45 protein-coding genes and 4 tRNA genes (1 of these 49 running past the window's edge) are annotated in these 57,671 nt (G+C 49.1%); 6 read left to right on the top strand and 43 right to left on the bottom strand.

The window, feature by feature from the left end; genetic code table 11:
* Window positions 1–691 carry the start of a polysaccharide biosynthesis protein gene (locus BO18_RS00325; protein WP_034442211.1) on the bottom strand. Its footprint begins 1,241 nt before the window's first position, so only the first 691 of its 1,932 coding nucleotides appear in the window; the start codon lies at window positions 689–691; its stop codon lies off the left edge, out of view.
* Window positions 692–734: 43 nt separating this feature from the next.
* Window positions 735–2,213: a hypothetical protein gene (locus BO18_RS00320; protein WP_034442210.1), complete on the bottom strand. Its 1,479-nt coding sequence runs from the start codon at window positions 2,211–2,213 to the stop codon at window positions 735–737.
* 292 nt (window positions 2,214–2,505) lie between these two features.
* On the opposite strand from BO18_RS00320, the gene BO18_RS00315 reads away from it, so the two are divergent.
* Window positions 2,506–3,825 carry a Sapep family Mn(2+)-dependent dipeptidase gene (locus BO18_RS00315; protein WP_034442207.1) on the top strand — a complete coding sequence of 440 codons (1,320 nt, stop codon included), beginning with the start codon at window positions 2,506–2,508 and terminating at the stop codon, window positions 3,823–3,825.
* 942 nt (window positions 3,826–4,767) lie between these two features.
* Here the strand turns inward: BO18_RS00315 and BO18_RS32145 are convergent.
* From BO18_RS32145 to BO18_RS00295, 4 genes are all read right to left on the bottom strand, one after another.
* Complete coding sequence (locus BO18_RS32145; protein WP_051688367.1) at window positions 4,768–6,216, bottom strand: C40 family peptidase; 1,449 nt, start codon at window positions 6,214–6,216, stop codon at window positions 4,768–4,770.
* A 407-nt stretch (window positions 6,217–6,623) separates the two neighbouring features.
* Window positions 6,624–6,699, bottom strand: a tRNA-Lys gene (locus tag BO18_RS00305).
* 3 nt (window positions 6,700–6,702) lie between these two features.
* A tRNA-Gln gene (locus tag BO18_RS00300) sits at window positions 6,703–6,777 on the bottom strand.
* Between the two features lie 18 nt (window positions 6,778–6,795).
* A tRNA-His gene (locus BO18_RS00295) sits at window positions 6,796–6,872 on the bottom strand.
* Window positions 6,873–6,991: 119 nt separating this feature from the next.
* Here BO18_RS00295 and argJ point away from each other — a divergent pair.
* Window positions 6,992–8,245, top strand: coding sequence for a bifunctional glutamate N-acetyltransferase/amino-acid acetyltransferase ArgJ (gene argJ / locus BO18_RS00290; RefSeq protein ID WP_034442204.1), 1,254 nt, complete (start codon window positions 6,992–6,994; stop codon window positions 8,243–8,245).
* Between the two features lie 486 nt (window positions 8,246–8,731).
* Here argJ and tig read toward each other — a convergent pair whose 3' ends face one another.
* The 3 genes from tig to BO18_RS00270 all read right to left on the bottom strand — a co-directional run bounded on the left by tig (window position 8,732) and on the right by BO18_RS00270 (window position 10,829).
* Entirely contained in the window at window positions 8,732–10,090 is a 1,359-nt protein-coding gene (gene tig, locus BO18_RS00280; RefSeq protein WP_034442198.1) for a trigger factor, read from the bottom strand.
* A 79-nt stretch (window positions 10,091–10,169) separates the two neighbouring features.
* Window positions 10,170–10,694: a cysteine hydrolase family protein gene (locus BO18_RS00275; RefSeq protein WP_034442195.1), complete on the bottom strand. Its 525-nt coding sequence runs from the start codon at window positions 10,692–10,694 to the stop codon at window positions 10,170–10,172.
* Between the two features lie 58 nt (window positions 10,695–10,752).
* Window positions 10,753–10,829, bottom strand: a tRNA-Arg gene (locus BO18_RS00270).
* Between the two features lie 271 nt (window positions 10,830–11,100).
* Between BO18_RS00270 and BO18_RS00265 the strand changes: the two genes are divergently transcribed.
* Window positions 11,101–11,841: a tyrosine-protein phosphatase gene (locus BO18_RS00265; RefSeq protein ID WP_034442192.1), complete on the top strand. Its 741-nt coding sequence runs from the start codon at window positions 11,101–11,103 to the stop codon at window positions 11,839–11,841.
* On the opposite strand, the gene BO18_RS00260 is transcribed toward BO18_RS00265, so the two are convergent.
* The 6 genes from BO18_RS00260 to BO18_RS00235 all read right to left on the bottom strand — a co-directional run bounded on the left by BO18_RS00260 (window position 11,834) and on the right by BO18_RS00235 (window position 19,183).
* Window positions 11,834–13,144 (bottom strand): hypothetical protein, encoded by a 1,311-nt coding sequence (locus BO18_RS00260; protein WP_034442189.1) that lies wholly within the window; start codon window positions 13,142–13,144, stop codon window positions 11,834–11,836. The genes BO18_RS00265 and BO18_RS00260 overlap by 8 nt on opposite strands.
* Window positions 13,145–13,224: 80 nt before the next feature.
* Window positions 13,225–14,118 carry a 23S rRNA (guanosine(2251)-2'-O)-methyltransferase RlmB gene (rlmB, locus tag BO18_RS00255; protein WP_034442186.1) on the bottom strand — a complete coding sequence of 298 codons (894 nt, stop codon included), beginning with the start codon at window positions 14,116–14,118 and terminating at the stop codon, window positions 13,225–13,227.
* Window positions 14,119–14,132: 14 nt separating this feature from the next.
* On the bottom strand, window positions 14,133–14,573 hold the full coding sequence (locus BO18_RS00250; protein WP_034442183.1) for a Mini-ribonuclease 3: 441 nt from the start codon (window positions 14,571–14,573) through the stop codon (window positions 14,133–14,135).
* On the bottom strand, window positions 14,573–15,982 hold the full coding sequence (gene cysS / locus BO18_RS00245; RefSeq protein ID WP_034442180.1) for a cysteine--tRNA ligase: 1,410 nt from the start codon (window positions 15,980–15,982) through the stop codon (window positions 14,573–14,575). The genes BO18_RS00250 and cysS overlap by 1 nt, the downstream gene beginning before the upstream one ends.
* Before the next feature lie 469 nt (window positions 15,983–16,451).
* Entirely contained in the window at window positions 16,452–17,891 is a 1,440-nt protein-coding gene (gene purB, locus BO18_RS00240; protein WP_034442177.1) for an adenylosuccinate lyase, read from the bottom strand.
* Window positions 17,891–19,183: an aminotransferase class I/II-fold pyridoxal phosphate-dependent enzyme gene (locus BO18_RS00235; protein ID WP_034442174.1), complete on the bottom strand. Its 1,293-nt coding sequence runs from the start codon at window positions 19,181–19,183 to the stop codon at window positions 17,891–17,893. The genes purB and BO18_RS00235 overlap by 1 nt, the downstream gene beginning before the upstream one ends.
* A gap of 359 nt (window positions 19,184–19,542) precedes the next feature.
* On the opposite strand from BO18_RS00235, the gene BO18_RS00230 reads away from it, so the two are divergent.
* A complete protein-coding gene (locus BO18_RS00230; RefSeq protein ID WP_034442172.1) occupies window positions 19,543–20,418 on the top strand; it encodes a hypothetical protein in 876 nt (291 codons plus the stop codon).
* Between the two features lie 167 nt (window positions 20,419–20,585).
* Here BO18_RS00230 and BO18_RS00225 read toward each other — a convergent pair whose 3' ends face one another.
* Window positions 20,586–20,975: a YraN family protein gene (locus BO18_RS00225; protein WP_051688366.1), complete on the bottom strand. Its 390-nt coding sequence runs from the start codon at window positions 20,973–20,975 to the stop codon at window positions 20,586–20,588.
* Between the two features lie 100 nt (window positions 20,976–21,075).
* Here BO18_RS00225 and BO18_RS00220 point away from each other — a divergent pair, with 100 nt between their 5' ends.
* The gene (locus tag BO18_RS00220) at window positions 21,076–22,749 is read left to right on the top strand and encodes an EAL domain-containing protein (RefSeq protein ID WP_034442169.1); all 1,674 of its coding nucleotides are present in this window, start codon (window positions 21,076–21,078) and stop codon (window positions 22,747–22,749) included.
* A 356-nt stretch (window positions 22,750–23,105) separates the two neighbouring features.
* Here BO18_RS00220 and BO18_RS00215 read toward each other — a convergent pair whose 3' ends face one another.
* Entirely contained in the window at window positions 23,106–23,906 is an 801-nt protein-coding gene (locus tag BO18_RS00215; RefSeq protein WP_034442166.1) for a hypothetical protein, read from the bottom strand.
* A gap of 402 nt (window positions 23,907–24,308) precedes the next feature.
* Here BO18_RS00215 and BO18_RS00210 point away from each other — a divergent pair, with 402 nt between their 5' ends.
* The gene (locus BO18_RS00210; RefSeq protein ID WP_034442163.1) at window positions 24,309–25,499 is read left to right on the top strand and encodes a pyridoxal phosphate-dependent aminotransferase; all 1,191 of its coding nucleotides are present in this window, start codon (window positions 24,309–24,311) and stop codon (window positions 25,497–25,499) included.
* Window positions 25,500–25,593: 94 nt separating this feature from the next.
* Here the strand turns inward: BO18_RS00210 and BO18_RS00205 are convergent, their stop codons facing one another.
* The 26 genes from BO18_RS00205 to BO18_RS00080 all read right to left on the bottom strand — a co-directional run.
* Window positions 25,594–26,280 carry a sortase gene (locus tag BO18_RS00205; RefSeq protein WP_034442159.1) on the bottom strand — a complete coding sequence of 229 codons (687 nt, stop codon included), beginning with the start codon at window positions 26,278–26,280 and terminating at the stop codon, window positions 25,594–25,596.
* 84 nt (window positions 26,281–26,364) lie between these two features.
* Window positions 26,365–30,111 carry a VaFE repeat-containing surface-anchored protein gene (locus BO18_RS00200; RefSeq protein ID WP_034442156.1) on the bottom strand — a complete coding sequence of 1,249 codons (3,747 nt, stop codon included), beginning with the start codon at window positions 30,109–30,111 and terminating at the stop codon, window positions 26,365–26,367.
* A complete protein-coding gene (locus BO18_RS00195; protein WP_034442153.1) occupies window positions 30,108–31,073 on the bottom strand; it encodes a DUF5688 family protein in 966 nt (321 codons plus the stop codon). The genes BO18_RS00200 and BO18_RS00195 overlap by 4 nt, the downstream gene beginning before the upstream one ends.
* 182 nt (window positions 31,074–31,255) lie before the next feature.
* The gene (locus tag BO18_RS00190) at window positions 31,256–31,921 is read right to left on the bottom strand and encodes a thiamine diphosphokinase (RefSeq protein WP_034442149.1); all 666 of its coding nucleotides are present in this window, start codon (window positions 31,919–31,921) and stop codon (window positions 31,256–31,258) included.
* Window positions 31,903–32,565 carry a ribulose-phosphate 3-epimerase gene (gene rpe / locus BO18_RS00185; RefSeq protein WP_034442147.1) on the bottom strand — a complete coding sequence of 221 codons (663 nt, stop codon included), beginning with the start codon at window positions 32,563–32,565 and terminating at the stop codon, window positions 31,903–31,905. Before rpe ends, BO18_RS00190 begins: the two co-directional genes overlap by 19 nt.
* Window positions 32,562–33,488: a ribosome small subunit-dependent GTPase A gene (rsgA, locus tag BO18_RS00180; protein ID WP_034442144.1), complete on the bottom strand. Its 927-nt coding sequence runs from the start codon at window positions 33,486–33,488 to the stop codon at window positions 32,562–32,564. Before rsgA ends, rpe begins: the two co-directional genes overlap by 4 nt.
* Before the next feature lie 13 nt (window positions 33,489–33,501).
* Entirely contained in the window at window positions 33,502–35,646 is a 2,145-nt protein-coding gene (gene pknB, locus BO18_RS00175) for a Stk1 family PASTA domain-containing Ser/Thr kinase (RefSeq protein ID WP_034442141.1), read from the bottom strand.
* A gap of 8 nt (window positions 35,647–35,654) precedes the next feature.
* Window positions 35,655–36,401 carry a PP2C family protein-serine/threonine phosphatase gene (locus BO18_RS00170; RefSeq protein ID WP_051688365.1) on the bottom strand — a complete coding sequence of 249 codons (747 nt, stop codon included), beginning with the start codon at window positions 36,399–36,401 and terminating at the stop codon, window positions 35,655–35,657.
* Window positions 36,398–37,435: a 23S rRNA (adenine(2503)-C(2))-methyltransferase RlmN gene (gene rlmN, locus BO18_RS00165; RefSeq protein ID WP_034442138.1), complete on the bottom strand. Its 1,038-nt coding sequence runs from the start codon at window positions 37,433–37,435 to the stop codon at window positions 36,398–36,400. The genes BO18_RS00170 and rlmN overlap by 4 nt, the downstream gene beginning before the upstream one ends.
* Window positions 37,432–38,853: a 16S rRNA (cytosine(967)-C(5))-methyltransferase RsmB gene (gene rsmB / locus BO18_RS00160; RefSeq protein WP_034442135.1), complete on the bottom strand. Its 1,422-nt coding sequence runs from the start codon at window positions 38,851–38,853 to the stop codon at window positions 37,432–37,434. The genes rlmN and rsmB overlap by 4 nt, the downstream gene beginning before the upstream one ends.
* A gap of 23 nt (window positions 38,854–38,876) precedes the next feature.
* Window positions 38,877–39,836, bottom strand: a complete 960-nt coding sequence (gene fmt, locus BO18_RS00155; protein WP_051688364.1) for a methionyl-tRNA formyltransferase — start codon at window positions 39,834–39,836, stop codon at window positions 38,877–38,879.
* A gap of 3 nt (window positions 39,837–39,839) precedes the next feature.
* A complete protein-coding gene (def, locus tag BO18_RS00150; protein WP_034442131.1) occupies window positions 39,840–40,322 on the bottom strand; it encodes a peptide deformylase in 483 nt (160 codons plus the stop codon).
* Between the two features lie 167 nt (window positions 40,323–40,489).
* Window positions 40,490–41,749, bottom strand: a complete 1,260-nt coding sequence (locus tag BO18_RS00145) for an adenosylhomocysteinase (protein ID WP_034442128.1) — start codon at window positions 41,747–41,749, stop codon at window positions 40,490–40,492.
* A gap of 12 nt (window positions 41,750–41,761) precedes the next feature.
* On the bottom strand, window positions 41,762–42,607 hold the full coding sequence (locus BO18_RS00140; RefSeq protein WP_034442125.1) for a purine-nucleoside phosphorylase: 846 nt from the start codon (window positions 42,605–42,607) through the stop codon (window positions 41,762–41,764).
* A gap of 140 nt (window positions 42,608–42,747) precedes the next feature.
* Entirely contained in the window at window positions 42,748–44,382 is a 1,635-nt protein-coding gene (locus BO18_RS00135; protein ID WP_034442122.1) for a hypothetical protein, read from the bottom strand.
* A gap of 171 nt (window positions 44,383–44,553) precedes the next feature.
* The gene (locus BO18_RS00130; RefSeq protein WP_034442119.1) at window positions 44,554–46,191 is read right to left on the bottom strand and encodes a hypothetical protein; all 1,638 of its coding nucleotides are present in this window, start codon (window positions 46,189–46,191) and stop codon (window positions 44,554–44,556) included.
* Window positions 46,192–46,335: 144 nt separating this feature from the next.
* Window positions 46,336–49,134 carry a preprotein translocase subunit SecA gene (gene secA / locus BO18_RS00125; protein WP_034442117.1) on the bottom strand — a complete coding sequence of 933 codons (2,799 nt, stop codon included), beginning with the start codon at window positions 49,132–49,134 and terminating at the stop codon, window positions 46,336–46,338.
* Between the two features lie 10 nt (window positions 49,135–49,144).
* Window positions 49,145–49,567: a YerC/YecD family TrpR-related protein gene (locus BO18_RS00120; RefSeq protein WP_034442114.1), complete on the bottom strand. Its 423-nt coding sequence runs from the start codon at window positions 49,565–49,567 to the stop codon at window positions 49,145–49,147.
* Between the two features lie 21 nt (window positions 49,568–49,588).
* The gene (locus BO18_RS00115) at window positions 49,589–49,822 is read right to left on the bottom strand and encodes a hypothetical protein (RefSeq protein ID WP_034442112.1); all 234 of its coding nucleotides are present in this window, start codon (window positions 49,820–49,822) and stop codon (window positions 49,589–49,591) included.
* A 77-nt stretch (window positions 49,823–49,899) separates the two neighbouring features.
* Window positions 49,900–50,916, bottom strand: a complete 1,017-nt coding sequence (locus BO18_RS00110) for a hypothetical protein (RefSeq protein WP_034442109.1) — start codon at window positions 50,914–50,916, stop codon at window positions 49,900–49,902.
* A gap of 17 nt (window positions 50,917–50,933) precedes the next feature.
* On the bottom strand, window positions 50,934–52,295 hold the full coding sequence (locus BO18_RS00105; RefSeq protein WP_034442107.1) for a hypothetical protein: 1,362 nt from the start codon (window positions 52,293–52,295) through the stop codon (window positions 50,934–50,936).
* On the bottom strand, window positions 52,282–52,584 hold the full coding sequence (locus tag BO18_RS00100; protein ID WP_034442104.1) for a hypothetical protein: 303 nt from the start codon (window positions 52,582–52,584) through the stop codon (window positions 52,282–52,284). The genes BO18_RS00105 and BO18_RS00100 overlap by 14 nt, the downstream gene beginning before the upstream one ends.
* Window positions 52,585–52,789: 205 nt before the next feature.
* The gene (gene pheT / locus BO18_RS00095) at window positions 52,790–55,207 is read right to left on the bottom strand and encodes a phenylalanine--tRNA ligase subunit beta (protein WP_034442101.1); all 2,418 of its coding nucleotides are present in this window, start codon (window positions 55,205–55,207) and stop codon (window positions 52,790–52,792) included.
* Between the two features lie 20 nt (window positions 55,208–55,227).
* Complete coding sequence (locus BO18_RS00090) at window positions 55,228–56,271, bottom strand: phenylalanine--tRNA ligase subunit alpha (protein ID WP_034442098.1); 1,044 nt, start codon at window positions 56,269–56,271, stop codon at window positions 55,228–55,230.
* Between the two features lie 370 nt (window positions 56,272–56,641).
* Entirely contained in the window at window positions 56,642–57,301 is a 660-nt protein-coding gene (locus tag BO18_RS00085; protein ID WP_051688363.1) for an MBL fold metallo-hydrolase, read from the bottom strand.
* The coding region (locus BO18_RS00080) for a methylglyoxal synthase (RefSeq protein WP_051688362.1) at window positions 57,286–57,671 on the bottom strand (386 nt) is incomplete at its 5' end. The genes BO18_RS00085 and BO18_RS00080, both read right to left, overlap by 16 nt.

The following is a 57,671-nucleotide window of genomic DNA, read 5'->3' as shown; positions in this document are numbered from 1 at the left end:
TAGCGAAGATAATCTCGTCGATGTTATATTTTTCGGCCATCTTCGGGATGTCTTTCCTGGTGCCGACGATCGGAACTCCGTCTATCTCCCTGCCTATCTTTACAGGGTTGTCGTCAATCGCGCAGCAGACCCTGGCATCGACATGCTGGCTCATGACTATCTCGTGTATGACGTCCTTTCCGCAGGCGCCCGCGCCTATGATCATGATGTTCTTGCTGTCTTTGGTGACGGACCTGTCCTTGTTCATGAAGTTTATGAACCTGAAGCCGAACCTGAGTGCGGTCGTGGTGACAAAACCGAACACGATCGCCATTATCCACACGGATACCGGAAGCAGTCTCTTTCCCGCAAAAAAGTCACTGACGAGAAGGCAGATGCCGACCACGACGGCGAAGCATATCCACGCCTCCACTATCCTCACAAATTCGGAGAACGAGGCGAAACGCCATATGCTGCTGTACATTTTGAAAATACCGAACAGCATTATGATGAGCAAAGCGCTGACCGGTGCCAGCATTAATACGTTGTTGAAATATTCGGGATCGATCTGAGAGAATCTGAAGTCGAACCTTATGAGAATGGCCGCAGCAAAACTCAGAGCGATCATGAGGAAGTCCAAAGCGGCAAAAGCGAGTGCCCTGTACACCCAATGCCTGCTTATGGACGGCTTTTTCTTTGAATCCTCAGCCAATTGATCAACCCTTGCTTTCCGATCCGTCAACGGATCTGAATGATTAGATGATTATCGCTCCGACGATATCAGTACCCGCATTGGAGATCAACTCGATCTCGCTGGTTACGGTCTTGAACGTGGAAACTTTACGCTGTTCCATGATAACGACCGCATCGTAGTCGGGAATTACCTTGAGGATGTCGGGATCCGAGAAGATGTCAGGCCTGAAGTCGCCTCTCAAGCCGAGAGCCTTGACCGCATCACCCAGGGCTTTGCTGTCGCCTGTGCCGGTGATGAGGATCTTTCCGAATTCCTTCGTGATGTTATCGTAATTAGCGGAAATCAGCTTCTTGTTGTTTTCGGGCGTCATCTTCGAATCGTCCCCGGACTTGATGTCGATGAACGTCGCATACTTGCCTCTCTTGCCGGATGGCTTGAGAACGCCGATCTTCCTGATGTTAGAAAACTGGTTGAAGAACTGCTCCTGTGTGGCGATCTTAACCGCGAAGATGTACTTGAGAACGAAGAATGCTACGGCAAGGAAAGCACCTGCTGCAAAGCCGATCACGCCGAACTTGATGGCGGGCTTGAGCATAGCTCTCAATCCGAGCGTTACTTCCGAAGTCTCCTCCGGAACACCGTCTACTTCAACTTTTTTATTTGTAGCGAAATACTCGAGGATCTCTTCCTTATCGGAAAGGCCGAGTTCTTCCGCAACTTTATCAAGGGAATTGCCGTAGCTTACGACCTGCTTCTGCAGGGAATCCAGCTTGGCGATCTGATTGATCTGACCGTCTCTGGTGCCCGAATCGATCCTGCAGATGCTCTGGGTGCCGACGACGTTGAGCGTATGCGGAGCGATATTTGTATTAAGGTCGCTATATACGTCCTGTACCTCTTCAATGATCATAGCGAGAACATCGTCAACAAATTCCTTTGTAGGTCCGTAAATCCTGATATAGATGGAACCTGCCCTGTCGGCACTGCTGTCGATGTTAATGATCGTGCCGTCTGAAGCAGAACCCCAGAACGAGATGAGTTCCTTGATGTAGTCGGGCTTTGTGCCATATTCTTCCGCATAAGCATTAAGGAAGGTTCCGGCCTTTACGTCACGCTCGTAAGCGCTGAACAGAATCTGATCCAGACCGTTGGTATCGTTATTCTCGAGCGTGAGGACGATCTGTGCCATTGCCTCGTATTCATTCTCGGGATCGATATCCATATAAACGGATTCGTCTATATATTCTCTCTGCTTATCGATCTGATAGTTAACGTTATCGATCATGTCGGCAATATCCCTTGCCCTGTCGATATTCTGGACACGCTCCTTGTACTGGATATCAGTCTCGCGGCTGTTGAGCCTTGTGCCGGCATCGAGAACGTCATTGGTCTTTGCCCTCTTAATGAACTTGTATGAGCCGAGTGCTCCGCCGACAAGGCAGCCGGCCAGTATTATGATCAACAATCTCTTGCAAACTGAAAGCAGCAGATCCTTAACATTGAGGTAATTCTCAACTAAACCAATCTCGTTCGGACGCATCTGGTATTCCCCTTTATTAATAAATCTAAATAATTATAGACTTCTTGCCGTTTTTGTTCAATCGTACCCATTTGCCGCGATTTGCATATGGAGTTTTCGCCATATCCTTCTCATATCGGCATTATGCCAAAAGTATATCGCTGCTGTTCCGTCACATGTTCAGAGTTGTGATATTATGCTAATGGCTGTACGCTTTTTCGCGACTGAGGTAGCCATATATATGGTTGTCTGCCATTTCGCGACCGACAAGCCATACAAATATTTCGAAATGAACATGCCGGAGGCAATTTAGATGGATATTTCAACACTCACGCAGGAAGAATACGATTTTATCTCAGGTCTCATAGCGATCGAGAGCACCGGTTCAGACCCGGTAAACGACCCTGAATACGGCACGCTTCCCTACGGTGCGAAACCCTTTGAGGCGCTCAAGTACTTCCTGGACGCAGCTTCCGCCGCCGGCATGAGAACAGGCATAATCGACAACCGCGTCGGCTGGTGTGAATTCGGTCCCGAAAACGCCGACGCCATCGGAATCGTCTGCCACCTCGACGTCGTCCCTGCAGGAGACGGCTGGAACACCGATCCGTTCAAGCTCACACAAAAGGACGGAATGCTTTACGGCAGAGGCATCGTGGATGACAAGGGTCCCGCAGCGGCAGCTTTCATCGCAATGAAGCGCCTCATGGAAAACGCATATCAGCCCACAAAGCGCGTCAGGCTCATTTTGGGAACCGACGAAGAGCGCACCTGCTCATGCGTCGAGACATACGCAGCCAAAGGCGAGATCCCGTCATTCTCCATCACACCCGACGGAGAATTCCCTGTCATCTATGCAGAGAAAGGCATCATGCATCTGAAGATATACACGGATGAGCCTTCCGCCATCAGGGCTAAAGGCGGTTCAGCCGCAAACATGGTGCCCGCTTCGAGCAAGTGCACCATAGACGGAGTCGAATATTCAGGCTTCGGCAAGATGGCTCACGCATCCAAGCCCGAGCTCGGTGTCAATGCCATCTTCGACATGATCAAGACATTAGATGCGGATGACATAGACTACTCGTCTTCCCCGCTCCTGAGATTCATAAGCAAAGAGATAGTTGACTTCACGGCAGCTGAATACACCGGCTGCAACGTCACAGACGAGTCAGGCAGCATCACAGCAAATCCTTCAGTATTAAGCTGCGATGAGAACGGCGAATCCCTCGTAATAGACATCAGATGCCCCGTAAGCTACAGCATGGACAGCATCGTGACACACCTGGCAATAAAGGCCGCTCCCTACGAACTCGAATGTGAGATCCTAAACCAGATGGCACCTCTATACAAGACCAAGGACCTGCCCGAGATCGCCGTCCTTACAGACATCTGGAAGAAGAACATGCCTTCCTACAGCGGCTATGAACCTGAATATCTCGACAAATTCACAGACCCCATCGCCATCGGCGGCGGCACCTACGCGCGTCACATGCCCGACACCATCGCTTTCGGAATACAGACGCCGTGGCAGGAAGACCAGTGCCACCAGGCAAACGAATGCCGCGCGCTGGCCGATCTTGTGACCGACATCAGAGTTCTGAGCGAGGTCATTATAGGGTTGGCTGAGAAGTAAGCGTAAGGCAGGATGACTCAAACATACGCAATGGACTATAGACAGTAAAGTGAAGGGGTTGTATCAAAATGCCGGTACAGCCACTTACTTTTGCTTTTTGGCTGGCATTTGCCCAATGCCTGCTTTTCTGCCGTGTAAAAACGGCGAAAAACTGACCCCTTGAAGTGGATGTGCTAATGACCAGCCATGTCTGCCGGAAGGCCAAAGTATCGAAATGTTTAAAAAACTTCCGTTTCCGATACCTGTTGAGAGTTCAACGTATCGAAATCCGGGGAAATCCTTTGTTTTCGATACCTCGGCTGAACCGCAGATATCGTTATTGAGATTTTTCTTCCGAAAACGATACCTTTGATCTTCCACTGATATCGTTTTAGAAGTTTTTTTCCGGCGAACGATATCTTTGATCTTCCACTGATATCGTTTTAGAAGTTTTTTCCTAAAAACGATATCTTTGATCTCCCGCTGATATCGTTTTTGAAGACTTTTTCCTGAAAACGATATCGTAGCTTTCCTTGCAGGCGATTTTATCCCAAACCGTGAATTATTGCCTCCGTGGGATAATTTTCAGAGGTGAATTTATCCCAAAAGCTTAAAAATGCTTCACTTGGGATAATTTTCAGAGGTGAATCTATCCCAAAAGATTAAATATGCTTCACTTGGGATAATTTGCGGTCCGAATTTTATCCCAAATCGCAAGAAACCCTCATCTTGGGATAATTTCGATCTCACCTTTCAAAAGTCGAGGTATCGAAACGCAGATAATCACTTCGATTTCGATACCTGTCGAAAAGACAGGTCAGAATTCTGCAATCAACTGCCACACTTGCTGAAACAATAAGGGGCTATCTCGTTTTGTTTTGAGACAGCCCCTTCATTTTCAGATAATTGCTTTTTATTAAACAACAATCTGTCCGTCCCAAAATATGCAAAAAAAGAGTGCCGTTACAGCACTCTTCTTATTGTCGCGATGTTCTTGGCGGACGAGAATTTCGACGAAACGACGCCTGTCGCAGAGCCTTGGGCATGTACATAAGTATCGTTGCCGACGTAAAGCGCCGAGTGCTCCATAGTGCCGTCGCCGTCACGGTCGAAGCAGATAATGTCGCCGACCTGGATCTCATCGGCAGAGACCTCATATCCCTTTCTGGACTGGCTCGTAGCGCCGTGAGGCAGGTCGATGCCGTAATACGTCCAGTAGCAGTACATGACGAATCCGGAACAGTCGAATCCCTTGTACGGATCAGAGCCGCCGTATACATACTTGCATCCGATGAAACTCTTGATGAATGTAGCAAAATCAGTCGACGTGTCGCCCATCGAAGAAGACGAGCTGCCGCTGTCAGAATCGTCTGAAGGTACGGGAGTCGGCGTGTTCGTAGGCGGATTATCAAGGCAGAAACTTGCCTTTACATAATAGCCTGAAGAAGACTTGTACCAACCGTTGTCAGTCTCGGCTACGACATCAATCGCGGAACCTGTCGAGAGCGTCGAAAGGAGCGAATAGGAGATGCCGGGGCCTGACCTTGTATTGAGAGCGCAGCTCGAGTAAACGAGCTTATAAACAGGAGTCTCATCGTAATCACTGGTCGATGACGAACTTGAGCTCGAAGAGCTTGAAGAACTTGATGAACTCGAGCTTGACGAACCGGAATCAGAATCCGATGAACTTGAAGAACTCGATGAACTGGAACTTGAGCTTGAAGAACTGCTAGAGGATGAGCCGGAGCTGCTGCTCGAACTGCTTGAACTGCTCGAACTGCTTGAGCTGTTTGAAGAAGGCTTCGGAGTAGGCGTGTTCGGCTTGGGTGTCGGTGTATCCGTAGGCTCCGGAGTTGAAGTGGGCGCGGGAGTTACCTCGTCAGGTGAAAGCTTTGAATTTCTGACATATCCCTGCTTTCCTTCAGGAAGTCTAATGAGCGACCACTCGCTCGAATAAGCGATCCTGACGACAGAATCACCTGCATAGAGCTTTGTAATTCCGCCATATTCCTCTTCCTGCTCCTCGTCCTGGTTTTCGGGCTTGTCAGACTTATAGTCGATAAGGATCGCATCGTCGGTCAGCCAGTAAGTGCCGCCGTCGTATGTGATAGCATCTGCAGGATTGTTGCCGAACTCGGATGCGACATCGGTATATGTGGTCATGGCGGTAAATGTGTGGTCGTTGATATCAACATTCGCATTTCCGAGGCTCATGGTCACAACACCTGTTTCCTCCGCCTCGAGATCCGGTGAATAGAAAAGATCTTCAAGAGCAACGGCATTCGTGCCGAGAAGCGAAGGACTCTGAAGTGCGATCTCATCAGAAGCACCGCAATTGTTCATGCCAATTGCGCAAACGGAGATACATGCCGTCACAGCTCCTGTTATAAGATTGAACAGTCTATTATCCAAATCCGACGCCTCGTTTCCTGAAGTCTTAATTACCGCATTTCTGTGTAATTATGCTAATTTTATCATTCAAAGCCCGTGAAAATACCCAAAAATCAAGCAAAAATGGTGCAGACGCGCAAAATGTCACGTGTCTGTAATGTAGGCTAAAAGAATATTTAGATGTGTTCTTCCCTCATAAACAGGCTGAAAACCGGCTGTGAGCTGAGCAGGAATCCCGATAAACCCCCGGTTAAAAAGACGGCAGCAGCCGTGGTTTTAGCCTGCTTTTTTCGAAGTTTGAAGAAAAACCCGGTTAAAAAGCAGGCGCATACCGTGGTTTTAGCCGTGTTTTGACATTAACGCAATGGACTTGTGTGGAATAAAAAAGTCCGTTCCCGAGCTTCTCGAAAACGGACCTTATGTATTTATGGTGGCTCACTGGAGGTTCGAACTCCAGACCCCTTGATTAAAAGTCAAGTGCTCTACCGGCTGAGCTAGTGAACCATATGGCTGGGGTGGCAGGATTTGAACCTACGAATGCGGGAGTCAAAGACCCGTGCCTTACCCCTTGGCTACACCCCAGTATGAAGAGGCAAAAATTGGGGTGGGATATGGGATTCGAACCCATGATATCTAGTGCCACAAACTAGCGCTCTAACCAACTGAACTAATCCCACCATGTCAGCCAATGCCTAGAAAGTATAATGTTAATGTGCTTTCAAGTCAAGCGTTATTGCACCTTTTAAGTAAGATGTACTATAATGCGTCAGATAATTATATTAAGAGGTTACTTACTATGGAAGAAGAATTACTTAATTCCTATATCACAATGCCAAAGGGATTCAAGGCAAACGGCGTTTCCGCCGGCATGAAGTGCGCAGATCCGGCAAACATCAACGAGAACGACCCCAAGTCATCCTACCTGGACGTCGGAATGGTCTATTCTGACACACCCTGCAACGTCGCAGGCGTCTACACTTCCAACCTGGTAAAGGGCCACTCTCTCGTAAGATCCATCGGCATTATCGAAAACAAGGGCACTGCGAAAGGCATCATCGTCAACAGCAAGGTTGCCAACGCAGGTGTCGGCGCCGTTGGTGTCGAGGATGCCGCAAAGATCGCAGAGTGTGCGTCTTCCCTTCTCGGCTGCGATGCATCTGAGATCCTCACAGCTTCGACCGGCGTCATCGGTTCAAGGCTTCCCCTCGACAAGATGCTCCCTGTCATCCCTGATCTCGTATCAGGCCTTTCAGCAGATGAGGAAAACGCTCACTGCGCTGAATACGCCATGATGACCACGGATACAGTGCCCAAGGAAGTATCCGCACAGATCGAACTTACTGACGGCAAGACCGTCACAATCTCCGGCATGGCAAAGGGCTCGGGCATGATCCACCCTAACCTCGCCACCATGATCTCGATATTCACCACTGACTGCGGCATCGCTTCCGCATCTCTTAAAAAGATGCTCCAGAAGGCCGTCAAATACACCTTTAACAGGGTCAGCGTTGACGGAGACACTTCGGTATGCGACATGGTCGTTGTTTTCGCTAACGGCGCATCGGGTGTTGAGATAGAAGAAGGTTCTGAGGACTATCAGCTTTTCGAGAACGCGCTCTGCGAACTTGCTGAGGATATCGCTAGGATGCTCGCTTCTGACGGCGAAGGCGCAACCAAGTTCGTCGAGATCGAAGTCCACGGTGCGGCAAACGAGAAGGACGCAAAGCTCATCGTCACTTCCGTCGCAAGGTCCCCTCTTTGCAAAACAGCTTTCTTCGGAGAGGACGCGAACATCGGACGTATCCTAACTGCTGTCGGCTATTCCGGCGCATCTTTCGATCCAGAAAAGGTCGACATCAGGCTCAGCGGACTTCTTATGTATAAGGACGGCGCGGCAGTGAACTTCGACGAGGAAGAGGCGTCCAGACTCCTTGCAGAACATGACATCAAAGTAGACATCACTCTCTATGAAGGTGATGCTTACGACAGGATGTTCACCTGCGACTTCTCCTACGATTATGTAAAGATCAACGGAAGCTACAGAACTTGATCGATTGATTAATTGAAAGTTCAAGCCCGGTAAGCACCTCGCCTGCCGGGCTTAATTTTTGGGTGGGGCTGGCTTTTTATTTTTTTTTTTCGGCAGATATCGTTTTTGAGAATTTTTCTCTGAAAACGATACCTTGGCTGGCCGGCAGATATCGTTTTGGACGATTTTCCTCTAAAAACGATACCTTAGCTGGTCGGCTGATATCGTTTTTGAGGATTTTCCTCTGAAAACGATACCTTGGCTGGCCGGCTGATATCGTTTTGGACGATCTTTCTCTAAAAACGATATTTTCACCTTTTTCCAAAGGTATCGAAATATATACTTTTGCAGTATTTCGATACCCTTGATTTCAGCAGGTATCGAAAACAAAGGATTCCCCTTTTTTCGATACCTTATTAACGAAAAACTTCAGCCAATAAATAACTGCCTCACGGGCTTTCACTCGTGAGACAGTCAATTGATTATCAGATAAACCGGACAGAAGGATTACTCTTCAGTCTTCTCCTCTGCAGGTGCTTCCTCGGAAGCTTCTTCAGCAGCCTCTGCTGCCTCAGGCTCCTTAGGCTCTACCTTTACAGCCTTGGATGCAAGATACTCTACTGTCTTTCTAGCACGGATGGAATCCTTGATGAAAGCGGAATCTTCGCCGATGGACTTCTTAACTTCCTCAACGTCGATCTTGTATCTGTCAGCGATACCCTTGAGCTCTTCCTCGTAATCCTCAGCTGTTACCTCAGGATCGATAACCTCAGTGATCTTCTCGATAACGAGAGAAGACTTAACTCTTACGCGTGCCATAGGCTCAAGAGACTTCTTGAAGTCGTCCATGCTCTGGCCTACATACTGGAGATACATGTCGAGTGCGATGCCCTGGTTGGACATACGTGCAGCCTGGTCTTCAGCCATCTGCTCGACTTCGTTCTGGATCATTGACTCAGGGATGTCGATCTCGCAGTTGTCGCATACTGCGCGGACAGTCTCGTTCTCGAAGCCTGCCTTGTTGTCCTTGTCAGCTCTCTCCTGCTGCTTAGCTCTGATGTCAGCCTTGAGCTCGTCAAGAGTATCGAACTCGGAAACGTCCTTTGCGAACTCGTCGTCGAGCTCAGGGATTACTTCCGTCTTGATAGCGTGGATCGTTACGTTGAATGTAGCGTCAGCGCCCTTGAGCTCTGCAGCGTGATAGTCCTCAGGGAACTTAACTTCGATCGTGAAGTTCTCGCCAACGTTGTGGCCTGCAACCTGCTCCTCGAAGCCGGGGATGAAGGACTTGGAACCGAGCTTGAGGTTATAGCCCTCGCCCTTGCCGCCTTCGAAAGCGACGCCGTCCTTGAAGCCTTCGTAGTCGATAACAACTGTATCGCCCTCAGCTGCGGCACGGTCCTCAACTTCCTCGAGGGAAGCGTTTCTCTTTCTGAGACGCTCGATCTCAGCATCAACGTCTTCGTCTGTAACTACCTGATCCTTGAAAGGAACTTCAACGCCCTCATACTGACCGAGCTCGAACTCAGGCTTAACGTAAACTGTTACTGTGTACTTGATGCCTTCCTCGGAAATATCGGTAACGTCCATCTCGGGTCTGGATACGACCTTGAGGTCATGCTCCTTGACAGCCTCGGGATACTGAGCGTTTGCGATCTCGTTCATAGCGTCCTCATAAAGAACGCCCTCACCGTAATACTGGCATACCAGCTGGTAAGGAACCTTTCCCTTACGGAAGCCGGGAACCTGGAAACGGCCCTTGTTCTTGCTGTAAGACTTCTTAAGAGCTTCGTTCCACTCTTCCTTGCTAGCCTCAAAGCTGATTACTACCTGAGAGTGTTCTTTCTTCTCAATCGTGGATGCCATGTTATATCCTCCAAAAAAATTATTATTAGATTAATAGCCGAGTATGAATTGTATCACAGCGCGGCCTCGAAAAGCAATATTATAATACGGTAACCTGAATTCCTTTAAGCACATCCAGTGTCGCCTGGTGCAGATCGGGCGCAAAAGAAGCCGTTAGAGCCGAATCCACAATGACTTCCGCCTCGGGTGCGGCAGCCTTTGCGATGACCGCATTGGAGAGAACGCAGATGTTGGATACCAGTCCGCAAACTTCGATGGAGCTTATATCGGCAGCATTCTCCTTCAGGTATTCGGCGAGTTCGATGCTTCCGAAGCAGGGTTTCTCGAAAACCTTCTTTCCGGAGAGCAGAGGCTTTAACTCATCGCAGAGCCCGTGGCCCTCTGATCCCTTGATGCAGTGAGGTACCGGGAGGTTCTTTCCTTCCTGTGTCTCCATGTAATTATCGAAATGAGTGTCGAGCGTATATACGACAGCATCGCCCGCTTCCTCATATTCCCTGATCTTTCCGGCAATTCCGGGGATAATCTTTTCGGCACCTTCAAAACCGAGGGCTCCGTCGATAAAATCCTTCTGCATGTCAACAACTACAAGGATCCTGTACATAGTCCACCTCCTGATACGGTATAAAAAAAGCTGCCGCACACGTGCAACAGCTTTTGTCTGGCGCGCCTAGCAGAGCTCGAATCCACAACCTTCTGATCCGTAGTCAGACGCTCTATCCAGTTGAGCTATAGGCGCGTATAAGCATTGGTCTCCCAATAGCCTAATAATCATATTACTTGACGGCTTGAATGTCAATCGCGATTTATTACGTTGCGAAATGTTTCACCGCACATGCTTCCAGAAAGAAATAAACGGCGACAGTTTCCCCTACGGTTTCCTCGACAGTTTTCTCGACGTTTTTTCCTATGTACTGCCCGTGTTTCTTATTGATTAGCTCACTGCTTTTGGATAGAATACTCGAAGTTCCGGGCAATACGGACATTTCGAAATATGGGAGATAAAGACATTGAGCAATTACGATCCTGACTCACAGCTGGTAAAAGAACTCGCTCTCATCAACTGCAGAGAGCTCGGCGGGATGCCGCTTTCAGGCGGAAAGACATTCCGCAGCGGACTTTTCATAAGGTCAGGTTCTCCCGAATGGCTTACACCAGGTCAGGTTCAGGAAGTCAAAGACTTCGGCGTTAAGACCGTCATCGACCTAAGAGCTCCCGAAGAAGTTGAGAAAACAGGCAACCCATATAAAGCCGATCCCGATGTAGCTTGCCATAACATCGCTCTTTTCAACGGTGATCCCAACAAAAACGATGATCAGACGATCGAATTCATAAGGACTCACACTCTCGGAGATTACTATGTCATCATCGCTGAAGAGATGGGTGACCAGCTTGTAAAGATCTTCCGTCTGCTTTTGAACGCCGAGGGCATCACGCTCTTCCACTGTGCGCACGGAAAGGACAGGACCGGCGTCGTCGCCGCCATGCTCTACATCATCTGCGGTGCTTCAAGAGAGGACATCATCACCAACTACAAGGTTTCTTATGAATATCTCAGGGATTTCATGGTGCCGTTCATGGCGAAACTCCCTGACGACATGAAGCACATCTTAAGATCCGATGCCCATAACATGGTCACCTTCCTGGATTACATAGACAGCAAATGGGACGGAGATGCCGCAAAGCTGCTCATTGCAAACGGCATGACTGAAGACGAGATCGATCAGTTAAGGGCAAAGTGCATCAGTTGATCTTCTCACCCAAACGGATTCGGGTGACATTGCCGTAGTCGTCGAACCGGAACGAGAGAATGAACTCACCGTCACCGTTTCTGAACGAACTGGTGAATTCGCATTTGTCGAACATCGGATAGATCAGAAGGAGTTCTGAGACGTTCATTCCGATGTAAAGATTTTCGCCGAGAGAAAAAGTCTCATCGTTACGGATGACGACGGAAGAAAGCCTTCCGGATGTCCAGTTCTTTCCGTTTGCGGGATCCGTCTCAAGCCTCATGGTCATGCCGCTGTATGTGAGAATGACAACGCCGGACATGTAGGATTCGATGATCGGATTGCCCAGGAGCCTGTAGATTTCGCTCGAAGTATAGGTCGAACCCATTCTCATCCTGGTGCCGCCGTTCTTGAAGAAACGGATCTCGCCGAGGGATGCCGGGATATCATCTTCGAGAAGATACGAGCCGTCGTTCTTAAGCCTTAAGTCGACGGTCTTTGATATGATATTGTCTCCCGACTGCGAGATGACTTCGGGGATGACATATGAGATGTGCGTCGGCGTGAAGAGCTTCAGCTCATAGTCGTCGAGCACGGTCTTTACCTTCATGCGGTAATACTCGGATATGTAGTTTGCCTTCTCGTAGATAACAGAGTTGATGTAGATGTCGGAGTCGTAAGATGACTTTATTATCGCTTCAAGACCGTTTACGTTGCCGCTGTCGATCATTTCGAAATAGTGGTTGATGTAAGAATACGCCAGCATAGAATCAGTGATGTATTTTCCCGCGATCGAATAATTGCCGCCGTCCTTTGCGATCATGAACCTTACGGGCGGAGCGCTCTTATCCTTGTCTTCGGAATAGCACAGTTCGATGACGTCCATGTCACCGTACTCGCCTACCGTCTTGAAATCAGCGGTATTCTCGGAATCGATGGAACTGAAATACGCCCTCTTGTCAGTGGCATTGAGGATCCTGAAAGAATCGGCGGTGCCGTGCTCCTCAGATGTCTTCCTCAAGATCGAGCAATACTCATAGAACATCGAGTATGAAAGACCGTCAAGCTGGCTTGCGGGAACCTTTGCAAAACAGTCAGCGACATTCGCATCGCTGCTGATGGCGCTTGCCATGACCCTCGCGAGCTCGGTCTCCGAAAGAGGCTTTTGCGTCGCTTTAAATCCCGACCTGAGATCATCGATGACCTTACATCCCGAAATGCTCAAGCCGGCGCCTGATATCATCGAAAAGCACAAAACAACGGCAAGAGCCTTTTTCAAGACTCCCGGAGTTCTTCTCTTTAAGCTGTCATCAAGCCTCTTCAATCCTGCTCCTCTTTATCTTATGTGCGCCTCAAAAGCGCATCCTGATCATCCTTTTCCGCGCGCCCCTCAAGGCGCATCCGTTACTGATCCTTATGCCTTTTTGCCTGTGCCTCGAAAAGAACGACGCCTGCAGCTACAGCCGCATTAAGGCTGTTCACATGACCAGTCATCGGTATGGACACCGTGAAGTCACAACACTTCCTGACGCCGTCCCTCATGCCGTCTCCCTCGCTTCCGATGATGACGACAAGGTTGCCCGAATAGTCGGCATCGTGGTACTCGTAGTCGGCATTCATGTCCGTGCCGCAGACCCAGAAGTTCTCCTTTTCCTTGAGCCTTGTAAGGGTCTGCGCAAGGTTCGTGACCCTTGCGACAGGCACGTATTCGATCGCACCGGCAGATGCCTTTGCGACCATGGAGTCGAGTCCCACGGATCTCCTCTCCGGGATGATGACACCGTCAACGCCGCAGCAGTCGGATATCCTGAGGATCGAGCCCAGGTTATAGGCATCCTTTATCTCATCCAGCGCCACGAGAAGAGCGGGTCTCCCCTCTTCTCTGCACTTAGCGATTATCTCATCAAGATCAGCGTAGCTGTGAGGCGCAACTGAGGCAATAACGCCCTGATGGTTGTGCGTGGAACTCATCTTGTCCAGGACCTGCCTTGTAGCTCTCGTGACGATTATCCCGCGCTTATTGGCTTCATCAAGTATCCTGATGAGTCCGTGGTCCAAAGGCTTGTCGCCGTCGGGCTTAAGGATCCAGATCTTGTTGAAGTCCCTGCCTGCAGCAAGAGCTTCCGTGACCGCATTTCTGCCTTCGAGCTTGTCTGTCGAGCCTTCTTCTGCGAAAGCATCGTCTTCGCGCGGGCGGTCAACCTGCGGTCTGTTGTTTGACGGCCTTCCGTTTGAAGGTCTTCCTGACTTCTTGCCCTGATCAAAACGCTTTTTGCCTTTGTTGTCCAATTTCGCCATTTCGAGCTCTCCGCTTACGTGTTCTCCGTTTCCTGACCTTCCGTTTTCGGGCTTATGACGCCGTCACAGATGTCGAAGCTCTTGTAGATCAGGTATTCCATCCTGGACTCCTCGTTGTTGAGGAACAGGTAGCCTATCAGGGCTTCAAATCCGGTCGCGTACATATAGTCCGCATGATTGGCGTTTTTCGATACCGCGTGGGGATTGGAATTCTTTCCCCTTCTGAAGTAATCGGACTCCGTCTCCGTAAGCTCATCCGCCAATGCCCTCGCGCTCATCGCCTGAGCCTCCGCGGAAACATAATGCACGGTGTTGTTATGCATCTTGTTGTTGCTTCCGGCACCTAAAGTCGCCGACTTGCAGCGGGCGTAGACCTCATACACGGAGTCGCCGATATAAGCCAGGACCAGAGGTGATACTTCACGGAGATCTGTAGCGATAAACGGCTTTATCATCAGTTTGCCTTCTCGATCTTAAATCCGCCGGGCACGTCCTTTACGGTGTAGCCTTTGGCCTGGATCTCGTCCCTGATCCTGTCTGCCTCAGCGTAATCCTTTGCCTTCTTTGCTTCCGCTCTCTTATTTGCGAGTTCAGTGATCTCTTCGGGGATCTCGTCTTCAAGATCCAGAAGGATTCCCAGGACTCCTGTGAGCTCAACGATCTTGTCTCTTGCTGCCTTGAGCACATCTGCGGAAACCTTTGCTTCCTGCGCGGAGGTATTCGTCTGACGCACGAGATTGAAGATGTCAGTAATGGCATCGGCGCTGTTGAGATCGTCATCCATATGAGCCTTGAAGCAGTCAGTTGCAGCCTGTACCGCTTCAGCAAGGACCTTGTCTGCTTCCGCATCGCCTGCGAGATTGCCGCCGTTCAATACGAAGTCGGCATTCCTGACACAGTTGGAGATCCTTCCGAGACTCGTCTGCGCGGCTGCGAGAAGCTCGTCGGAGAAATTGATGGGGCTTCTGTAATGGCCGAGCAGAATGAAGAATCTGATAACGTTATACGGATACTTCTGCGCAATATCCCTGATGGTAAAGAAATTACCGAGTGACTTGCTCATCTTCTCACCGTCGATGTTTACGAAAGCGTTGTGTACCCAGTAATTGCAGAATGTGCAGCCGTTGGCAGCCTCGCTCTGGGCGATCTCGTTCTCGTGGTGCGGGAAGATGAGATCCTGTCCGCCGCCGTGGATGTCGATGGTATCGCCGAGATACTGCTTGATCATGGCAGAGCATTCGATGTGCCATCCGGGTCTTCCCTCACCCCAGGGTGATCCCCAGAAAGGCTCGCCTTCCTTCTTGAACTTCCAGAGCGCGAAATCGCCCGGATTTCTCTTGCCTTCGTAGGAAGCCTTACGTTCACCGCCGCCTGCTGCGAGCTCATCGAGATTATAGTGTGAGAGCTTGCCGTAATCTGCCTTCTTGGTAACGTCGTAGTAAACGCCGTCACCTTCGATGATGTATGTGTAGCCCTTCTCCTCCATTGCCTTGATGAGGCCGATGATGGCCTTCATGGAATGGGTCGCTCTGGGCTGCGCGCTCTGTCTCTTGATGTTGAGACCGTCCGCATCGACATAGTATTCCTTGATGAACCTGTCAGCGAGCTGTTCGACCGTAATGCCTTCCTCATTTGCGCGCTTGATCATCTTATCGTCGATGTCGGTAAAGTTCTGAACGAAGGTTACCTCATATCCCGAATACTCGAGATATCTTGCGAGCGTATCGAAAGTAACGAACGGTCTTGCGTTGCCCAAATGGAAATAGTTATAGACCGTAGGGCCGCATGCATACATCTTTACCTTGCCGGGCTCAATGGTCTTGAATTCTTCTTTTGTTCTTGTAAGTGTGTTGTAGATCTTCATCTGTTTATCTCCTTAAGTTCTCGAAATATCATTGATTGTTTGTTGCTGATTCCTTTGAAAGGTCAACATCGGTTCAAATGACAGATAACAGTCCGAGAACCCGGACACAAAAAAATGACTCCTGCTGATAAGAATCCTGCAGGGTCATGAGATGAAAGCATAATTGTATTGTCTATAAGTCCCATGATAGACTTGTTTTCTCCTAAAAACCCCCGAAACACAACGGACTCTGATTGACACCCGGAAATCCAGGGCGGTGCTCAGGTATCAGATCTCAATAGTCCAACTTACAAGGCTTTACATCAAAAAGACAGGCCCAAGCTCCTTATTACGTCATGTAGGTCCAATTTAGAGGCCGCCATGCTCGAGTTGATTATATTTTAATATAAAAAGCGGGATATGCCAAACCTGCTTTTCGCCAGTCGGAATATCCCGCTTAAGATCTCTTTTTCGCTTTGCTTACTCGCGATCAGACTTTCAGCTCCACTTCATTGACATCAAGGTCATCCTTATGCGCTTCAAGCAAAGGTCTGACACACTCATTGAGGAATGCGTCGACCTGCTCGGGACATCGGCCGATATAGAGCTTGGGGTCTCTCAGCTTGATGAGCTCATCCATTGTCATGCCGAACTTGGGCTCTGCGGCGATCCTCTCGAGAAGATCATTGGGCTTGCCCTCATTCTTAACTACGGAACCTGCCTGCATTGAAAGCTGGCGGATAACCTCGTGGAGTTCCTGGCGGTTGCCGCCCTTCTTGGTTGCTTCCATCATGATGTTTTCGGTCATCATGAACGGGAGCTCGTCAAGGATGTGCTTCTCGATCATCTTGGGATAAACGACAAGACCGGAAACTACATTCGTATAGATACCGAGGATCGCGTCAACGGCAAGGAATGCCTCAGGCACTGAGATCCTCTTGTTTGCGGAGTCATCGAGCGTTCTCTCGAACCACTGCTCTGAAGATGTCATGGCAGGATTAAGAACGTCAGCGATAACATATCTCGAAAGAGATGCGATCCTCTCGGATCTCATCGGGTTTCTCTTGTAAGCCATTGCGGAAGATCCGATCTGGTTCTTCTCAAAAGGCTCCTCGATCTCCTTCAGGTGCTGGAGGAGTCTTATGTCGTTGGAGAACTTGTGAGCGCTCTGAGCAATAGCTGCAAGTGCCGAAAGAACAGTGAAATCGATCTTTCTGGAATATGTCTGGCCGGATACATAGTAAGAGGACTCAAAGCCCATCTTTGCGCAGATCTTCTTGTCGAGCTCAACGCACTTTGCGTGATCGCCGTCGAAAAGATCAAGGAAGGAAGCCTGTGTGCCGGTAGTTCCCTTGCATCCGAGGAGCTTTAAGGAAGCGATCGCATTTTCGACAGTCTCAAGATCCAGAACAAGATCCTGGAGCCAGAGCGTTGCTCTCTTACCTACTGTAACAAGTTGTGCGGGCTGGAAATGAGTGAAGCCCAATGTCGGCATTGACTTGTATTCGTCAGCAAATTTAGCAAGCTTTGAAATGAGGACAACAAGTCTCTTCTTAACGAGCTCAAGAGCATCTCTCATTATTATGATGTCAGTATTGTCACCTACATAGCAGGATGTTGCACCGAGGTGGATGATGCGGTCAGCGCCGGATCCATGGACCTGCTTGCCGTATGAATGGACGTGGGCCATTACGTCATGACGGCGGATCTTTTCCTCTGCAGCCGCATCCTCGTAATCGATGTCATCCTTGTGTGCAATGAGATCGGCGATCTGCTCATCAGTGATGTCAAGGCCTAATTCCTTTTCTGCCTCAGCAAGAGCGATCCAAAGAAGTCTCCATGTGGTGAACTTCTTATCGGGCGAAAAGATGAACTGCATCTCCTTGCTTGCATAGCGGGAGTTTAAAGGGCTCTCGTAGGTATCTTTCATTACGCCAATTCCTCCAACAATTTATCCAATGCAGAGATTTTAGCACAGATCGAGAGGATCCTCACGGCTTTCTCGATATCTTCAACACCCGGGAATGACGGAGCGAGTCTGATGTTTGAATCGGAAGGATCCTTGCCGTAAGGGAAGCTTGCGCCTGCGGGCGTAAGTGCGACGCCTGCCGCCTTGCACATGGAAACGACCTTCGTAGCCGTACCGGGCATAGCGTAGAAACTTACGAAATAACCGCCCTTCGGATCGGTCCAGTGGAAAAGATCCTTATCAAAACCGAGTTCTTCATTGAGGACCTTCTGGCACGCCTCAAACTTCGGACGGAGAATCTCGGCATGCTTCATCATGTGAGCATAAACAGCTTCGGCATCGGGAAGGAATCTTGCATGCGCGAGCTGATTGACCTTGTTGGTGCAGATAGTCTGCGCATTAAGAAACTTCTTCGTATATGTCATATTGTCCTTGTTTGCTGCGAAGCAGGAGATACCGCCGCCTGCGAATGTGATCTTTGAAGAAGATGCAAACTCATATACTCTGTTTGCATGTCCGTAGCTTGCGCAGAGCGAAAGCATGTCGGGAAGCTTTCCCCATGTGTTTCTGTCTTCATAAAGGTGATGAACGACGTAAGCGTTGTCCCAGAAGATCCTGAAATCAGGTGCAGCAGTCTCCATCTTTGCGAGCCTGTCACATACCTCTGCGGAATAAACGATGCCGTCGGGATTGCTGTAGCAAGGAACGCACCAGATACCCTTTACCTTATCGTCCTTAACGAGTTCTTCGACAACGTCCATGTCAGGACCGTTCTCAGTCATGGGAACGGCGATGAGCTCAAAACCCATTGTCTCCGTAACTCTGAAATGTCTGTCGTAACCGGGCGCGGGGCAAAGCCACTTTCTTCCCTCTACCTGTGACCAGGGCTTGGGTGAATCGACTTCGCCGAAGACCATGGCGCGCATGATCGCATCGAACATCTGGTTGAGCGATGAGGAATTGCCCATGAAGATGTTGTCCTTGTCTGTGCCGAGGATCTCTGCGAAGATTGCCCTTATCTCTTCGATACCGTCTGCGATACCGTAGTTCCTGGTATCCTGACCCTTGGCGGTCTTGAAACCGACCTTGAGTGTGTCATATATGTCGTTTGAAAGATCGAGCTGGACCGGCGAGGGCTTTCCGCGTGTCATGTCGAGAGAAAGTCCCATCGCCTTGCACTTCTCATAACGTTCGATCAACGCACTTCTCTCTGAAACGAGCTCTTCTTTTGTCATCTCACGGTAACCCTTCATGATCGGCCAACCTTCCTTAAAATGAAATTTTGCAAATCGAATCTTGCATTTTGAATGAGGGTCTCCCCCTCAAAACCTCAACAATTATAGTCTATTGCGTTTTTAAAGCAATAAATAAAACTTGCTAAAATGGCATTTCTTCCTGACGAAAATGCATTTTCAGGCAAATTCGGCACGTTGCACAAGCCTGCGCGGTTTCGCATGGCTCAAATCGGGCAAAACAAGGGATGACGGAATTGTTACATCGCACTGTTTTCGGGCTTTCCGGTACGATTTATATGGAAAACCTCACGGATAATTGATATAATTTATCTCGGAATAAGAAAACGGAAACATTCGGAATAAGGGAGGAAAAATTTATGCCACATGCATCAGGCGGCGGTTCAGGCGGCGGCGGTTTCAGCGGCGGTGGTTTTTATGGTTATCACGGTTCTAATGCCAGGATGCGTTACTATCCCGGATCAAAGCGCCATCTTAGAGATTACAACGATGGCACCGATGCTTATCTCAACGGTCCGAGATCACAGAAGAATTCGATCCTGTCGATAATTGCGGTATCCATACTGTCCGTTATCGCAACCTTTGTAGTAAGTCTCACGGTCCAGTCAAGGACACCGTTGAAGCTTAATCCCAGATACTCGGATGCGCCGGCAGTCCATGACGATGCCGGAATCATCTTCAGCAGCGGTTCCCTCACTGAGACATTGAAGAAATACCAGGAGACCACGGGCATCTGCCCTGTCGTCTACACGGTATACGAAGAGGACTGGAAGTCAGATTACAGCAACCTCTCCAAGTACACATACGATAAGTATGTCAAAAACTTCAATGACGAACAGCATCTCGTTGTCGTATGCTCGATACCGGAAGCTGAAGCGGGAAAGTCATCTCAGGGCTTTAAGCTCGAAGCCGTCCAGGGCGACCTGACGGATCCGTTCCTCACGAACTCATGGTACAGCAATTTCAAGAGCATTATCACGAGGGACATCGGAAACGGAGCAGATGCCGGACTTGCGCTCAATAACGCATTTACATACTCGGTCGACGATGCAGTATCAAAGATGAACCCCACACCTTCAAAGAGGCTGCTTAATCTGTTCATCTCATTCCTGCCGGTCATCATCACGGCAGTGATCTTCATCGTCATCATCACCGTCATGATCGTTAAGTTCGTCAAGGCGAAGAAGAGAAACGAGTTCAATGCTCCGCGCTCGAGCGATCCGAGACTAGCTTAATGGATGTCAGACTGACTGAGTAACAGACCAGCAAACCGACAACGCTTGACAACGACACTTAAAGATCCCGGTACTTGTGAAAATGCCGGGATCTGTTTTTCGTTATCCTGAAAAAGGCATCGCCTTTTCGCTCTGCATCGTTCGGCTGCGCTCACTTTTCGCGTCAGTCAGAATGGTACAAAATCAATATTCAGAATGTTGCCGTCTCTGTCATGCGTAACCTTTATCACTTCGAAAACGATATTCCTGCCGTACAGCTGATTCTCTTCGATGTAGCGTTCGGCCGTCCTTATCACCTTCATCCTTTTCGAATAGATGACCGATTCCGCGGAGTCCGGGAATCTTCCGATATTGCGTCTCGTCCTGACTTCAAAAATGTGGATATCATCGCCCTTCTCCGCGATTATGTCTATCTCCCCGACATCGTGGACAGTGTAGTTCCGCTGCAGGATTACATATCCTCTTTCTTCCAGAAGTCTTGCCGCAGCATCTTCTCCTCTTATCCCGATATATTGTCTGAAGGTCTTATCCATCTGTCTGTTCTTTTTGCTGTTCATATCTGCCTCTTTATCTTGTTTTTTTGATAATTATTATTCTTCGTTGTTTTATGCATTTTAGTGTCCTAAAATAGATGCTAATAAATAAAAGGGTTAGGTTATGGGCGTCGGCACTCCGGACATCAAGAATTTCTTTGAAACTCTCGACGAATGCGTCGATTGCAGATTCACAGAAGAATTCGCAAAATACGCTGACTATCTTTCGATCGCAAAGATAGAGGATACGCAGATAATCAGCGGCAAACCCATCTCCAAGAATGTGGATTACCTGTCCGACAACGTCGGCAACGAATTCGTTGAAGTTTCCCTCGGAAGTGACGACTCGGTAACGACTGTCGTAAGGTTTACCTATAAGCAGTTCCCTCCTCAATTCACCGTCGAACAGGAAGAGTTTATGGTCGTCTTCAAGACGAGCGTCGCAAACAAGATCACCGTCTCAAGACTCAGCAGCCAGTATTCTTTCCTCTACAACAACGACGTCGAATTCGGAATGCGCAATGCCAACTATCTCTTCACGAGATTTGACGATATGTTCGCATCGGGAACCGCCACCAAATATTCCGTCGCTTTCATCAACATCAAGCACGTAAACCAGCTTAACAGATATTTCGGTTCCGACATTGCAGGCTCCGCCATCAAGATGTTCGGCGCAAAGCTCAACAACTTCCCTGATGAAGACAGAGGCGAATTCGCCGTTCACCTCGGCGGCGACAACTTCGTTGTAGTCCTCATCACATCACGTCTTCCCGAACTCGAGAAGTTCATCGCTTCTGTCCCCGTCTCTCTTACATACGGCGGCGACAGGTTCGAACACGTTTTCAGCTGCAGGGCCGGCATCACGACTATCCGCCCCAACCACCGCTTCGGCAATCACGTCATGGGCGAATGTTCCCAGGCTTTCAGTTATTCGAAAAAGAACAACATCGACATCGTCTACTACACCGAAGAGATCAACGAGAAAAACCACAACAACACCGAGACTCTTACCAGAGCTCTTAACGAGAATAAATTCCTCATCTACTATCAGCCTGTCATCAGTTTTGAGGACAAGCCGACCATCCATGCCGCAGAAGCTCTTGCGCGCTGGCCTTTGGACGGCAAGATCATGTCGCCCCAGGAATTCATCACTCTGGCAACCGATTCGGGCATCGTAACCAAGATCGATTTCTACGTACTAGAGAACGTTTGCAAGAACATCAAATCGTGGCAGGAGCAGGGACTTTCGCTCGTTCCCATCACAGTCAATTTCTCAGGCCGTAATCTCTTCAACTCTTCCATCGCCGACAACATCCTTGAGGTCATCGACAGATATGGCGTGGAACATAACCTCATCGGAATCGAGTTCTCCGAGCCTGACTTCACCCAGAGGATGCCCATCCTCAAAGATGTAAGCCACACGCTTTGCGAAGCCGGCGTACTCGTTACTTTAGACAAGTTCAGCACAGGCCAGTCAACTCTCACCATGCTGCACGATATCGATGCAAGTTACGTTAAGATCGACGCTGACAGATTCGACCCTGATGATCCCAAGGGCCGCATAATCGCAAACGACATGATCAACCTCGCCGGAATGCTCGGCTATAAGGTAATCTGCGAAGGCGTCGGATCCCAGAAGGAAGCAGACGATCTCATCATGTGCGGCTGTAATCTCTTCCAGTCTTTCTTCTACGACAAACCGCTGTCCGAAAGATTCTTTGTCGACAGACTGCAGAGTCCTGATTACGACATCGAGATTAAGCCCGACACTGAAGAAAAGACTGAGATTCAGATTTAATTATCCCTTTTACTTTATTTTGATAGCACCTGCCTTGCGCTTACCTGTCAAGGCACGGCTTTTGCCTCGCCATATGGCGGGTTTGCGCTTATCTGTCAAGACGCAGTTTTGCCTCGCCATATGACGGCCTTGACAGCGCGCACTGCAGGCGCTGTTTTGTGTGCAAGGGTGCATGGCACCCCCTGCATCTGAGATGCCGGGTGATGAGTGTTTTGGGGTGAGCGTGATTCTGTGGGTGCTGCGCTACTGCTTTTCGCGTTTGGAGATGACGGTTGGACGTTTATTTTGGCTGGGTCAGTTTTAGTTTGGTTTTCGCCACTGTCAACGGAAGATCTTTTGTTGAGTTTTCTCCGCTGTCAGCGGAAGTTCTTTTCGATCATCTTATCGAGGACCTCAAGATCCAGTGGGGTCTTCGATGTCTCGAAGGTAAAGAACAGCCTGTCTCCCTGATATATACCGCCCTTGATGTAGTCATTAACTCTGTTGACCATTTCTTCAACATATTCCGGATCACCCATCTTACCGCAGTGTTCCAGATAGAGTATCTTGCGGTCGCTTACTCTCAGGATCGTAAAGTCGGGATGGATAGTTACCAGTCTATCATCCACCTTAAAAGTAAGCGGACACTCATATTTATAAGGAATGCCGGCTGCAAAGAGTCTGTCAGCGATAAGCGCTTCCGATTTGGATCTTACCCACTCTCCCCGCTTTGTTTTATACTTGGGCACATCATCTGATATCGGCTTCGGTGTATACGGTTCGTTTTGCCACCTTTCAATAAATTGCTCATCTGTTGGAACAATGGGTTTGATATATTTTTTGCGGTCATCATCCAATGAGCCATATATTTCCTCAGCTACAAGTATCGGGTACTTCTTCAAGACAAGATCCAACACCGCGATTTCTTTTTTCGAGACTTCAAGCACCTGTTCGAGATAATTTTTTTGCAAGAGTTTTTCTAATATTTCCTGATCAGACTTTTTTGCTATTCTTTCTTTTCGATTCTCTTCCGTAATATAGAAATATACATATTTACCCTGTCTCTTAACTTTTACTCTTCCATCCGGAAGTTTTCTAATCTTTTTCTCTGCGGCAACTGTTGAATTGCTTAATACCTCACGCCTGATAAGCAACTCTTCTCTAATATTCTTAATCATAACTATCACCTTTAAAAAGCTGTTTTTCAAGAATTATCCCATTCTAGAAAAAACAAAGACTATGGGATAAATTTCGAGCACAAAATTATCCCAAATATAAAAAAATGAACCCGTAGGGATAAATTTGAACGATGAAATTATCCCTAAATAAGAAAATCATAGCATTTGGGATAATTTCACCTCATATATTTATCCCAAAACAACATATATTATCGACTTGGGATAAATTGCCGTTCATTAACGGGATTAATACAGTCAGAATCGGCAAACACAACAGCCTTATATAATCTGACTAGAGATATACCGGCACACATGACCATCCTTTTCACACAACAGTTTCTATCTCTTCTTTTCCGATATTGTGATATATTAATCCTAATTTTTTTATTAAGAGGTACTGCTATGATTTCCAAGAAAATGATCGAATCGCTTAAGGGCGGCTCCGAGATCCGCAAGATGTTTGAAGAAGGCGGAAGGCTTAAGGCTATCTATGGTGATGACAACGTCTATGATTTTTCCATCGGCAATCCCGACCTGGAACCTCCGAAGGAAGTATTCGACGCTCTTAAGGAGCTTGCAGATAATCCCACTCCCGGTATGCACGGTTATATGCCCAACGCCGGATATCCTTCCACAAGGACCATCGTTGCAGAAAAGCGCGGCAAGGAAGCCGGAATGGAGATCGGTCCCGACGCGGTCTGCATGACTGTCGGTGCGGCATCCGCGATGAACGATGTACTCCACTCGATCCTTGATCCCGAGGATGAGGTGATCCTTCTTGCGCCCTACTTCATGGAATACAACGGCTATGTTGCAAACCACGGCGGCAAGGTCGTCATCGTTCAGACAGACGATAAGTTCATGCCCATTATCGCCGACATCGAAAAGGCTATCACAGCCAGGACAAAGGCCATCATCGTAAACTCGCCCAACAATCCTTCCGGCGTGGTATATCCGGCAGAACTCCTCATTGAGCTCAACGATATGCTCAAGAAGCAGGATCACACCATCTATGTAATCAGCGACGAGCCTTACATCGACCTGGCATACGACGGAGCTTCCGTTCCCTGCGCGCTCAAGTATATCGACAACCTCATCATCTGCTTCTCATGGAGTAAATCGCTGTCACTTCCCGGAGAGAGGATCGGTTATACGCTCGTATCTCCCAAGTGCGCTGATTTCGCCGAGCTTACAGGTGCGATCGTACTGTCCAACAGAACGCTCGGCAGCGTAAATGCGCCTGCGATCTGGCAGAAGGTCATTGAGAAGTCAATCTATGCAAAGGTAGACGTTGCAAACTACGAGAACAGAAGGAACCTGCTCTATTCCAACATAATCGACGCGGGATTTGATGCAGTTAAGCCTAACGGCGCGCTCTACATCTTCATGAATACTCCCAAGGGACTTGATGACGGCGAGTTCGCTTCCATCTGTGCAAAGCATAATCTCCTGCTCGTTAAGGGTTCTAGCTTCGCACGTCCCGGTTACTGCCGTCTTGCTTTCTGCGTTTCTGAGACATCCATCAGGAACTCCAGAAAGGCATTCTTCGCAATTGCCGAAGAACTCGGTTTGAGCCACAGAGCCGAACTCTGATAACATCCGGCGTGACCCGCTGAACGAGTGATCCTAACTCTGATAACATCAGGAGTTACTCACTAAGCACGGGACCCGCAGCGCCGAAACATAGTCAGACCGGAACCATAGTAACGATAAAGCGCCATGTGTTTCCGTATTCCCTGGCACAAGTCACGAGAGTGATCTGCTTGGATCCGGTACTGCCGACATAAGACTGAAGATCATAGGGTGAACAGTAGAATCTGCCGTTCACCCTATATTCATGTCTGACGCCGTCAGGGGTGGTGATAAATACTTCATCGTCATCTTCTATATCGGTCAGGTTGTAAAAGACAGTTTTAGTCATGATATTCCTGTGACCCACTATTATGCTGTTCCCTTCTTCTTCAAGACCTGAACTGTCTTTCATCAGGATGACACCGTATCTCATTGCCACGTAAGTGTTTTCGAGCCATATCGGTTCCTCCGTATCGAGAGCGGGGATGGAGATGACACCTGCGAGGTGGAGCGTTTCGTATTCCTCCGAACCTGTGCCCGTGACGTATTTCGCAATGCCGGCCCAGCCTGAAAGGAAATCCAGATCGGGCACGGCATCTTCTTCGTTTTCTCCTGATACCGCCAGGAAATCTCCTGACGGCACTTCGTATACGGCATTAATGTCCTGAGATCTTACGAGCATGTCCTTCTTTACTTTTTCTCTCACATAAGATCTTGCATATTCTTCAAGCCCGGCAGATAATCCCAGGACGGCGGCAATGGAAAGAAATGCGATGATTGTTCCTTTTAGACGGTTATTCATTAACGTAGATCCTTTTACTTATTCCTTTCGGCGCCATACACTATCTTTAATTCACTTCTGTTCACCGTATAACTCTCTGCTGATTCAATTCTGTTCGCCATATAATTCTCTGATCTTCTTTCTCTTTTTCTCAACTGCGAGTGCGATTATCGCTCCCGTGGATATGGTGAATACAATGAAGCCGCAGAGCTTTGCTTTGTTCACCGTCTCACCGGATATCGGATACTCGGTAACAGAGAGGCTCTGATCCATGTTGTTAAGATCTTCGTGCGAAAGGACTTTTACGTCTTCGATCTGAAGACCCGCAGAGATCTCTTCGTCAGTCGATTTGTCGTAGATGTTCTCGATGACGACTACCCTGTCGCCGCTCTTGAGACCTGACGTGTCGAACTTCATTGTCACGTCGACCGTTCCTGATCCTTCCTGGGGTTCGAATTCGCTGATGGATACGACGTTAAGTCCCTTGCTTACAACGGGGGTGCCGTCGCTTAGATACAGTTCTGCCTTTGCATAGTATTTATGTCCCGTCTCGAGGTTTTCGTAATAGACGTGGTCTACGACTGTGACGACGGTATTTACGAGGAATGACTTGTCTCCTTTTTCAGTCGTTGCGACAGTCCTGCACGAAGGTCGGTGGAGAGTCTGGTCCGTGTCGTTGATATCTTCATGCGAAGCGATCGGCTTTTCGCCGGACTCATGTCTCAAGCTCTCGAAAACAACGATGTCGACTGCATCTTCAGGCACCTTTACGCCCTTAAACTCAACGACAGCATAGCCGTGAGATGAACCTGGGACAAATGCCACTTCGCTCGTATAAGTCTTTCCGTCCTTGTCTTTGTAAGGAGCACCGGTCTTCTTGTCCATGAGAGTTCCGGTAAGCACGTATGTGTCTCCGGGAGCAAGTCCCCTGAAGCTCACCTTGTCATTGATGTTTACCGTATCGGACAAGGTAAGGATACCCGTTCCGGTCCCTGCATCAGTTGCAGTCGTCGAAATGGAAGCCGTGACGCTTACCGTCTGGTCCTTGTCAGAAGCATCCTTATGTTCCGCTATTACTTTTCCTCTGAACTTCAGTGTCTCGAAACATACGACGGACAGACAGTCTTCGCCTTCTTCGTATGCCTTTTCATAGAGATAAACGCTGTCGACGGTAAAGCTTACGCTTACATCACCGCTCACGACTTCCCTGCCCCTGGAATCTTTTGAAACAGTCCCGTTCTTTGCGTCGGGAGTAAATACAAGAGTCATCTCATAACCGTTGCCTTCAGGATCTTTTATGATCTCTCCGGTTCTGCTGTCTATGAGACTTCCCGTGATCTCATACTCGAGACCCGGCAGCAGGTTCTCGAAATGGACCTTATCCGTCAGTTCTATGTTCTTACCGCAGCAGATCTCATGTGAACCACCGTTGTCGGTCAGTTCTGTGGATATGGAAGGTGTGATGTCGATCCTGTTATCCGCCGTGACCATCAAAGTCCCGTTATCGTCTTTTTCCGTCAGTCTGACTGTCCTTGATATACCCTCTTTGCCGTCATCCCAGACCACCTTGTATTCGGGAGAAGCCTTTTCATCGATCCTGTACCAGCCCAAAGGAAGATGATCGAACCAGAGTGTTCCTTTTCCGTTTGTTTTGCCGGTTGCAAATGCTTTTCCTTCCCATTTGGGTTCATCAGCTTTTCCGCCATAGTAAACCTCAAACTCAACATCCTCGATCAGACCGTCCTCGGACGTCTTTGTGATCTTTATCGAACCTTCGCATCTGTCGTTGGTCACAGTCTCTGCTGTCGTGGTTTCCGTAACGGTTACCTTCTTATACCAGTTGCCGTCCCCGTCAGCGGTGAAGCCTTCAGGAAGCTTATATGTATACTCGTTTGTTGTGTTGCCGTAATACCTGACGGGATTCTTTTCGACAAGTGTGTATGTGCCTGTCGGGAGTTCGAAGAATGCCAGGTTCTTTCCGCTTCCTGTCTCCCAGTAAACGATTCCGTCATCGCCCGAGATGCCTTTTGCGAGTTCTTTTGTCTTATCTTCGTTCCACAGTTCGAAAGAAAAACCGCCCTTGCTGTCGTCCTGGTCTACAACTTCCTTCGTGACCTTGATCCTTCCCTTTACGGTATTGTTCTCGCAAGTGAAGAAATATGTCTTAAGTGAAGAAAGATCATCTGTCTTAAAGCTGTATTTATAGGTTGTATCGTCGACCTTTTCCCAGCCGGAATCATTCCTGATCTCATAATCGATCGTGCTGCCATCAATGCATTTGAAAGGATCCGACTTTGAAAACTTCTCGGTGACCGTATACTCTGTTCCGTACTTTACAGGGAACGTTGACACATCGCCCCATACGTTTCCTTCTTTGTCGTACCAGTTCCATTTACCGCTTACGCACTTATAAACTGCCGCAAGATCATCACCCTCTGTCAGCGTGAATACTGTAGATTCGGTATCAACGTCCGAAGATGTTATCTTTTCGAGCTCCAGGCTGCTGGCATCTGTAAAGAGGCCTGCGCCCTTGCCCCTTCCGCATGTGCTGTCGGTAGTAGGCATGTTGGTGACAACTATCGCAGCAGAACCGGGATTATAGGAATAGCTGCCGTCAGACGTGGAATAGAGCGTATCTCCGTTCCTTACGCTTACAGAATATTCTAGTTTTCCCGTATTTCCGTCGATACCTGAGACCTTCATGTCGATGCGGTAGATAGTGTCATCGATGAAGTTATAGACTTCAGGAACGTTACCGTCCTTATCCGTAAAACTTATTGTCGTACCATCAGAAAGGATTGCGCCTTTGGGACCTGATGTTTCCTTTATGAAATACCTGTCTTCGAAATACACATCGTTATCGTCTTTTCTCGTGAGCTTGATCAGTTCCTTTGTGTAAGCTCCGGTTGACTTGTTCAGCGAGTAATAGTCCGTATAGATGCCATTGCCGTCATCATCTCTTAACTGACCTGCCTCGTGCTTCAGTGTTCCGTCCTGATAGACAGTGAAGACACATCCCGTATAAACAGTCTTCGACGGATCGCTCTTATCGAGATAGAAACCGACATAGGCATCGTCTATAAGCCTTGTCGAACGCAGAGCCATGAAACCCGTAAAGCTGCCTTTGCCCGCTTCCGCCGAACTGTCAGCCAAAGCCTTCTTGCAAAAGTAACCGGCAGAAGAACTTGCAGTCCAGTGCATGGGGACACCGTTTTCGATGCCCGCGTAAATGGTGATATGCTGGGCGTTGTTGCTGTCGTTTTCGTCGTTCCACCACATGATCATGTCCCCCGGCCTGAAATCGTAAGTGCTTATAATGGTCTTCCACTCATCGCTCTGAATGCCCTTTGTCCCGTTGGTATCAAAGGATGAGAAATGATTCTCGGAAGGCGAGATATTCTTTTCCTTGAGGATCCCGTCCTTAAAACTTGACCTGATGCCGGCATAACCGGGCCAGTAGAATCCGTATTTGTCCGGATTGCCTCCGCCCGTATATGACACGGTCTTATTTCCGTACGAGCCTGATGTGCCTGTTATCTTCGCGGTACCCAGAGCTGCACTGTACGCTAGACTTACAGAGCCTGCGCAGTCGATCCCGTTGGAACCTGAACCGCCCCACTGGTATTTAACGCCGTCCAGCTGCTCGCAAGCCGCAAGGATGCTGTCCCTGAATGCTTTCTCTGTCGTATAGCCCTCTGCCCTGACGTCTTCTTCGGACACCAGATAATTTGAACTGATAACTGCGGCCTCCGTCTTTACCGGAGCAATAAAAAACGGCAACGTGCAGATCGCAACCGTTGCCGCCATGAATCCGGCGAGTAACCTCGCCTTCGGTCTTTTCAGTATTTTCATGATGCTTCCTCCACAGGTTCTGAGATACGGTTGATCGTGCCGTCGATGATGTTGTAGATGTATACGCTGTCAGACAGCCTCTCGGACGGCTTTACGTGTTCCTCGTTTGTTTCCTTTACAAGCTCTAAGAGCTTCGAGCTCTCGCCGAATGCCTCCACCGACAGCAGCACGAGATCGTGTACCGAAGACGGAAGGATGTAGCAGTCCGTGCCGATCCTGTTCGCAATCTCTCCGATGTAGTCGCCGTAAAGGATGGCGTTGGCGCCGAAGAACTCATATTTGTTGCTGATTATGTAGACCTTCTGCTTTTCGGGGATGTTGTCGAATTCGGGGAATGCATCCTCCAGAGTCTTTTCATCCGTTCCGCCGCAGCGCTGCATCATGCGGAACATCGTGTTCTCGATCCTCTCGCACTTTAACGGGAATAGCTTCTTCGTATTCTTTTTCGCGAGATTATAGAGAAGGTTCTCGTTAAGGTCTTCGACTTCGGCCAGATCGTGCGTGATAAGATACCCCGACACACCGTCATTGTCGATGTTTACTATGACCCTGTAGACTACGGAAAGATCCATAATGTCCCGGTGCGGACAGAGCTTGATCATCTCCTTGTTCTTCTCTGTATTGACGAGCTGGAAGACTATCCTGTCACGCATCTCGGAGATGGTGACCTTGGCTATGTCGTTCGGCACGAACTTGAGCGACTGCTCAAGATATATCGCCTGATTTGCCATCACCTTCTCGAAAGATCCGCAATCCTTATACTGCTCGTACATACGCTCCATGTAAAATGTCGGGCTGCAGTATGTGTGCTTGGCGTTCTTCGGCTTGATCACGACGCCGGTAAGGCATTCGTTCATCTTGGGAACTTTCCTGATCTCGAGCTCACATTCGGCATAACGCTCGGGAAGATAGTCCAGAAACTCCCTCATAACTCTCTTCTTAAAATTCTCGTAATTCATCATAGGCTGTTCCTCCGTATAAAAAAATAGGCATAAAAAAACGCACCCCATAGGGATGCGTTCATTCATATGCAGTATAAATATATTCGCTTTTTCGGTCTCACGCAATAGGCAGAAAGACCTTTTTTCGACTATTTTTCAGGTCCTCGAAAAGACGCCATATGTTACTTATTTATGGTGTTGGATCACACTGCTTCGGTAACGGTAACGAGCAGCATTCCGGACTTTATCGAGACGCCGATCCTGTCCGCACCGTCAACGGGGCAGTTCGAAAAAGAAAACGAGGTGCCGGCCGTGAGCGAGGCATTTTCGAGAGGATAGTAAAGACCTTTTGTGGTGACTCCGGTGACTTCGGAATCAAAGTTCCACGGAATGAGCGAGACCTCTACAGGCTTATCGAAACCTGTTAATGATACGTCAACGGAATCTTCTCCTGACAGAGGACAGCAAAGCGTCTTTCCGTCAGTCACAGTGATCTTCCCGCCGTCTTTTCTGTACTTCATGGCGAGCTGGAGATTGGCAGTGACGTGATCTATCCTGCCTGCAACGGGGCATATGAGGACGATCTCATCACCGTCAGCTTTGCCCATGGCGATCTCCGTGTCGGTCCAGTCCTTTTCGACGGGATATCTCTCTGTAAAGACACCGTGAGATTCCATAAAGCCTAGTGCTTCATCTGATATCGAATCCATGTCGCCCACGAGCATGTCGGGAACGATATCATGGCGAGCTAAGATATCCGCTCCGCTGTCACAGGCTATAGTGACGGAATCTTCTTCCGCTGACATGCGCTTTATGTACTCTGCCGCTTCTTCAGGCAAAGGGCCGCCCGTTACGACAATGTACCGCATCTTTTCAGTTCTTCGATGGCTTTTGCGGGGTCTTCCGCATGGAATACGCTGCTGCCCGCAACGAAAAGCCTTGCGCCCGCTTCATAGATATGTCTGATGTTGTCTTCGGCGACTCCGCCGTCAACTGCAATTATCGTGTTGCTTCCCTGCTCATCGATCGCTTTTCTGAGCTTTCTTAATCTCTCATCTGAGATATCAAGATAACCCTGTCCGCCGAAGCCGGGATAAACGGTCATGACCAGGATGATGTCGACCTTTCCGATGAAGGGGAAAACTTCCTCGATCGGAGTGTCGGGATGGATGGCGATGCCGGCGCTCTTGCCCTGTGCCATTATCTCATCGATAAGCTTAAAAGGCTCTTCAGTACACTCAACGTGGAACGTGATGTTGTTGGAACCTGATTCCGCAAACACCTTTATGTACTTTTCCGGGTTGGTGATCATGAGATGGGTGAAGAACTTCATATCCGTATACTTACGGATGGACTGTATGACCGGAATGCCGAATGAGATATTGTTTACGTAATGACCGTCCATGACATCGATGTGAAGGTAATCCGCATTGTTCTCGACTGCCTTTATATCTCTCATGAGGTAGCCGAAATCAGCCGCGAGAATGGATGGTGCTATTCCGATATCGTTCATTGCTTTCTCCTGTGCCTGTAGTTATTCCTATTATCGTAGAGCTCCGTATAGAAGCTTGAATATCTCTCATAACGGCCCCTGTCTATGAGACCTTCGGCCAGCGCATCTCTTACGACGCAGCCGTCTTCCTTGCGGTGCGAGCAGTCGTCGAACCTGCAGCCTGTCGCGATCTTCGTGATCTCAGGGAATCCGTATAAAACATCCCTGTAATCGACTCCCTGGTCTTCCAAAGAAAGAGAAGTGAATCCCGGAGTGTCGCAGATAAAGCCGTCGAAAAACTCATGAAGCTCGACGTGTCTCGTCGTATGCTTTCCCCTCTTTATCTTGCTGCTGACTTCGCCGGTCTGCATTACGTCAAAGCCGAGAAGAGAATTGCACAAAGTGCTCTTTCCGACGCCAGAAGGGCCGGCAAAAGCGGCAATTCCATCACCTATTATATCCTTAAGATCACTTTTGGTAAGTGGCTTTTGGGGTGAAGATACGAGAACTTCATACCCGGCATTAGTATAAACTGAACAAAGCCTTGAAGAGTCATCCGAATTAAGGTCTGACTTGGTGAATACGATCACAGGCTTTATATCGCTCAGAGAGCAGACAAGGAGCATCTTGTCGAGCAGCGTGAGGTCCGGAACGGGATCTGAAACCGAGAACGTAAGGAGCATCAGAGACAGGTTAGCGACAGGCGGCCTTGCGATAAAGCTCGTCCTGTCCTCTATGTCAGTGATAACGTATTCGACATCAGGATCGCCCGAAGGAACGATAGTAACCCAGTCGCCTATCGCAGGCTTGATCCCCTTGAGCCTGAATGCACCCCTTGCGGCGCAGAGCGCGTAGCAGAATCCGCCGTCTTTACTGAATCTGACGGTATAGACGCCACCGACGCCCTTTGTTATAACTCCGCGAAAAGCATCTGTTCCTTCCATCTGATACCGGCCACTATCCGGGCTGACCCTCGTTGCCGCCCTGTTCACCGCCCGGGTTGCCGCCCTGTTCAGGGACAGGTGTAGGCGTAGGCGGAACAGGTGTATCCGTCGGCGGTACTGGCGTCGGTATCGGCGTATTGGTCGGCGGTACTGGCGTTGCCGTCGGCGGAGGTGTCAGAGTAGGCGTCGGGAGTGCCGCGAATACCGCGGTGAACGTCATGCTCTCCTTTACAACGAATGTGTATGTGGCTGAAACGGCCAGAGTATTTCCGTAAGCGTCGAGCCAGCAGTCGAACTTGAATCCGGTCGCAGGAGTTGCCGTGAGCGTTACCTGCGTATTGAGGTCGTACATGCCGCCTCCTGTTACCGTACCGCTGCCGTTGACAAGGATCTCGACCTTAGCCTGCGGAGGTGTGGGAGTGGGCGTGCCGCCGTTCTGGTAATCCTCTTTTGTTCCTACATAGAGCTTAACTGTGGACTTTCTTGCAACAGTCGTGCCGGATACAGGATTTGTAAGGATGACGTACTGCTGTCCGGCAGGAAGTGCTAGAACTTCAGGTGAACCCTCTACGGTGTAGTTGAGGTTGCTGTCTTCAAGTTTCTGAACGGCATCCGCAACGCTCTTACCTACAACGTCGGGAACCACTGCAGATGAAGGCTCAGTAGCATAAACGACGATGATGGTGTCGCCTCTCAATACCTGAGTGCCGGCCTCCGGCTCGGTCCTTATTACGAGTCCGGGTTCAACTGAATCGGAAGGCTCGGGACGGAAAGAAACGATCAGACCCAGGTTCTTAAGCGATGTCGCGCATGTCTCGTAGTTAGTATTCGCATAATCCTGAAGGACGATGGATTCGTCAACCGAGGATACGGTTATGACGAGATTGCTTATCTTGCTGGCCGTCGAAATGACCACACCCTGCTGGATGCTCTGGTCGATAACGATGCCGGGTTCATAAGCGTCGGTAACCCTGTATGTTACGGAGTAGCTGACGCCCGATGCATCGAGTTTCTTGATGACTTCGTCCGCCGTGAGGCCCACATAGTTTTCGACCTCATAATCGGTATTCTCCTCAATCTGAGTCGCATTGCCGACAGCCTTGACGACAAGTATGCCGATGCCGATAAGAACGCCGACGATGACAACGATGATGAGAGCCAGGAGAACATTATCCCTGAATCTGGAGATACGCCTGGATTCAGCGCTCTTCTCGATCTCGGAGATCTTCTCGTATTCAGGATCCTGCCTGAAAGAGATGTTCGTATCCGTGTTCGTATTCTTTTCGGGAACATTTGTGATGACACCGTACACGCCGTTCGGATCAACGAGCAATGAGTCGAGCTCCGTTACGAGCTGACGCATGGTCTGATAGCGTCTCTCGGGCGATTTCTGCATACATTTCGCGATGATGGAATCGAGACCTTTGGGGATGCCCTGCATCAGTGATGAAGGGACCGGCGGCGTCTCCTGAAGATGTTTTACCGCGATGGCCACGTTCGAATCGCCGTCAAAAGGAAGTCTTCCCGTTACCATCTCGAAAAGCGTAACGCCCAGAGAATAGATGTCGGACTGGGGACCGACATTTCCGCCCCTCGCCTGCTCGGGCGAGAAATAATGAACAGAGCCCATCTGGACGCCGGTCATAGTGATGGTGGTCGAAGAAGCCGCACGTGCGATACCGAAGTCCGTGATCTTAGCGACGCGGTCTCTGGAGATCAGGATGTTCTGGGGTTTGATGTCCCTGTGCACGATGCCGTTCTGGTGAGCGTAATCGAGTGCAAGACCGATCTGGATGACGATCGGGACGGCATTCCTCCAGTCGAGGTGACCGTTCTGATTGATGAGGTCCTTAACCGTGATGCCTTCGATGTATTCCTGAACGATGTATCTGAAGTTGCCTTCGTGACCTACGCCGTAGACCTTTACGATGTTTGCGTGATTAAGGGATGCAACCGACTTTGCCTCCGCATCGAATCTTCTGATGAACTCGTCATCGGAAGAAAACTCGGGCTTTAAGATCTTGATGGCGACGTTGACGCCGGTATTCATGTCGATACCGAGATAAACGTTAGCCATACCGCCGGAACCGATAAGCTTTACGATCCTGTATTTATTCGCAAATATCATGCCCTCAGGGCCGTGAACCTGATTAGCCATAATTCCCCCTATAATTCAACGGCGGGCTCTGCCCTGCCTATTGTTACCGTAATGTTGTCACTGCTCTTTCCTTCAAGAGCCTGTGCGATGAGCCTGGAGCAAATGCCCTCAAGATCACCGCGCGCCCTGGCGCAGGCCTTGAACTGTTCGTTGCTCATGGCGGCATATAACCCGTCAGAGCACAGGAAGACCAAATCGCCGTAACTTATATTATAACTGTAAATGTCGGGATTGAGATACTGATTCTCTCCCAGCACCTTAAACAGCCTGCTCCTTCCGGGATGATGCTTTGCCTCATCCTCGGTAATGAGTCCCTGCTTTATGAGCCTGCCGGCCTCGTTGTGATCCTCCGTGAGCTTTATCAGCTCAGAACCGTGGAGCATGTATCCTCTAGTGTCGCCGATGTGGGCAATGGTGAGCTCCGTGCCCTTCATGAGCGCAATGGTAAGCGTCGTACACATGCCAAGGCGTTCCCTGTGCTCCAGACAGTCCTTAAGGATCTTTATGTTCGCCTTGTTGAAGACAGTCTTAAGATAGGAAGGCAGCGCTTCCCTGTCCTTTACGAAAGGAAGGCTTTCCTTGAGTTCCTCTATGACGGAATCGACTGCGATGCGGCTCGCGATCTCGCCGCAGGCTTCGCCTCCGACACCGTCAGCCACCGCCATGCAAAGGACGTTGCCGACAGTCTCGTAGCCGAAACTGTCTTCGTTCATGTCCCTTACGGGACCCTTGTCCGTCATGCCGAATACTCTCACTGCTCCGCCTCTATCGTTCCTCTTCTGAGCTGTCCGCAGGCAGCCATTATGTCCGATCCCATCTCGCGCCTTATGGTCGCATTGATGCCGCCGGATTCAAGAATATCCCTGAACTGCTTTACCTTTGCGGGAGACGCCGACTGGAATACGGTTCCGGGCACCTTGTTTGCCGCGATGAGATTGACGTGATAGAGCCCGCCCTTTAAAAGCTTTACGAGCTCTGATGCACACTTGGGAGTGTCATTGACGCCTGCGAAAAGACTGTACTCGAAAGTCACTCTCCTGTTGGTCTTTGCGGTATATTCCCTGCATGCTCCCATGAGCTGCTCTATGGAATACGCCTTTGCCACGGGCATAAGCTTTTTGCGGAGTTCGTCGTTCGGCGCGTGAAGCGATACCGCAAGATTAACCTGAAGACCCGCTTTGGTGAATTCCTCAATCTTGGGCACAAGTCCGCATGTGGACAAAGTTATATGTCTGGCGCCCAGATTCAATCCTTCGGGATCGTTCGCGAGTCTTATGAATCCCATGACGTTTTCGTAGTTGTCGAAAGGCTCGCCGATACCCATGATGACAACGCTGTGGACCCTCTCGCCAAGCACTTTCTGTGTGACTGTCACCTGTGCCAGGAGCTCGCCCGAAGAAAGATCTCTGCCGAAGCCGATCTTCGCGGACGCGCAGAAAGCGCAGCCCATCTTGCATCCGGCCTGGGAAGAAATGCATACGGATATGCCCGTCTTATATCTCATGGCAACAGTCTCTATTATGTTTCCGTCGTGGAGCGCATAAACGAATTTTTCCGTACCGTCGAGCTTTGATACCAGATGCTGCCTTAAGTCAAACCCTCCGAAGATAAAGTCCTCTTCCAGCATCGCCCTGACGTTTTTCGGAACATTGGTCATATCTTCGGTCTTAACGCAGCCCGAAGACAGCCAGCCGTATATCTGCGAAGCGCGGTATTTCGGAACGCCGCGTCCTTCGCACCAGGCAGTAAGGTCTTTTTGTGTCAGATCAAGACAGAACTTTTCTCTCAAGACTCTTCATCCTTTCTGTCTCTTTCCATGCGGCAGATGAAGAATCCTTCGCACTTGTCTATGTGAGGAAGGAGTGTGATCATGCCGTTCTCCGCGCGCTCTTCGCGCTCCTCATCCATGTAGATGCCTTCCGGAAGGTACGGCTTGATGGATACCGTATGGAATCTCTTGTGCTCAGCAAGGAATGCCTCGACCTGATTCTCGTTCTCGTCGGAGTTGAGCGTACATGTGCAGTATATTAGCGTTCCGCCGGGACGGAGCATCTTTGCCGCATGTTCCAATATCGAATACTGAAGAGGAATGAGTTCATCCAACTCTTCGTATGTGAATTTCTCCCTGATATCGGGCTTTCTTCCGAGAAGTCCAAGGCCGCTGCAAGGAACGTCGCAGAGCACGATATCATATGTCTTCTTGGAATCCCTGTCATCCTTATGGATGTTCGAAGCATCGGCGCAGATGGTCTCTATGGAAGTCAGCCCCAGTCTCTCGCAGTTGTCCCTTACGAGCTTGAGCCTTGCCTCATTGATGTCTAATGCGATTATGTAAAGATCGTCACGGCACATCTGGGCCATGTGGGTCGATTTGCCGCCGGGAGCGGCGCAGCAGTCGAGGATCTTGTCGGCGACTCTCGGATGTGCGACATGGGATGCGAGCATTGCACCCTGCCCCTGAACGAACATGCCGAACTTATTGAATGCTTCTGATTTCTCCAGGCCGTTAAGTCCGCCCGTTATCTCGACACAGTCGGGAATGAATCCGCCCTTTACGGCTGTGATACCTTCCTTCTTCAGTTCCTTTATCACGGTTTCCTGATCGGCCTTATGCGCGTCGAACCTTACCGTGATGTGTGCGGGTTCCAAGAAAGCCTTACCTATCTCGAGTGCTTCCTGCTTGCCGAAATCCTTCTTTAAGATTCCGTAGATCTCAGGCTTTAAGGAAACCCTTATGCCGGGCTTGAACTGCTCCAGGTATCTTTTTGCCTCAGGGCACTCGGTAAACTTCCTTAATACGGCGTTCACGTAGCCCGAAGCCTTGTGATTGTATTTTTTCGTGATCTCAACGGCAGAATCGACAGCCGCATATTCGGGAATGTTGTTTCCGAACTGTATCTGCCAGACAGCCATCCTTATGGCCGTCCTTGAAACGGGATCCATGGTCTCCGTCTCTTCTTTCGTAAGATGCCTTATAAGGAAATCTATCGTGAAAGTATATGTCAGAGTTCCGTAGAGCATGGCTCTGGCGAAATCCAGTTTCTTTCCAAGTTCCGAAGCGATCTTGTCGGCTTTCTTGATAACGAGATTGGAATAAGCGTCCTTCTCATATACCCAGTAGAGCATGAGGAAGCAAAGTTCCCGTTCGTTGTCATCCGCGATTATCTTCTGCAGTTCCTTCTTCTTATACTTTATCTCGTCAGGCATATGTCAGCTCCTGTATCCCCGCCTCAGATGACCGGTTTCCCGACCGCGAAATTGTGTGCGCAGTCCTTTGCATTAAGACGTTTTCCGCCCGGCTGCTGCAGTTCAATTATCTTAAGGAATCCTTTTCCGCACTTTACGATCAGATCCCCGCCCTTAGCCTTAACGACCGTACCGGGCTCAGAGTCCTTCAACTCATCCGGGACAGCTGTCTCATCGTCAAAGACCTGTGAATCAAGCACCTTGAGTTTCTTATCGTCCTTAAGAACGAAAGCGCCGGGCCATGCGCTCAGCGCCCTTACCCTGTTGTGGATATCTGATGCGTCCTGATCCCAGGTAAATTCGCCTTCTTCAGGACTTATTGGCGGACAGTTCGTGGCTTTGGATTCATCCTGTTTTGCCGTGGTAAGTTTGCCTTCGACCCATACGTCAATGATCGACGGAAGTTTTTCCGCGCTTGCTTCAGCGAGCCTGTTCATGAGGCTTTCCGTATGCTCATCGGGTCCTATCTCAACTTCGACTTTGTCTATGATATCGCCGGTATCCATGCCGGCATCCATCTTCATGAAAGTGACACCGGTGACCTTGTCGCCTTCCAATATCGCGCGCTGAACGGGAGATGCGCCTCTTCTTGCGGGAAGAAGGCTTCCGTGACAGTTGATACAGCCGTACTTCGGGAGATTGAGCACACGCTGCGGAAGGATCTTACCGTAGGCAGCGGTAACGATGAGGTCAGAATTATAAGAAGCGAGCTTCTCATACGCTTCCTCAGTCCTCAAAGTGTCAGGCTGATAAACCTCTATGCCCTTCTCCTGCGCGAAAACTTTTACCGGAGGGGCCGTGAGTATATGTTTTCTTCCGACGGGCTTGTCAGGCTGGCAAAGAACTGCCACCACGTCAAAACCGCCGTCAGTCAGTGCCTTGAGATTCGTCTCTGCGAATTCAGGCGTTCCCATGAATATTATCTTAAGTTCACGCCTGTCCAAGGATCAATCCTCACTGTCGTCTGTATTGTAGACCTTGCCGTCTACGGATTTGTCTATGAAGAGAATACCGTTAAGGTGGTCGTACTCATGGCAGATGCATCTTGCAAGGAGCTCATCTGCTTCGAGCACGAATTCCTCGCCGTTCCTGTTCAGCGCCTTGATCTTGACATGATCGGGCCTTTCGACCTCACATGTCTTGCCCGGAACCGAGAGGCAGCCCTCATTCGCAGTCTGCGAACCGGATGTCTCCAGGATCTCGGGATTGATGAACTCGATAAGTCCGTGTTCATCGCCAACGTCAACGACAAACACTCTTCTGAGCACTCCGACCTGGGGAGCTGCAATACCGATGCCTCTGCCCTCGTAATACATCGTGTCGGCCATGTCATCCAGGAGCTTGATTATCCTGGGAGTTATCTCATCTACGGGTCTGCTCGTCTTTCGAAGGAGCGGATCACCTTCAAGTACCAGATTTCTTAAAGCCATTGTCAATGTCTCCATTCGTAATTTTCCGCATACATTATAATTTTTAATATATAAATTAACAAGTTAAGGACAAAGGGAAACATCAATAAAGAAAAGCATCCCAAACATCGGAGGATATGTCGAAGTTTGGCAATGCTTTTCAAAAACGATTATCTGTCTTTTATAGATCAAAGATCCCAGGAACTGATGTACTTCTTCTGCTCTTCCGTCAGTTCATCGATCCTGATCCCCTTCGTTGCGAGCAGTATCTCTGCAACGCGGTTGTCGATGACTTCGGGAGTCTGATATACATCGACAGGCAGTCTGTCCGGATTGTTTGCGATATACATGGCTGACTGTGCCTGAAGCGCAAAGCTCATATCCATGATCTCAACAGGATGTCCGTCGCCTGATGCGAGGTTTACAAGACGCCCCTCGGCGATAACGCAGACGGTCTTTCCGCTGCCGAGCTTATAGCCGATTATGTTATGGCGGAGTTCAGTCTGCTCGACGCACATCTCCTTAAGATCCTTGACGGATACCTCACAGTCGAAATGTCCCGCATTGCAGCATACAGCACCGTCCTTCATTGCCTCGAAATGCCTTGCAACGATGACGTCCTTGCAGCCGGTTACGGTAACGAAGAAATCACCCAGAGGGGCAGCCTCGTCCATCGTCATGACCTGATAGCCTTCCATGATGGCTTCGCAAGCCTTTACAGGGTCTATCTCAGTGACGATGACCTTTGCGCCCAAGCCCTTTGCTCTCATGGCAACGCCCCTGCCGCACATTCCGTAGCCTGCGACTACGACAGTCTTGCCGGCAACGACGAGGTTTGTTGTAGCCATTATGGCCGTCCATACGGATTGACCGGTACCGAACCTGTTGTCGAAGAGATGCTTGCATCTTGCATCGTTGACTGCGATGACGGGATAAAGGAGCTTATCCTCGCCCTTCAGTATCTCGAGCCTGTGAATGCCCGTAGTGGTCTCCTCGCAGCCGCCTCTTACCTTGGCAGCCATGTCCTTTAACTCCGAATGGAGGAGCAGAGCAAAATCGCCTCCGTCGTCAATTACGATGTCAGGCTCAAAGCTCAATGCCTTCTTAAGCCTTCCCCAGTATTCGTCTTCGGAATCGCCGTGGACGGCGTAAACGTTCATTATGTCCATCGAGGCGAGCGCCGCAGCAACGTCATCCTGCGTGGATAACGGATTGCATCCTGTAAGTGCAACTTCAGCGCCGCCCCTGGCAAGCGCTCTTGCAAGGCATGCTGTTTTCGCTTCGACATGGACGGAGACAGAGATCTTAAGGCCTTTAAAAGGCTGCTTTTCGATAAGTTCGCTCTCAATGGCTCTGAGCACGGGCATATTGCGGTATGCCCATTCGATCTTCTCTATGCCTGAAGGCGCCAGGGCAATATCCCTGACTTCGTAATTAAAATTTCCCATCGGTGACTCTCCTTATATTTCGATTCTCTTTATAAACTCTCTTACCAGTGCGCAGCTGTTCTCAGAAGCAAGCGCAGCGTTATCAAGGACTTCCTGTTCCGACAACGCATTACCGGTAATACCTGCAGCCATATTCGTTATGCAGGATACGGCAGCGACTCTGATGCCCATGTGAGATGCCGCTATAGCTTCAGGTACAGTGGACATTCCGACACATGCAGCACCTAACGTCCTCCATGCCCTTATCTCTGCGGGAGTCTCATACTGAGGACCCTTGGAATATGCATAGATGCCTCTTCTCATTCTTATGCCGAGATCTTTTGCGCAGTTCTCGAGAAGGTCCGTAAGCGCGGGATCGTAGACATGACACTGATCCGGAAATCTCGTGCCGAACTCCGCGATGTTGGGACCTCTTAAGACCGGCTCTGCAAGGAATGACAGGTGATCCGTTATGGCGACCAGCTCAGGGACTTTCATGTCGAGATCTATGCCGCCCGCAGCATTTGTCAGGAACAGAGCCTTCACTCCGAGCCTGCCCATTACTCTCACATAGAAAGTAACGGTCTCCATCGGATATCCTTCATAGTAATGGAACCTTCCGTTCATCATGAAAACGGGTTTGCCCGAAAGCGTTCCCGCGATAAGTGCTCCCTTGTGTCCGGGCGCCGTTGAAACCGGGAAACCCGGAATCTCCTTATAAGGTATCTCCAGAGCATCTTCAGCCATGGAAGACAGAGGACCCAGTCCTGAACCGAGGACTATGCAGACGGAAGGTATCGGCCTTCCGGAAAGCGCATTCCTGATATAGGAAGCCGCTCCGTCGACACGTTTAACAAATTCAGCTGTATCGGTGATCATAAGCAGTTCTTTCTATCCGTTGCAGTATTATTTGTTGTTAACAACGGCAGATATTATTTTATCACAGATAAAAGAACTGAGGCTGCCTCATATGAGACAGCCCCAGGGATTATCAAATCTGATCAACTTCAGTATTCAGATCATTCGTAGATATAATCCTCGACTATTACTACAGCCGGATTATCAGGATTAATGCACTTGCCGTTTTCGTCGAAATCATAGCCTCTGCCGTCGATAACGAAGTGGTAAACATTCTCGAGCATTGCACCCCAGCCCCGATAGAAATAATACCAGGAGCCCCTGTAGTTGAGCCAGCGGCCCATATATACCCGTCCGTCGGATCCTGAATAGTACCAGGAAGATCCATCCTGGAACCAGCCGGTCACCATCTTGCAGTCACCGTCAAAATAATATTCTATGCTGGGATCATCATACATCGACCAGAAAGAATTCGGAACGGTGACACCGTTGTATCCGTTGAAGTAATACCAGTTTCCGTTCATCTTTTTCCATTCAGTACTGAATTTACCGTCAGAATCTATGTAGATCCATCCGGTGGAAGTCTTCACCCAGCCGGTCTTGCCGGTTCCGTACATTGTGGCTTTTCCGTCCTTGTCAACCGAATAGAGTTTTCCGTCATTAGGATACTCATTCCAGTCAGTGATCAGGAATCCTTCTTCATCGAAAAAGTATTTTGATCCGGCCTGATCAAGACATTTGTCACGGTAAAGCTTACCGTTCGAATCACCATATACCCAGGCTTCGATAACACCGTCAGTAGTAAAATTCGAGACCTTCTTCCAGCCTGTTATCTTCCTTCCGGAATCAGGATTGGCGCATACGCCGTTCTTATCAAAGTCATAGAGTTTATCATTGATGACAACGTTCTTGGCATTGGAGACCATTCTTCCGAAAAGATCGAAATAGTACCATTTGTTTCCGCTCCTGAGCCATTCGTTACGATAGCCGCTGCCGTCAGATCTCAGATAGCACCAATTGCCCGTAGCGGGATCCTGATGCCATCCGGGAGTTGTATTCATCGCACCGGAGGGATCAAAGAACCATGCACCTGTCTCCCAGTCATAATAAAGGCCGGTAACCATAGAATAATCAAACTTGAAGAAATACCACTTGTTGTTGATCTTGTGCCAGCCTTCATAAGCACGTCCGTCAGCGCCGTAATAGCACCAGTCGCCCCAGATATTCTTATGCCAGGCATTGCTCAACATCTTGCCGTTGTCTTCAAAATAGTACTCGAGATAATCATCTGTCATGTTTCCGACAAAGTAGTTCTGCCTGACAGCCATGATGCCGTAATCGTATACAAAACCGCCTTCCTTGCAGTCACCGAAAAAATACCAGCTGCCGCCTATCTTCTTCCATCCGGAATAGACCTTTCCGTTGGAACCGACATAACGCCACTGTGTGCGGGTCTTGTCGTAGATCTCAGCACCTAAATCAGTGTAGCCCGTAACAAAATAACGGCACGGAATCCACTTGTTCTTATCCATGTGTCCCTTAGCGTCGAAATGATACATATCGCCGTCGATCCAGGCAAAAGTATCCTTAAGAACATAGCCGTCTTCGTAGAAGTAGTACCAGTACCCGTCGATTTCCTTCCAGGTATTGATGTAACACTCGTTGTCGGAAGTGTAATACTTCCATCCCCATTCATCCTCTCTCCAGCCGGATGAATCTGCCATTGCCGTTGCAGGCACGAATGAAAGCATCATGCCCGCCGTCAATGCGGATGCCACAAACTTCTGAAATTTCATCAATCTGTCCCCCCCCTTTTCGTAAAAAGATAATTAATTATATCAAGGTAAAAAGACTATTTGGAATAGCAGAACAATGCGCATATGCAAAAGGAGTTGCCTCGCTGTGAACTAGTCACTTTTGAGACAACTCCTAATTCAATTAATCATCATGTCAAGTCAGCGTTCAGATCATTCATAAACGGTATCATCGACAATTGCAACACAAGGATCATCAGGATTCAAACACTTGCCGTTCTCATCAAAATTATATCCTCTGCCGTTGATTACATAGTTATAAGCAGTTGACATAGAAGGAAATCCATCTGTTAAATAATACCAGGAACCCCTGTACTTCAGCCACTCACCCTCTGCAACGCGGCCGTCCGGTTTTGCATAGCACCATTCATCCGAGTACTGGAACCAGCCGGTTACCATCTTGCAATCCTCGTCAAAAAAGTACTGTATGTTCGGATCATCATACATAGACCAGAAACTGTTTGGAAACGTAATACCGCTCCATTCATCAAAATAGTACCAGTTTCCGTTGATCTTCTTCCAGCCTGTATAGTATTTTCCGTCGGAACCTATATAGGCCCATCCATAACCTAATTCTACCCAGCCGGGCTTATCCTTGCCATATTGAGTAACTCTTCCGGAAGCATCGGCCTTATAGAGCTTACCTTCAAGAGGGAAACCATCATAATCAGAGACCATATGCCCCTGTTCATCGAAATAGTAGGTGGAACTGCCCTGTGTAAGCCATTTGTCGCGGTAAAGTTCACCCTTACTATCTGCATATGCCCAACTGGTTGCGGGACCATCCATGTATAAGACCGATATCTGCTGCCAGCCTTTTACCGGCCTTCCGGAATCCGGATTAGAACAAACGCCGTTAGAATCAAAATCGTAGAGCTTATCATTGATTAGAACATTCTTGCAGCCGGATACCATCTGTCCGAAACGGTCGAAATAATACCATTTTTTACCGACTTTAAGCCACTCTGACTGATATCCCTTACCGCCGGATTTAAGATAGCAATAAAAACCTGTAGAAGGATCCTTATGCCAGCCCGGTGTTGTGTTCATTGCACCTGACGGATCAAGGAACCATACGGATCCATCGTTCTCCCAATCGAAAAGGATACCTGTCTTCATCTCATAAGAATAATCAAAGAAATACCATTTATTGCTGATCTTATGCCAGCCTTTATATGCATGGCCGTCGGAACCGTAAAAACCCCAACTGCCATACTGATTCTGAACCCAACTATTAGTGACCATCTTGCCATTGTCAGCAAAATAGTACTCAAAACGTTCTTGCTTGCCGTTATCTACAAAATACGGCTGTCCGGTAGCCATGATGCCGTAATCGTTATAAACGGAACCGGTCTTTTCATCTCCGAAAAAGTACCAGCTGCCATTGATCTTTTTCCAGCCGGAATATACCTTTCCGTTGGCTCCGACATAACGCCACTGCGAACGTGATTTATCGTAGATCGGGTAACCATCGCTATTGTAACCTGTTATGAAATACCGGCACGGGATCCACTTATTCTTGTCCATACGCCCTTTTGCATCGAAATGATACATATCACCGTCAATCCAGGCAAAAGTATCCTTAAGGACATATCCGTCCTCGTAGAAATAGTACCAGTACCCGTCGATTTCCTTCCAGGTATTGACGTAATACTCCGTCGAGGAAGTGTAATACTTCCATCCCCATTCATCCTCGCTCCAGCCAGTTGTATCAGCCATTGCCGTCGCAGGCACGAATGAGAGCATCATACCAGCCGTCAATGCGGATGCCACAAACTTCTGAAATTTCATCAATCTGTCCCCCCCTTTTCGTAAAAAGATAATTAATTATATCAAGGTAAAAAGACTATTTGGAATAGCAGAACAATGCGCATATGCAAAATTAAAACTGCCCCGTATGAGGCAGTTTCAATAATCAAGTTACGTTATTTATGCTTAGTTGCGCTTACCGCAGCAGTTCTTGTATTTCTTACCTGAACCGCAGGGGCACGGATCGTTGGGACCGACCTTCTTGGGATCACGCTTAACGGGCTCTCTGGGAGCCGTATCACCGGCAGATCCTTCGATGGGCTTGGAAGCCGACAAAGGAGTTACCTTAGCGGAACTCGGGTGGTTCTCGGACATCTCCCTTACCTGGGGCTTTGCCTCGATCGTTGTCTCGGGTGTGAAGTTTACTCTCATGATGAACTTGACCGCATCATTCTGGATGTTCTCGTTCATCTCTTCGAACATTGCAGAACCTTCGAGCTTATACTCGACAACAGGATCGTGCTGTCCGATACTTCTCATCCTGATGGAGTTGGAGAGCTGATCCAATGCGTCGATGTGATCCATCCACTTGAGGTCGACGGTCCTCAGCATGATCTGACGCTCCATCTCGTGGAACTGCTCGGATTCGACCTCGCTCTCGTTCTTCTCGAGCTTAGCCTTTGCCTCTTCAGCGATCTGTGCAGCGAGCTCATCACACTCGGGGATATCCTGATCGACATCCTGAACCTTAAGTACTGTGGGCAGGGGTCCGAAGATATCTTCGAGCATCTTGCCGAGAGAGTATCTCTCAGTAGCGGTGATAACACCGTCAAGAGCGAACTGGTTGCATACACGCGAAGCGACACGGTCGATCATCTGCAGATAGAGACCGTGAACATCCTCACCGAAGATTACCTGTCTTCTCTGCTCATATGTGATCGTTCTCTGAACGTTATTGACGTCGTCGTATTCGAGGACGCTCTTACGTGCTGAGAAGTGCATTGCCTCGAGTTTCTTCTGTGAGCTGTCGATGACCTTTGTAAGGGATCTTACCTGAAGTTCCATGTCGTCTTCGATGCCGAGTCCGTCATAGATCGCGGTTACTCTGTCGCCGCCGAAGATTCTAAGGAGATCGTCTTCCAGAGAGAGGAAGAACTTGGATCTTCCGGGGTCTCCCTGACGTCCGGAACGTCCCTTTAACTGGTTATCGATACGTCTTGATTCGTGACGCTCGGTACCTACGATATAAAGACCGCCCAAAGCCTTTACTTCTTCAGCTTCCGGCTTGAGTTCCTCTTCGAACTTCTCTTTGAGTGTCTTGAATCTGGTTCTTGCCTCGAGGATGAGCTCATCTTCCGTAGGGCCGTAGCCTGTGGACTCTGTGATGAGGTCTTCGGGATAACCGAGTTTTCTCATCTCCTGGATGGCATAGAACTCAGCGTTACCGCCGAGGATGATATCGGTACCACGGCCTGCCATGTTGGTGGCGATGGTAACCGTTCCCTTACGGCCTGCCTGCGCGATGATCTCGGCTTCCTTCATATGGTTCTTGGCGTTCAGCACGTTGTGCTTGATGCCGTACTTGGTAAAGATACGTGACAGGAGCTCTGATCTGTCGACGTTTACGGTACCTACGAGAACAGGCTGACCCTTGCTGTTTGCTTCCTTAACTGTCTTGAGGATGGCAGCATACTTTCCGTTCTCTGTCTTGAATACTGCGTCGTATTCGTCGATTCTCTGAATCACGTTGTTCGTAGGGATCTGGATAACGTCGAGGTTATAGATCTGTCTGAACTCTGCTTCCTCCGTATAAGCCGTACCGGTCATGCCGGAGATCTTCGTATACATACGGAAGAAATTCTGGAATGTGATGGTCGCGAGCGTCTTGTTCTCATTTGCGACCTTAACATTCTCTTTTGCTTCGATAGCCTGATGCACACCGTCGCTGAAACGTCTGCCCGGCATAAGTCTTCCGGTGAAGTCGTCTACGATTACGACCTGTCCGTCCTGAACGATGTACTGCTGGTCTCTCTTGAAGTTACCGTTTGCCTTCAGGGCGTTATTGATATAGTGCTGAAGGTCGAAGTTATCAGGATCTGAGAGGTTCTCGATATTGAAGAACTTCTCGGCCTTAGCGATACCGTTTGCGGTAAGGACTGATGTCTTAGCTTTCTCATCCGTAACGTAATCTGCGTCGCCTACGAGCTCGTCCATGTCGACCTTGTCGTCTGTCTCGACTACTACGTACTGCTTCAGGCCCTTAACAAATGTATCAGCTCTCTTGTAAAGATCTGAAGATTCCGTGCCTCTGCCCGAAATGATGAGAGGGGTTCTCGCTTCATCGATGAGGATCGAGTCGACCTCGTCGACGATGGCGTAGTTGAGTTCTCTCTGGGCAATCTGGTCCTTGCTTACGACCATGTTGTCACGGAGATAGTCAAAACCGAACTCATTGTTGGTTCCGTAAACGATATCGCACGCATACATGAACTTACGGTCCTTGAGCGGGATGTCGTGGATGATGAGACCGACAGAGAGTCCCAAGAATTTATAAACCTTGCCCATCCACTCGGAGTCACGCTTTGCGAGGTAGTCGTTTACCGTTACTACGTGAACGCCTTTGCCTGTGAGGGCGTTGAGATATACAGGAAGTGTCGCAACGAGCGTTTTACCTTCACCCGTCTTCATCTCGGCGATTCTTCCCTGGTGGAGTATGATGCCGCCGATGATCTGAACTTTGTAGTGCTTCATGCCGAGTACACGCGTTGAAGCTTCTCTTACTGTGGCAAATGCCTCAGGGAGCAGTGAATCGAGAGATTCGCCGTCCGCATATCTCTTTTTGAATTCCTCTGTCTTTGCCTGAAGTTCTTCATCCTTCAGTTTAGAGTATTCCTCCTCATAGGACAAAACCTTGTCAACCAAGGGTTTGATCCTCTTGAGTTCGTGATCGCTGTGTGTGCCGAAAAGATTTTCAAATAATCCCATTTTGTACCTTTTATTCCTCTTCTTTATTTTTCTCGGAAGCTTCCTTAAGTCTGTTCAGTGCAGTCCTGTATCCGCCGTCGGGGTTAACATAACAGTTCTTGACCCTTGAGATAGTAGTGGAACTGACCTTTGTGGAAGATCTTGCCTTCCCGCGGGCTCTCCCTGTAGACCTCTTACCGGGGTCGGTCTTGCCTTCCTCCGAAGATTCCGCAGGCGATATCTCCTTAATTATCTCCTCGTAACTCTTTCCCTGTTCGATCCTTCTGACGATCTGCCAACGGTGAAGGAATGAGTGCAGTTCGTTTATGGAACAGAGATCCACAAAGAACTTATGCATCTCGCTGCTGTCCCTCATAGTCAGCATCGCATTGTAAAGATCCGTTAACTCTTCCAGTTCACTATCCGTAAAATGAGTGTCCTTAATGCCGTCCATCTTGTCACCTTTTACTTGATATCATGTAACCGCATCGGTCAGGTAATTCCAGATCGGTGTGGCGTATCCCATGTAGATCGCAACAAAGATCACGGTAATGGCAAGAACAACAAGGATGCCCAGGAGCAATCTGGAGAAAATAAGATTGGTCTTTGCCTTTCTCAGCGAATCACCGATCGAGAGAGACGAAGACTTGTCTGTATTGATCTTAGAGTTTGCCAGACTCGGACGCCTAACGCTGTTATTATGTTTCAACTTCTCTTACCTCCAAACATACCCATACATAATAACGCATTATTTATTTTAATACAATAAAGGCGATTTTAAGGTACCTATCCCTCTGAATACTTCTCGGAAACATCATATTCGGCTATATCGAGGATAACGCCGTGGATCAGGGCATATCCCTTCATCTCTTCGACCGCTTCCCTGCCGATCCCGCCGGAGTTCTCAGGAATTATAACCGTAAGATGTCTGGAATCAACCTGATCGACCGAATATGTCTTACCGTTTATCACCGCCGACTGCGGTTCAAAACAGCTTAACGAGGTTATGTCCTCTTTGATCTTCTTCTGAATGTGGGAGATATCCTGATAATAGGGCGACGTCAGGTCTATGCTCCTTATGGCGGTTATCTCGCCGCCGTTTACGGCATCTATTACCGGAAATGTTTTCGGAAGATTCGCTCCGAAGATCTCCCTGAACCTGTCTCCCCTGTCGAAATTGCTCATCGACCAGATGTTTTCCTTCTCCTCATCCTGCTTTTCCTGTGCCGCCTCACCCTGCAGCATCAGCACGGGATCTCCGTACAGTGGTATTACCGAATAGATGCTCCTGGTCTTGACGCCCGCCAGAGTCACCACGGAATATTCGGTGGTGACCTCTATTATGTGATGTTCATCATTTATCTCGAAAAAGACGTCTATGTCCTCAGGAGCGAAGAACTCCGAACCGCCGTTCCTCTCGATGAAAGCCTCCCGGATCTGCTCTTCCATGGTATGCGCGAAAACACCCTGAAGAATGAGTTCCGTTATCGTATGACCCGTAGCATCGTCAAAACCTGTCGCAACAGATACAGCTTTAGATACAACATCAGCGCCTTTTGCACCGCCTGTTCCTGTATCAGGAAACACGTTTATGGCCGCAGACATGAGATCTGATGCCGGTACCGAAACAGGATAGAGCAAGGACATCTTTTCACATGTTTGCTCACATGCCCTTCTCATTAGGATATCCGTTCTGTACAGATCGATGGCACTGATGACCGATGCCAGAAATACTAGTGTTATCGTAAAGGCGATAGCAGCTTCGATGCTCACGCTGCCTTTCTTATCTGTTTTAAATCTCATGATCCTGCCTCCTTTCTTTATTCATAAAGCTGATAGGACCGTTCCGAAGAATAGACGCTTCCCCTGAAATCCGCTTCAAGGCTTATTCCCGTATAGAGGGTTCCGTAATCCCTTGTAAGGATCTCCAGGCTTCTTTCCAGAAGGTCCTCTTCAGGTGTGCAAAGACAGAAAAGATACAGGAATTCACGGTAGCTGAAAGTCACCATTTTCGTGCCGTCGTATTCGAATATGACTGCCCTGTCCCCGTGGATCACGTACCAGTAATCCTTTATGGACTGAACGACAGCACAGTAGAAAGTAAGCCCGAAGGCGATTATCTTGGGGTCGATCTTTACGGTTCCCTCGCTTACCGCGAGTATTATCGCGGATATCATTTCACCCAAGACCTCCATGGTGTTCCTGAATTTCTCATCGGCATAATCCTTGAGCATGTTTGCGGCGATGAGGATGTCTTTTACGATGAAGCCAAGTTTTATCACGGACTGATACCTGTCCAGTCCTGTGATGATGTATTCACAGTCGGCTTCGTGAGATCCGTGTATGCTGTCAAAGTCCGTGCCGTTAATGGAGCCGTCGCCGTCAGGCCTGTACCAGCAGTCGAAATTATATGCGCAGTAATGCGCTGTCTGGAACTTTCTCATTGCATCAGGCGTGGAATCTGAAAAGAGATCAAGAGTTGATTCAAGTGAAGCTATACTCTCCAGAAAGCCGTCCCAATCGGCTACGTCGATGTCTATATCGAGCTCCAAGTCTCTGGTCGCGTCCCTGTAATCCTTACGGATCGAATCGATGTCGGCGATCTGTTCGACGAGTTCCTCTATGTTGAGGGTATCTCCCGCCTTTTTCACCCATTCCTCCGCGGAATCCGCTCCTTTTATCATCTTCGACACATAATCGGCCGCGGGACTTTGCATAAACTGTCCTACATTCTTGAATATACCCTGTTCATCGAGTTCAAGGATCATCGCCGAATATCCTTCGATGAGCCCCTTCAAAGCTATTCCCGGACCTCTGTAGTTGTAATAAGACGAGATAACCTTCTTCAGATCATCTGCGGTAAGCTCCGACAATCCTGCCACGCCGAGTTCGGACTCAGGCGCAAGTCCGTTTATCTCGAGCGCTTTGTAAAAGCACTCATCGTCAACGTCATCCATGGTGAAGGCATATATGCCGTATACATCAAAGAGCTGCCTGTTGTAATCGGCCAGGATCGTTTCGATCTGTGTCTTGAGCGCGGTATTGACACTCAATGCATAATCAAGATTCCAAACAAAAGCCACAAACGTGCACTCAACGAGTATCAGCGCCGCCATTATTACCGCGAGAAAAAGCGAAGATGCACCCTTTCTGTTACGTAAAAGCTTATCAACCCTCTTCATTGCCGGCCTCCTGTGAAAGATCGAAAACGGATCCGTAGATGAGCCTGAAGTTATCCGATATCCCCGTAAGGAACGTGCAGAGCCTTTCGGGCGAAGTATCGTAACAGACCGCTCCGTTTACATTGTTCTGATAAAAGATCTCCCTGTCCCGCTCCATATAAAAGAGCTCGTTGCCCCCGTCTTTGGCGCAGTCGAAAGAATCGAGCGCTATAGCCTCGGGACCTGTGATCATAAAAGCAAGCATAACGAGGATAAGTGACATGCAGACTGCAGATTCCAGTGTAGACATGATAAGTCTCCTTTTTTACTAAAATCATACAGGCTCAAGTCATTTGATATTCCTTACAAAGTACGACAAAATCCGACAAAACCGACAAAGAAAGCCGCCCGGCGGACCGGACGGCATAAGTGCTTCAAAGCATTGAACTTATTATGTTTCAGGGCTTTTTCCCTTTCAGCGGGCGCCCTATTACCTTATTATAACGGTTTGCTTATCAGGCACGCAGAGTGATTCCGAATTTGGCGTTGAGGTTATCGAGGATGTCCTTGACGAAGCCGTCGATGACCTCAGGCTTGAACTCCTCATCACCAGGTGTGAATACAACGCTGAAAGCAAGGCTCTTCTTGTTTTCGCCGAGCTGCGCACCCTCATAGATATCGAAGAGCTCGATCTTCGTAATGTACTCGCAGGAAGCCACGATCTCCTTTTCGACTGCAGCGCATGTGATATCTTTGTCCATTACGAAGCAGAAATCACGCTTTTCTTCAAGGAACTTCGGAAGCGGAATGAACTTTCTTTCCTTTCCGTAGTACTTGCTCAAAGCACGGAGGTCGATCTCTGCGACGTATGCGGGAACTCTCATGTCGAGCTCGTCGCAGATCTCATAAAGTACCTGTCCGAGATAGCCTACCTCCTCACCGTCGCAGATGACCTTTGCGGTTCTGCCCGGGTGGAGGAATGTTTTCGTATCCTTCTCATAATCGAAAGTGACGTCCAATGCGGAAGCGATAACGTCAACCAGACCCTTCAACGAGTAGAAGTCCTCATCGTCGCCGAAGACGCCGATGCAGATGGTCTCGCGCTCGTCAGGATATTCCGTGAGAGGCAGGGCCTTCGGAAGGAACTTGTTTCCCATCTCGTAGATACGGCCGGACAGAATGGAATTCTTCTGGTTTCTGGCCATCGCCTTGATCATCTGGGGCGCTAATGTCGTACGCATCAGAGAAAGATCGATGTTAATCGGGTTAAGGATCTTGATGGCAGTTCTCTCGGGAGCATCTTCAGGGAGTCTCAAAAGATCGAAGTCCGAGGGTGAGAAGAATGAATAATGAACACCTTCGGAAGCGCCTGCCGCGCAGAGCGCGTTCTTGATTTTGAGCTCAGAACGCTGCTTGAGATTATATCCGCCTGATGTGACCTTTGCCGTCGGGATGAATGTAGGCGTGATGTGATCGTAGCCGTACATACGGATGACTTCCTCAGCAACATCCTGATAGGATTCCATGTCGACACGGTAACCCGGGATGTAGATCGTAAGCTCATCGCCGTTAAGTTCTGGCGCGAAGTTAAGACCTGTCAGGATGCGGACGATGTCTTCATCAGGAACCGTGATTCCAAGTACGCCGTTAACCTGCTTAACGCTTACGGTAAGCTTTCTGGGCTCAATGGAATTGCCTGTATTAACATCGAAAGAAGTCTTGGATACCTTTCCGCAGCCGAGCTCCTCGATGAGGTGCAGAGCACGCTTCATTGCCATGACCGTCGTGTACTCGTCAACTCCCTTGGAGAATCTCATTGAGGAATCGGATACCTGGCCCAGAGCCTTTGAGCTCTTACGGATATTGTCGTGAGCGAACTTTGCAGCTTCGAACATGACTGCGGAAGTCGAATCCAGGATCTCGGAATTAAGGCCGCCCATGATGCCTGCAAGCGCAACGGGCTTAACGCCGTCGCAGATGACGAGGTTATCTGATGTAAGAGCGAATTCCTTCTCATCCAATGTTACGATCTTCTCTCCGTTTTCGGCGCGGCGCACATGGATCTCTCCGCCTTCGAGATAAGAATAATCGAAAGCGTGCATCGGCTGGCCGAGCTCGTAAAGGACATAGTTGGTGATATCAACAACGTTGGAGATCGCAGAACAGCCTACAAGAGCCAGACGGCGCTTCATCCAAGAGGGAGACTCCGTGATCTTTACGTCAGATACATAGTGTCCGATATATCTCGGGCAAAGATCGGGTGCCGATACGCGGATGTTGAAATCGATGGCAACATCGCTCTCGGTGTAATCAAGAGCGGGCTCCTTAACGGGCTTGCCCAGGACTGCGGCAACCTCACGTGCGATACCGAAGATCGACTGGCAGTCAGGTCTGTTAGCCGTAATGGAAACATCGAAGATATAATCGTCCAGGCCAAGAATGGGCTTAACGTCTGCTCCCGGAACGGAGTCAGCGGGAAGAACGAGAAGTCCGTTGTATCCAGCACCGGGGAACATGTCCTCGGATACGCCGAGTTCAACGCCGGAGCAGAGCATGCCGTATGAATCGTAGCCTCTGAGCTTGCCCTGACCGATGGTCATGAGGCCTTCAACAGTTACGTGATCTTTTGCGGTTGCATAAACCTGCGCACCGATGAGTGCCAAAGGATACTTGCCGCCTGCAGCAACGTTATCGGCGCCGCAGCAGATCTGAAGGATGCCGTTCTCGCCTGCATCTACAGTGCAGAGGTGAAGGTGTGTACCCTCGATTGCCTCGCATGTCTTAACTTCTCCGACAACGACCTTGCTGATGTCCTTGCCTACTTCGTATTTTTCCTCCACTTCGAATCCGCAGCTGAAGAGCTTTTCTTCGAGCACGTCCGGAGTAACGTCAATATCAACATAATCTTTAAGCCAGCTTAATGGTACTAACATAGTATTTGCCTCCTTTATCCTTAGTCATCGATCTGTTCAAGTACGCGGAGATCAGACTCAAACAGGAGCTTGATGTTGTTGATGCCGTACTTGAGCATGGCAATACGATCGATACCGATACCGAAAGCCAGACCGCTGTATTTGTCGCTGTCGATCCCGCAGCCTTCAAGAACCTTCTTGTTGACCACGCCTGCACCGAGAACTTCGATCCAGCCTGTTCCCTTGCAGAGCTTGCAGCCCTTGCCGCCGCACTGGAAGCAGGATACGTCGACTTCTACTGAAGGCTCCGTGAACGGGAAGTAAGATGGTCTTAATCTTGTCCTTGTCTCCTCGCCGAAGATCTTCTTAACGAATACGTCTAGCATTCCCTGAAGGTCGCAGAGCGTGATGCCCTCGTCCACTACAAGTCCTTCCATCTGGGAGAACATCGGAGAGTGTGTGGCATCGTCATCCGAACGGAAAACCTTACCGGGTGAGATGATCTTTATCGGCGGCTGCTGAGATTCCATAACGTGAACCTGACCTGCAGAGGTCTGTGTTCTCAAAAGGAATTCAGGGCTCAAATAGAATGTGTCCTGCATGTCACGTGAAGGGTGATCCTGCGGGATATTCAAAGCCGTGAAGTTATAGTGATCTGTCTCGATCTCGTTTCCTTCGTAGACCGAGAAGCCCATTGAACCGAAGATATCGACGATCTGGTTTCTGACCTGAGTATTCGGATGGAGATAGCCCTTCTTGAGCTTCTTGGAAGGAAGCGTTACGTCGATGGCCTCAGCCTCGTAACGTGCCTTCTGCTCAGCAGCCTTGAATTCCGCATCCAAAGCATCGAACTTCTCTGTGGCCCAGTTTCTGATCTCGTTGACCATCTTGCCGTACTCGGCCTTCTGCTCTTTCGGGATCTTGCCCATCTCCTTCATGAGGGAACCGATCTTGCCTTCCTTAGAGTCCATAACGCTCTTTCTGTACTCGAAGATTCCCTTGGAGCTGGTAATTCCTGCCAGATCAGATTCGATCTGACTCTTAATAGCGGATAACTTCTCACTTAATTCACTGAGTTCAGCCATGTTTTCCTCCTTGTTTCTTACCGCCTGAGCATAAAAAAATCCCACGGCAATTATTCATTGCCATGGGACGAATTAGCATATTATCTGCACCTTCGCGGTACCACCCATGTTCGAAAAACTGAAATATCAGTCTTTTCGCACTTATAGCCGCCACTGTAATGCCGCAGCGAATGCATCTGCTTAGTCAGTAAAATTACCGTTTCCGACAGAATGCTCCAGTGTTGAAATTCATCTTACTACCCTTAGTATCGTGCTTTCAGCCGGTGACACGACTCTCTGTTACTGTCTGTAGAAAGACTACTTACGCACCTTCATTGCAGAACAATATTTTATATATTAATTTCCGAAAAAGTCAAGCAAACACTGAGGTTCACATCTCAAAGAACGGATTAGTCCTGATCTCATCCCCGATGGTCGAAGCAGGTCCGTGGCCCGGGAATATCTTCAGTTCGGGCTTCAGCTTGCTGATCCGCCTAATGGAATCCGCAAGATCGCGAGCCGAGCCGCCCGGCATGTCAGTCCTTCCGACGGATCCCGCGAAAACGGTATCGCCGGTAAATAACATCTCTTCACCGTCGTTATTGAAAAGAAAACATACGCTGCCCATGGTATGTCCCGGTGTCTCATATACCCTGACATCGATCCCGTCAGCCTTGTATATCGCTGCCCCGTTAAGAGCATCAAGATTCGTAAACTTGAAGTTATAGACAACCTGCGTGCCTTCCACGTACGAACAGTTCATATAACCGTTGCCGAGAAGGTCTTTGTCATTGCTGCTGAAGAACAGCCCTGCCGTGGGATATGCGTCCTGCCATTCGGTGACATACTTGATGTGATCGTGATGACCGTGGGTAAGAAAGATGCCCTTTACCCCGCACTCACCTTTGGAAAGGCCGGGCATGCCGCAGAACGCCTCCGCCTTCTCCGGAGATACGGAAGGATCAATGACAAATATACCGGCAGGACCGGTGACTATATACATATTGGATCCGAGAGGACCGAACGGAACGGTTATCAGACTGCGTTCCATTCGCGGTAATCAAGAGCACCGCTGTCGATGGCGGTTACGAGAATCTCCGCAGATGCGATATTGGTCGCATAAGGGATGGTATTCTGATCGCAGACGTCGAGCAGTTCAAACGGGTTCGATTCACCGACCTGGCGTCCGTCCCTGAGATAGATGACGCAGTCGATACCGTTATACTCGGCTCTGGATGCAAGCTGTTCGAAACCGCTTGAATAATCCACGGAGAGACCTGAGACATCCAGATCTGCGGCGGATTTAAGAAGCTTGGCGGTGTTGTAAACTGAGATGAGCTGATGTTTCTCAAGCAAAGGCTTGTATGCGATGCAGAAATTGACCAGCAGTTCGGTCTTCCTGTTGTCAGCCATCAAAACTA

It is taken from the genome of Butyrivibrio sp. AE2032 (genome assembly GCF_000702965.1).
The sequence above is the reverse complement of the archived record's forward strand: the minus strand, read 5'-3'. Positions and strand labels throughout refer to the sequence as shown.

Bases quoted from the DNA above. Each gene is read 5' to 3' on its own strand.
- rsmB (WP_034442135.1), bottom strand. From the start codon at position 38,853: ATGCCTGACGAGATAAAGTATAAGAAGAAGGAACTGCAGAAGATAATC.
- BO18_RS00205 (WP_034442159.1), bottom strand. From the start codon at position 26,280: ATGAATAACCGTCTAAAAGGAACAATCATCGCATTTCTTTCCATTGCC.
- BO18_RS00320 (WP_034442210.1), bottom strand. From the start codon at position 2,213: ATGCGTCCGAACGAGATTGGTTTAGTTGAGAATTACCTCAATGTTAAG.
- def (WP_034442131.1), bottom strand. From the start codon at position 40,322: ATGGCTTTAAGAAATCTGGTACTTGAAGGTGATCCGCTCCTTCGAAAG.
- BO18_RS00315 (WP_034442207.1), top strand. From the start codon at position 2,506: ATGGATATTTCAACACTCACGCAGGAAGAATACGATTTTATCTCAGGT.
- BO18_RS00090 (WP_034442098.1), bottom strand. From the start codon at position 56,271: ATGGCTGAACTCAGTGAATTAAGTGAGAAGTTATCCGCTATTAAGAGT.
- BO18_RS00130 (WP_034442119.1), bottom strand. From the start codon at position 46,191: ATGAAATTTCAGAAGTTTGTGGCATCCGCATTGACGGCTGGTATGATG.
- BO18_RS00210 (WP_034442163.1), top strand. From the start codon at position 24,309: ATGATTTCCAAGAAAATGATCGAATCGCTTAAGGGCGGCTCCGAGATC.
- pheT (WP_034442101.1), bottom strand. From the start codon at position 55,207: ATGTTAGTACCATTAAGCTGGCTTAAAGATTATGTTGATATTGACGTT.
- BO18_RS00110 (WP_034442109.1), bottom strand. From the start codon at position 50,916: ATGAGATTTAAAACAGATAAGAAAGGCAGCGTGAGCATCGAAGCTGCT.
- BO18_RS00215 (WP_034442166.1), bottom strand. From the start codon at position 23,906: ATGATTAAGAATATTAGAGAAGAGTTGCTTATCAGGCGTGAGGTATTA.
- BO18_RS00225 (WP_051688366.1), bottom strand. From the start codon at position 20,975: ATGAACAGCAAAAAGAACAGACAGATGGATAAGACCTTCAGACAATAT.
- tig (WP_034442198.1), bottom strand. From the start codon at position 10,090: ATGGCATCCACGATTGAGAAGAAAGAACACTCTCAGGTAGTAATCAGC.
- BO18_RS00200 (WP_034442156.1), bottom strand. From the start codon at position 30,111: ATGAAAATACTGAAAAGACCGAAGGCGAGGTTACTCGCCGGATTCATG.
- BO18_RS00135 (WP_034442122.1), bottom strand. From the start codon at position 44,382: ATGAAATTTCAGAAGTTTGTGGCATCCGCATTGACGGCGGGCATGATG.
- BO18_RS00140 (WP_034442125.1), bottom strand. From the start codon at position 42,607: ATGATCACCGATACAGCTGAATTTGTTAAACGTGTCGACGGAGCGGCT.
- BO18_RS00235 (WP_034442174.1), bottom strand. From the start codon at position 19,183: ATGAAGGGTTACCGTGAGATGACAAAAGAAGAGCTCGTTTCAGAGAGA.
- BO18_RS00230 (WP_034442172.1), top strand. From the start codon at position 19,543: ATGCCACATGCATCAGGCGGCGGTTCAGGCGGCGGCGGTTTCAGCGGC.
- rlmB (WP_034442186.1), bottom strand. From the start codon at position 14,118: ATGGCGAAATTGGACAACAAAGGCAAAAAGCGTTTTGATCAGGGCAAG.
- purB (WP_034442177.1), bottom strand. From the start codon at position 17,891: ATGAAAGATACCTACGAGAGCCCTTTAAACTCCCGCTATGCAAGCAAG.
- rpe (WP_034442147.1), bottom strand. From the start codon at position 32,565: ATGAACGATATCGGAATAGCACCATCCATTCTCGCGGCTGATTTCGGC.
- BO18_RS00120 (WP_034442114.1), bottom strand. From the start codon at position 49,567: ATGGACGGCATTAAGGACACTCATTTTACGGATAGTGAACTGGAAGAG.
- BO18_RS00085 (WP_051688363.1), bottom strand. From the start codon at position 57,301: ATGGAACGCAGTCTGATAACCGTTCCGTTCGGTCCTCTCGGATCCAAT.
- secA (WP_034442117.1), bottom strand. From the start codon at position 49,134: ATGGGATTATTTGAAAATCTTTTCGGCACACACAGCGATCACGAACTC.
- pknB (WP_034442141.1), bottom strand. From the start codon at position 35,646: ATGGCTAATCAGGTTCACGGCCCTGAGGGCATGATATTTGCGAATAAA.
- BO18_RS00275 (WP_034442195.1), bottom strand. From the start codon at position 10,694: ATGTACAGGATCCTTGTAGTTGTTGACATGCAGAAGGATTTTATCGAC.
- BO18_RS00105 (WP_034442107.1), bottom strand. From the start codon at position 52,295: ATGAAGAGGGTTGATAAGCTTTTACGTAACAGAAAGGGTGCATCTTCG.
- BO18_RS00100 (WP_034442104.1), bottom strand. From the start codon at position 52,584: ATGTCTACACTGGAATCTGCAGTCTGCATGTCACTTATCCTCGTTATG.
- BO18_RS00220 (WP_034442169.1), top strand. From the start codon at position 21,076: ATGGGCGTCGGCACTCCGGACATCAAGAATTTCTTTGAAACTCTCGAC.
- BO18_RS00195 (WP_034442153.1), bottom strand. From the start codon at position 31,073: ATGATGAATTACGAGAATTTTAAGAAGAGAGTTATGAGGGAGTTTCTG.
- cysS (WP_034442180.1), bottom strand. From the start codon at position 15,982: ATGAAGATCTACAACACACTTACAAGAACAAAAGAAGAATTCAAGACC.
- BO18_RS00250 (WP_034442183.1), bottom strand. From the start codon at position 14,573: ATGATAAAGCCGTTTATCGCTACAGATCTCCGTGAAGTATCACCTCTG.
- argJ (WP_034442204.1), top strand. From the start codon at position 6,992: ATGGAAGAAGAATTACTTAATTCCTATATCACAATGCCAAAGGGATTC.
- BO18_RS00145 (WP_034442128.1), bottom strand. From the start codon at position 41,749: ATGGGAAATTTTAATTACGAAGTCAGGGATATTGCCCTGGCGCCTTCA.
- rsgA (WP_034442144.1), bottom strand. From the start codon at position 33,488: ATGGAAGGAACAGATGCTTTTCGCGGAGTTATAACAAAGGGCGTCGGT.
- BO18_RS00190 (WP_034442149.1), bottom strand. From the start codon at position 31,921: ATGCGGTACATTGTCGTAACGGGCGGCCCTTTGCCTGAAGAAGCGGCA.